Consider the following 57,671-nt stretch of genomic DNA (forward strand, 5'->3'; position numbering starts at 1 on the left):
GCGAGGTAGAACAGTTGGCGAAGATAGGTAAAGTCGGCATGGTAGGTGACGGGATCAACGATGCCCCCGCGCTGGCACGCGCTGACATCGGATTTGCCATGGGTGCCGCAGGGACCGATACAGCTATTGAGACGGCCGACGTGGCTCTCATGGATGACGACCTGCGCAAGATTCCGACATTCGTGCGGCTGTCACGTGCGACGGCTCGGGTTCTGATGCAAAACATCGTACTGGCCCTTGGCATTAAAGCGGTGTTTCTGGTGCTTACCTTCACTGGCAACGCGACCATGTGGATGGCGGTGTTTGCCGATATGGGCGCTAGTTTGCTTGTCGTGGGCAACGGTTTGAGATTGTTACGTAAATGAATTGGAAATTCGTTCTTTATGAATGGTATGGTTTTAACGTTACGTTGTTCCAAGCGGTTAACACTGGAACACCTGCCTCACTTGCGCCGTTGGTGTCGTTCTTTAGCTTCTTCGGAAGTTATTGGACAGCTCCTTTGCTACTGGCAGGGCTGTGGTGGTGGTCGAAAGAAGTAACCGATCCAGGTCGCGCGGACGCAGTTTGGCAGCGGCTCATTGGTTTTATTATTGCCTTCCTGTTGGGCTTGCTGGCCGCCACTGTATTAAAACTGGTATTTGACTTCCCGCGTCCGCCCGTCGTTCTTGGCGAATTGGTACGTGTTATCGGTGAGCGGGAACAAAACTATAGTCTGCCAAGCGGACATGCCACTTATTCGGCATTAGTTCTCGGCGTGCTTTGGCCTTTGGTGGGCCGCCGCGGCCACATCGGCTTGGTGCTCTATGCTGTTTTGGTTGGCTGGTCGCGCATCGCTGCAGGAATGCATTTTCCGGCTGATGTGGTGACGGGCTGGTGCCTAGGGTTGGGTAGTGTCGTTCTAGCCGGACAACTAATATCGCTTACCACTCCCGCGTGGCAGGTGATTCGCCACAAGTTGTTTTTAGTCTGGTATGCGGTGGCGGTTTGTGCCTTCATAGCTGACCAGCTCACAAAGCTCATCATCGTCCGCACGTATGCATATGGCGAACAGGTTGAAGTAACGCCATTTTTTAATTTTGTTCATGTGCTGAATCCGGGGGCTGCGTTTAGCTTTCTGGCAAACGCAGACGGTTGGCAACGCTACTTCTTCATCCTCCTTGGCTTGGCAGTTTCGGCTTGGCTGATGCGCATGCTGAAACAGGGGTTACCACGCCTCGAAGCTCTGGGATACAGCTTAATTCTAGGTGGGGCGCTTGGAAATGTCGCTGATCGTCTGTTACGGGGGCAGGTCGTAGACTTCCTAGATTTCCACTGGCAGAACACGCACTGGCCTGCCTTCAACTTTGCCGATGTCGCCATTATGTCAGGAGCGGCCTTACTTATCATAAGCACTCTAATCCAAGGCAAAGCAACTAACGTAAGCGCAACTGAGCGTCACACGCATTTGAAACCGTAGGTCAGTTTTGATGTTAATCAATACAGTCATGCGACAAATTTACGTCTGTTCTTTTCATACAAATGATTCAATCTTAGAATGTGAATAATTCTTATTTTTATATTCATCATGCATATCCGTTCAAAGTTTAGCCTTTTCATTACTGCCGTTTTCTTGGCTCTTTCAACCAGCGTTATTTCTGCTAATGCCCAAGATACGGTGACTCAAGAAAAGGTAAAGCAAATATGGCAAGTGCTGGATTACTTGGCAGTTGATTACGGCGCAGCGGTACAGAATGGCGTAGTGGTTAGCAAAGACGAATATGGCGAGATGCAGGAATTCTCTGCGAACGCAGAAAAGCAATTGTCCGAGCTACCAAAAACAGACGCTAGCGCGAAATTGGTGGCACAAGCAGGCAAGCTTCAAAGCATGATTGCTGCCAAAGCGCCTCCTGAAGAGGTGGGTAACTACTCGAGAGCTTTGGCAGCAGAAGTGCTCAAAGTCTATCCAGTGCCACTTTCACCAACACAGGTACCCGATCTCAAAAAAGGCGGAGCACTGTATCAAGCAAATTGCGCTTCGTGCCATGGTGCTTCAGGAAACGGTGACGGTCCGCTTGCTAAAAGTTTGAATCCTCCTCCGATCGCTTTGTCGGACAAAGAACGTGCTAAAGAGCGAAGTGTCTTTTCGCTGCAGCAGATTATTTCCCACGGTGTTGCTGGCACCTCTATGCCAAGTTTCGCTCAACTGTCTGAAGATGATCGTTGGGCTATCGCCTTTTTTGCATCCACCATGTCTTATACCGATGCTGATCGTGCGGCTGGTAAGAAAGCATGGACGGAAAACAAATCGCTCCACAATGCGGTACCAAATATCAACGCCCTAACGCAAGCCACTGAAACAGGTTTGGAAAAGCAGATAGCATCAAACGCACGTCCAATCTTGGCGCATCTCCGCAGCGAGCCAGACCAATTGATGGCCTCTAACGAGGACAGTCTTGCATTGGCGAAGAAGCGCTTGTCAGAGAGCGTTCAAGCATTGCAAGCGGGCGACAAAGCAAACGCATCTCGACTGGCTCTTTCTGCCTATCTGGATGGCTTTGAAATTGCTGAGCCGGCGCTCGCTGCTAAAAATAAAGAGCTGTTCAATGATTTGGAAAAGGGCATGGGTGCGTTCCGCGCAATTGTGAATCGTGGTCAACTTGACGAAGCAAAAAACGCGGAACAGCAACTGCAAGTAAAGCTGACCCAAGCGCAAGACGCATTAGCCACCGCTACAGATGATCCGCTTGCAACATTCCTTGGCGCCTTCACCATTCTTTTACGCGAAGGTTTGGAAGCACTGCTGGTTGTCGTCGCGATGGTCGCATTTTTGAAAAAGGCAGATCGACGTGATGTGCTGGTATACGTCCATGCTGGTTGGATTGTGGCATTAGCCGGTGGCGCCGTCACTTGGGCTGTGGCGACTTACCTGGTTGATTTAAGCGGCGCAAGTCGCGAGATGACGGAAGGGTTCTCGGCAATATTCGCCGCGGTTGTTCTTCTTGGAGTCGGGATTTGGATGCATCAGAAAAGCATGGCGGGACGTTGGCAAGCATACGTGAAAGAAAAACTATCCTCGGCACTCAATCGTCGCTCAGCGATGATGCTTTTCCTCTTATCCTTTGTAACAGTTTATCGCGAAGTTTTTGAAACAGTCCTTTTCTATGCGGCACTTTGGACCGGTGGAAATGGTATTTATATGTTGCTCGGTATGGGCGCAGCAATTCTGATATTGACTGTGGTTGCATTTGTTTTGCTTCGCACTTCAGCTCGTCTTCCTATCGGGAAATTCTTTGCTGCCAGCTCAGCACTAGTGGCAATACTGGCCTTCGTTATGGTTGGCAAAGGAGTGGCAGCATTGCAGAAGGTTGGTGTTTTCGAGATTTCCCCACTCCCGTTTCCACAAATAGAACTGCTCGGAATTTTTCCAACTATGCAAACGGTCGTTGCGCAAACATTGATAGTGGCAATTATTATCGCGAGCGTTGTTTACAACATTCGGTCAGCTAAAACGTAGAAGACTAAGACCGCCGTGATTAATACCTTTTATAAGATAGGGTCACGTCAGATTTCTGTTCTTATCTCCAGATTATTTGACCGATTCTATCGGGCTAATACAGCGCCTCCAAATTCTGCATCCTGTACTGGATTGGGCTTAGCCATTGCTTAATCCAGTATGCTTTTACATGGAAAGAAAGGAAAAGCAACAAGTGTAAAAATGGATTTACCACTTTCGCCTTATCATCATCCAAGTATTGATCCTGAAAAGGCGTACATAAGAGCTGGACTTATTTTTCAACTGTGGATTGCTGCGTCCAGTGCTTTCTGATCTGTTCATGGACTTTTTCCTGAGCTGCGAGCGCCGCGTTGGATGCGGCCAGGGCCAACTCTAAGCGATGTGCCTCTTTGCCCATTTCATTTGTCTGCAGTAATGTGTCGAATACTTGCTTTACAAGCTCTTCTATACGCACGTCTTTTTCGCCAATCTGAAGTTCAAGCAGCGCGTTTCGTTGTAGAGCTTCGTGCCATTTTTCTAATTTTTGCCCGGCCTCTCTTTCTTGATTTTTGAGCTCGTAAATAGATTTCTGCGCGTGCGACAAGTCGGTTACTAGTCTCGCGCCTTCTTGATTAAGCCGAGTGACCTCATCCTGTTTGACGATCATACTTTGCTGCAACTGGCGCATTTCAGCCTGCAATTGTTGAACTTGGTGTTCATGACGGCGTTGATCCTGATCTCGCTGCTCCTTCATCGATTGGCGATAATGCTCCAACGCCTCGCGCGAGTGACGATGCTTTTCTTCTAATGAAGCGCGATATGACTCGTTTTCTAGTAAGCGTTCCTTAAGATTTATAACCTGTTGATCCGCTGCGCGTCGAACAAGCTTCTCTTCTTGGAGGAGCTCTAGCATCTCAGATTTTGATGTTTGCTCCTGGAACAGATCAGCCTCAAGTTGGCCAATTTGGTTACGCAGGGCAGCAACCGTGTTTTGAAGCTCAGAAATTGCGGTGATGTGCTCGCGATTTTTCTCGTCACTCTGCGTAAGAATCTCTTCAATTTTGGAGTCGGCTTCGGTCTGCAATTGAGCCGCCAAACGATTCACGATATCCAATAGAGATTCACTTATCGACGGAGCAGGGCGGTCAGCTGCATCATCTAACTCTTTGAGATATTTATGGATGGTTGTCTTAGATCCAGTATTGCCAAGAGCGACTCTTACCGCATCGACAGAGGGATTGATTTGCTGAGCCAATAATGAATCTCGGGCTTTTTTTACATCCGATTTTAACAATCCTGAGCGCGCCATAATTTTCCCATTTACAAATAAGATAATGTATTACGTAATACGTAATTACATACTAATTTAACCCTTATATTTCACTCATTCAAGATTAAATTAAGATTGGGTAATATTAAGTTATCCGATGTGATATTGATTTTAGTTGTCGTGCGGCAATAATTGAAGTGTAATGGACCGGTTACTTCCTGATTAACTAGTACCGGGATCTCATGTGAATTGGCGACCACCCGGCTTTCTTTAAGGCTGACAATGCAAGCTCCAAACACATTTACTTTGCCTCAAGACCTGCTTCCGGAATTTGGCACCTTCGCGGATGAGCTCATTCAACTAACCCCTTCCGAAACTGTGCTAGGGCAGGGTGTAAGGCAACTTGTTAAAACGAAATCCCTACTAGATCTCCTCACCAAAGAAAGAGGAGGCTCCGCTGTAGTTGGCCAAGTGATGGGATCCCATTATTCTTATGGAACGATAGACGCATACAGTTATGTGCATGCCTTGTTGCCATTCTTTCGCTCACCACGGGAGCGCAGCAAAGAATCTGCGGATTACAAGGCGCTGGTTTCTCCGGAAATAACAATTGGGGAAAGCTGGAAATGGACACCAGAGAGCGAAACAAAAGAACACAACGATGCGGTGGTAAGGGCATCATTCAATGCACTCGTGGAAGAGAAAAGTTCACACGCCGCCAGTTATACCCTTATCCCGAAGTTGGGTCTGGTCTTGGCTGCAGAGGGCAAAAATCGGGTCGCATTATTTCGGAAACTCGATTTACCAATCCCTGCATTGGTAAGCGATCAAGACTACCCGGACGCAAAACGAATTCGTCTTATTTATCTTGACAGAGCAACGTTTGCCATTCTCGATGATCGTTACGTGCAACGCCTGGCTAGTCCTGAGTTAACTCGAATAATTCTGGAGCCATATGGCGTCAAGGTAGAAAAAGTTTGGCCAGAATCTTATCCATCTTTGGAGCGGATATTTGAAGCATTCGACCGTAAAGCATACTCGGCCGACAGCAGATTTAACGACATTGATATGCAACCAGTTCAGTATCGGCAGTTGGCCGACGAGACGATCATTCCAGCGTCGTTAATGGATTTTGAAAAAGGCCTAAGACCGTCGTTGCTCACGATTTTCTATGGATTTGCTATCGCTCTAATGTTGTCGGTGATTACAGGCATGTTTTGGGAAGTACGATTGCTATCGACGATAACTCTTTCATTGGCCGTGACTTGTTATGCCGCGTTAATGCTTGCATTCGCGCCACTATTTCGCTGCCAAGTCCAACAACTCGGAGAAGATGCGGCCCAGAGGCATCGGCTGGATTTAATTGAGAAATATAGTCGAAACAATCCATATTAAGAATGGCCCACTGACGACCGCGCGATAGCCAATTCCGGGAAGTATTAGCTGAGTTTTTCGGCTAAGCTATCGTGATGAACAACGTTGATCACTATCTCTATGCTGCCACGCGCGAGAACACGCGTAAAAGTTATCAGGCAGCCGTTCGACACTTCGAGGTAGAGTGGGGCGGTTTTTTACCTGCAACTGCGAACAGTGTGGCGCGTTATCTTGCGGACCATGCCGAATTACTATCGGCAAATACGTTGCGCCAGCGTTTGGCGGCACTAGGCCAGTGGCACATCAACCAGGGCTTTCCAGATCCAACGAAAGCGCCGATCGTGCGGAATGTGTTTCGCGGTATCCGTGCGTCGCATCCATTGCAGGAAAAACAAGCAAAGCCTCTTTTGCTAGCAGAGGTAGAGCAAGTAGCAATATCCCTGAGTACTGCCGCTGCTCAAGCTCAAGAAATGGGGGACCGGCCACTGTCTCTCCGCCTTAAACGAAATCATGCACTTTTGCTCATCGGATTTTGGCGCGGATTTCGTGCTGATGAGCTGACCAGGCTCGCGGTTGAGAGCATTAGCGTGACGCCAGGAGAAGGCATGATTTGCTATCTTCCACACACGAAAGGAGATCGGCAATATCGCGGAACGCCATTTAAGGTGCCCGCGCTGGCTAAGTTATGCCCTGTGAGTGCCTACCAAGATTGGCAAAATGCGGCCCAACTAGAAGAGGGACCTGTTTTTCGAGCCATTGATCGGTGGGGGCATGTAGGTGAGCGGGGCATGCATGTCGATAGCATAGGACCGCTTCTACGTTCAATCTTGTCTGAGAACGGCGTTGTATCAAGCGAACTCTACAGCAGTCACTCTTTGCGTAGAGGATTTGCAAATTGGGCTATTTCCAGCGGATGGGATATCAAAACATTGATGTCGTACGTTGGATGGAAAGATGTGCAGTCTGCCGCTAGGTACGTAGATGCAGCAGATCCTTTTAGAAACCATCTGCTTTCGAGCGTTTCGTAACACTGTATCAGGGCGCTATAGTAGGTAGCGACGTTCATTCCGAATGCGAAAATCGCGACTCTCAACTAGTGCAGAAATGCACGCACCCTCAAAAAATCGACTATAACCACTCAAGGGGCGCATTTGTCAAAAAATAGCCACCACCCCCTCACTCGCCCCCAAAACCGCTCAATTGTGTCTTTTATGGCGTTAGGAAGCGCATTTAATTTTTCACTGTAAAAAAAAACAGTGAAACCATTAGCAATCACATAAAGAGAGTGCTAATATTGCCGAGCTGAAAACAAAAAGTCGAAGACGCCTCTCGACGTCTCCGACTTTTGACTCAAAGCACCACGGCTCCCAAACAATGCTCCCGCGAAGAAACTTGTTTGGTAAATTTTTAGTACTTAAAGCGGTCTGCATTATATGAGCGAGAAATCTGTGACGTAAAGCTTTTAAATGTAAATGTTTTTATATTGCAACATTTACTGGTCAAGATCAACCGGCTTGTTTCTGTAGTCGCTTTGGCATAGAGAAAGGACTTATATGCCTCAGCATTTGGCCGATTGTCGCCAAGACAATCTAGCATTTCATTTGGATCACTTCCTCAGAGGTGGCAAATGAAACGCGATATTTTCCCTCCCCAAAAACACGGCTACTCTGGCCGTTCGAGCTCAGCATTTTTTAGATTGGCCGAAGTCATTGGGAAAAGCAATGAGCCGACCCAAACTCAATTCTCGATTCTTCAACGTGCTTACGAAAGCACTGCAGAGCACCTGGCAGAATCCACGTCCTTCAAAGACCAATTTGAAGAAATCCACGCGCATGGATCGCGGCAACTAGGCACCTTGGTCAGGCCGCGTGATGAAGGACGAGATGGCTTCGACGTTGATTTGATTGCCCGCCTGCCTCACTCTGCATACTATTTATATAGTGATACCGGCGGGCCGTCACGATTACTAATGAATTTGTTTCAAGCATTGCAAAGCTATGCCGACAAACATCAGTTACAGATAAGGAAATGGGAACGTTGCGTTACGCTCGAGTATGCGAGCGGTATGACCGCAGATATCGCCCCGGTTATTGACGCGCCTCAGCATGCCACCGCATACGGTGATACACACGCCTTGATTCCAGATCGGGATCAGCGTGCGTTCCACTCCACAAATCCTCGAGGTTACGCAAAATGGTTTGATCAGGTGGCGGCTATTTCGCCAATATTTACGCTAGTGGAGCGATCTATCAGTGCTATGGATTCTGTATATAGCTCGACCGAAATCGCGCCATTGCCTGATGCACAGGAAGTTTTCCAGCGCATGCTATGCCGGCTGGTTCAGATGGTGAAGTTACATCGGAACGAGTTTTTCTTCGGAAAGAAAGATGCCCCCAGCTCGACCTTTATCACTACATTGGCGGCTCTGGCCTATGAAGACCAGGCGCGAATTCCTCACGAAACTCCGTTGGACTTATTGCTTGATATCGTGCACTCGCTGCCACTATATTTTTCTAGGGAACCGGTAGGGCATCGTCTCGAAGAATGGCGCTTAGACAATCCATCTACCAGCCGTGACAACCTGGCCAGCGGGATGAATACACCTGCGCACCAAGCTGCATTTTGGGTCTGGCATGCGCAGTTGGTTGGTGACATCAAAGACCTGGTGATATCTATCGAGGATAGGGCTGGATTCGATATTCTTCATAAAAAAATCCAACGTGTGTTCGGCGATCGCGCGGCCCGTGCGATACAACAAAATCAATTGGAACATCGAAATACTGAACGCAAAGCTGGGACGGTCACTTTGCTCACTGCTTCAGCAGTTCCGATGACTATTGGATCAAAGAGTCATAACTTTTTCGGGAAGCCGTAATGGCTTTTCACCGAAAGAAAATGCCCACTCTGGCTGAGAGGGCATGGGAACTTCGCCAATTGCACTTGCCAGACTCTCGCGTTGAGCTACGTGGCGGCCGTGAATTAATTTTCTATTTTGCGGTATCTCCGAGTGATTACTCGCGGCTTTATCAATGTACGCTTCATATCAAAATGGGAGATCCATTTCCGTGGGTGGTTGTCCGCTCACCGGATCTTCACGCACTGACAATTGACAAAATAATTCCGCATATATACCCATATGAAGGGAAGGGAACCAAGCTCTGTTTGTGGTGGCCATCCGGACATGAGTGGAATCAACAAATGAAGCTGCGTGAGACTTACATTGCATGGACAGTTGAGTGGCTGAGCTATTTTGAAGATTGGTTAGCCACAGGAATATGGGAAGGGGGTGGGAAGCACCCTGACGATAAATGTATCGCCAGGCACGTAATAGAAGGTTCACGCTGCGCAGGAGATACTTAAATGGCGACAACAACGATTGCCGCGTTCGATGATTTTCTACGAGATCAAGTCAATCTGGATTCAGCCATTACTGACACAGCCCGACGAAGCAGGGATTGGTTGATGGATCGTATTCATGGGTTTCCTGTCGTTGATCAGTTCTTCCCTAAGTTGTATAACGAAAGAGATATATTTTTTGGTTCGTTCGAACGAAGAACAAAAAAAAGACCGCTGGACGACATCGACATCATGATTGGCCTACACGCGGATGGAGCAACTTATGAAGAGTATGGCGGCAAAATATTTATATCAACTACGAATGAGACTTCTGCACTCTTCAAACTTCGATTTGAAAATAGTAACTACATAAATTCAAAACGTGTAATCAATAAGTTCGTGAATGCGTTATCAAACATACCGCAATATGGCAATGCGGAGATTGGTCGAAAAGGAGAAGCTGCAGTATTGAGCTTGAATTCGTATCCATGGGTGTATGACTTGGTTCCCTGTTTTTATACTAGTCCGGATGTGAATGGAATTGAGTTTTATCTGATACCGGATGGAGACGGGAATTGGCAAAAAACAGATCCCCGAATTGATCGGGCGAGAGTTACTCGACTGGAAAGAAGTCGCGGTAAAAATCTGCTTGATGTAATCCGCCTCGTAAAATTTTGGAATCGCCGCCCAACGATGCCGTCACTTCCGTCATATCTGCTTGAAAATATGGTGCTGGATTATTATGAGCAATCGATTTGCAATATCTATCCTGATTTAGAGTTTAGAGACGTCATAAATTACATTCGAAGCGCTGTCTATCATTCGGTATTTGATCCGAAAGGTATTCAAGGTGATTTGAATAATGTTGCCTGGACAGAACGAGTTGAAATAGCCACTAGATGCGCTTTGGATTATGCAAAAGCCCTCGAAGCTAGGGAATTCGAATCTAAAGAAGACTATCGGGGTTCCATCAATAAATGGAGAGAAATTTTTGGCCCCACATTTCCTACGTTTGGTTAAGTGACAGCGATGAATAACATAGTAAAAAAACAGAACAGTGAAACTTCTATTAAGCGTCTTGCTGCTCAAAGTGCATTGTACTCAAGTGCAAAAAACTTTCTCGCGGCGCAGTTCGTTTTTAGCGTACCCGTTGCTGTCTTAATTGCGTTTGTCGCCTTAACGTTAGACAAAGAGTTGTTTGGTCTCCCCAAGACAGACATAGCCTGGTTTGTAGGACTCTCTTCTGGAATGTCTTTTCTGTTGATAGAGCTTTATCTCAATCCTGTAATGAATTATAAAAAGGAAACTGCGGCAAAGATTCAACAATATTTTGACTCAGATGTACTTGGCATTCCAATGTGCAATATCACTTATGGAAAACCGCTGGATCAAGAGATTGTTGAGGTATGGGCAGAAGAATCTTTTACCAGCGGCACACCAAAAGAAGAGTTTACCAATTGGTATCGAGTTGAGGTCGATGCCTTGCCGATGGAAGTGGCTCGCATTATCTGTCAACGAGCCAACTGTTGGTGGGATGAGGATCTTCGGCGTCGCTATAATAAAATGATTCGCGTTGTTGGCATTGCTCTCTTTGTCGTGATTCTTATTATTGTTCTCGCATTGGATTGTACGATTACTATAATTCTCGGACTGATTGTTCCATTGATTCTGCCATTCGTCTCGGTTGCATCTAAAGTAATACAAGAGAATCTAGAGGCCATAACAAGACTTGCTTCAATGCGTGAGGCCATTAACGATGTTTGGCAAAGAATCTTGACTAATGTTGCCACTAACGAAGAATTGATAGGATTCGCAAATACGATACAAGCGGGCATCTATAACAACCGCAGAAATAATCCACTAGTTTTCGATTGGATACACCGACGCTCAAAACGAAAACATGAAGACACCACAAGTGCAACTACTGCGTCTTATGTGGCTGAGTATCGGCGGTCACGAGCATCTTGACGGAGGTCTGGATTGTTTATGCATGCAATTGATGACTACCACCCGCTTTTGGAGATAAAAAATGTTCTCTAACTTTTTCTGCGAAATAGGTTTGTCGCACTTTTTGGCATAGAAGCATGCAGCCCTCCGCCGCCTGGTTCGATTACGAAATTGTTTTACGCGATATTTACCGCCTCATGTTAATGATTGAGTATCGCGCCAATATAAATAGCCCTACGCTTAACGACAATAAATGGCTGAATGAGCTTCACCAAAAGTACTTTAGTAATGAGGCAGCCCATCTTTTGGTATCCATTGCAAGTTCTGTTAGAAGGATACAAGACACGGAATGGCGTTCACTTTCTGCAGATGAGCGCTCAACCTTAAAGGGCAGGGTAGTAGGAGATAAAGAACGCGTTGGCTTCCATTTACTGGGGTCTGGCAATGGCGTGCTTAATTTTGGTTTGAGAGATGCATGTAATTACATCATGCACGCCCACACTATTGAATGGCATGCAGCAGGCAACGGCAGTTTATCCCAAGCATATCGTTTACCTTTTTATGATCTTGTTTTGGAATCGTTCAAACGCGCAGACACCAAGAACATTTTATTGACAGAGGAAGCTGTCTATTTAGCCGACGATACGGCAGGGAAAAGTTGGGAAGTTTTGATTGAATTAAACAAATTTCTGAAAGCAGCGGCTAACAAAATCTCCGTTGATATGACTTCAGTAAATTCTTAATTTATTTAAAACAGGCGGATCATTTCCTGAGCGTCGTAAAAAATGAATTTGGCGACATATTAAGTTCGCAGATAGGTCTTTTGCACATAGGTTCGTTCAAGGAAGTTCGTTTATTAATAAAATTGATTTTTGGTAAAAATATGAGCATCAGTCAAAAAATTCGATCATTACATTGCGGGTTTCAGCGAGGATTGGGATTCGAAGTCATTGCTGGAGAGAACTGTATTTTGATCAAGAATGTGCCATTTGAGCTAGAAGGCATCATTGCAAAATGGATCGATGAATTGCCAATAGAACTAATGAGTGGTCCTGTTGCCTTGGTAAAGCTCTACCCAACTGAAGGAATGGCACTAACTGAATCCGGGTGGAGTGCGTTTATTAGTTGGATGACCGAAACGTTAAACAGCGCGCAGCACGAACCAAATTTTCCGCTGAAAGTACGACAATCAGCTAAAAGCTCTGCTCAGTAAGTCTATAGGTGAGAATTATGGCTGCAACGTTGAAATTGTCGGATGAATTAATTGATCTTGCTACGCCATACGCTGTTGCGGCGCATAGGTCAGTTTCGCAGCAGATTGAATACTGGGCTCGCTTGGGAAAGGCCGCTGAAGACAACCCTGAGTTGCCTATTGAATTTATAAAAAACACATTACTTGCCGTTGCCGAATCGGATGCCAAACTACACACCGATTACTCAATTCGTAACTAGGGGCAATGTTCGCTCTCGAAATCTCTAGATTAAAGGCTCTGTTCGAGTGGACCCGAATCGGAAGTAAAGTTGTTAAAACTATGCGAAGGGGTAGATTTTACATCTTTAGTTCCCCCAAATTTACAACTTTAGTTCCGCAGCCTATAAATGGGGTGCTTTAGCAGTTGTTAGTTTTCGCGGGAGTTTATGCTTAATTTCGTATAATTTATATTATGTCAAATCACTCATGGAGTTAAACGAGCGCTCTATGCACTTCTGCGTTCGGCAGTTGGTAATGCCGGCAGCGCGCTTGCCCATCTCACCATAACCATCCTCAAGTGACTTTCTCAACAGTCAGGATAGTTCCTTGCCTTTAGCTCCAGCCAAGATTGGTTAGTCATCTAATCCCGGTCGGCGGCAAGCCAATGCCTCAGGCTCAGAGGCACGGCATGCACGCCAGTTGCACTCTTATTCCAGCTTGACGCCCGAGCTCTTGACAACCTGCCCCCAGCGCGCGATTTCGGACGCGATCATCGTGGTAAATTCCGCCTGTGACATGTTCGGAATATCCGAACCGGCATTTGTCCAGTTTTGATGGATTTCCGGCGATGCCAGCGCTTTCTTGACTTCATCCGTCATGCGCTCGACCACCTCAGGTGGCGTGCCCTTGATTGCCCACAGACCGTACCAGGTGGATACTTCATAGCCTGGCACACCGGCTTCCGCAGCGGTCGGTACATCGGGAAAGCCCGGTGCGCGCTTGGCCGATGCGACGGCAAGTGCCTTGATGCGGCCGCTCTTCACATGGCTGGCCGAGGAGCCGAGCCCGTCGAACATCATATCGAGCTGTCCCCCGATCAAGTCCTGTAGCGCCGGACCTGCGCCGCGGTATGGAATATGGGTAATGAAGGTCTTGGTTTGGATCTTGAACAGTTCACCCGCCAAATGATGCGAGGTACCGTTACCGGCCGAGCCGAAGTTCAGCTTGCCGGGATTCTTTCTGACGTAGTCCAGCAAACCTTTCAGATCCTGCACCGGAACACGCTGTGTGTTGACTACGATCACCTGTGGGGGCGTGGCAATAACGGTAATCGGGATGAAATCTTTTTGCAGATCGTAAGTGAGCTTTGGATACAGCGCCGGTGCAATTGCATGATGCGCTGCCCCAATGAAAAATGTATATCCATCAGGTGCTGACTTCGCTGCTACGCCCGCACCAAGGGTGCCACCTGCGCCACCGCGATTATCGATGATGACCGACTTGCCGAGCTGTTTGGTCAGTTGCGCTGCCAGCGGACGTGCAAAAGCGTCGGTTCCGCCGCCCGGCGGGAACGGCACGATCAACGTCACCGGCCTGGTGGGCCAAGTCTGCGCAAACGCACTAACGGATAGGCAAAGTCCAGCTACCACCAAAAGGGGGATTCCAAGCTTCATGATCCTGTCTCCAAAATTGTATTTTTTTATATTAGGAAATCGTCTGCATACAATAACCTCAGATCTTGTATACAATCGCCCGTATTTCGCAGGATTATATCTATGGAATCTTTTGTCAAGATAATTCTTTAGTTATTGAAATAACATTTTTTTGAACAAGGTGAAGCTCGGATTCAGAGAAAAAGTGTGTATTAACACGTCAATTACAGGCAATTTGCTGCGCAAAACCGCCCTCCTTCTGTCCACCCATTACCTTACTGCTGCTGTCGTCCGAAGTAGCGGGCGCTACGCCCGGTGCATCACTGGAAGCGCCTGACGACGTACCACCGCAACCCAGGATCATCGTCCCCGAGTTCATCAGGTTGATGGCGGTATTACGCGCTTGCGCAAGCGGTCCACTCTGCAGCAACTGTGACACCGTCTGCCCCGGCGTTGATGGGCTGTACAGCTTCGAAGTGACATTGCCGCCGGCCGGCACATATGCGCCGCTGACGCCGTAGCCGTTGATAGCGATGTTGCCGCCGGAGGTGACGTTTTGCGCGAAGTTGATCTGGTCCAGTGTATTGGCGGAACCAGCGGAACCCGCCGTCAGATTGACGTTGCCCGTTGCGGCAATATCGCCGTTGATGGTCAGGGAATGGCCGCTGGCTGTGCTCAGCGCCAACGCGCCGCCGGTGCTCACCACGTTGCCCGGTGTAGGCGTAGCTGGTCCGACGATCAGGTCCGACGAGCTCGTGACGCGAATATCACCCGCTGGTGCTGTCAGCGATGCGATGCGCGGCACCGCGGTATGCAAGCCACCGTTGCCATCGATAGCGCCAATGCCGCTGCGCGCCGAGGTGCCGTTGGCTGTAACGCTAAGTGTGCCGGCCGAGATGTCCTTGCTGCCGGTCCCGCCGTAGACCGTGCCGGACGAAGTCAGCGCGACATCACCGCTACCGGCATCGATCAACTGGGCAATGGTCAGCTCATTTGTAGAGCCGCCGGCAACTGTCAACGCAACATTGCCGCCCAAGGTACGCACGCCGCTCAAGGTGCCGCCGCCCGCCTCAATCAGTGTATTGGCCGGTAATGCGCCGACCGTGAGGCCCGCACTATTGTTGTACGAGAGCGCCGTGCCATTGGTCTCGGCCACCAGCGTTGAGACCAGGTTGCCGGCATTGTTCAGGATGACGTTGCCGCCTGCCGAAAGGGCGAGCGTATCGACCTCAATCGCACCACTCTGTGTGATGTTGCCGCCACTGCCGAGGAAGATCGTCGTCGTGGTCGGATTGATGTCGGTCGCGATTGCCGTCCCCGGGCTGGTGATGCCTGCCACGTGGATGTCACCAGGTGCTGAGGCAGCGTTGTAACGGTTGCCTATACCGATGTTCGGTGCGATCACGCGGTCGAGACGAGTGATTGCGAGACATCCACCGACGCCACCCACCTGGCAAGTGGCCGAACCTACAGTGATCGACCGCGCGGCGGTCCGGGTCTGTAGTGACACGGTGTTCCCCATGACCGTGTCATTAAGCGTCAAATTATCCGTTTTCAGTGTCACGCTGGCGGTACCGACGTTGATCGGCTTGTCGACGGTGAGCTGGTTAGAAGAGATGCCGGTCGATAACTCCAGGTTCTGGTTATTGGTCGACAGGCCGTTGATGGTGCTCACACCATCGAAGGCCGTCACGCTTGCGATGGTCAGGTCACCGGCGACCTGGATCTGTGATGCTCCCGCGACGCCGGCACCACCCTGGTTCAGTACGCCGCCGAGCGTGTTGAAGTTATTGCTGGTCAGGTTCAGTTGCGCCGAACCCGCAGCCTCCACCACCAGTGTGCCGCCGGTAGCGGTCAGCGGTGCACCGGCAGTCTGGCTGATGCCAGCACCGTCGGACTTGAGTTTGATGGTTTCACCGGCCCCGGCGGTGATGCCGCCGATACCGTCGATCGCTTCAACCGAGATCTGGTTGGCTGAGCGATAAGTAAACGAACCACTGGTATTGCCGGCGATGCTTCCAGTGCCATTGGCCTGGTCCAGCAGGACGCTGGTACCGGTGAACGCAACTTTACTGATGCCATTTATGGTGGCACCGGCATCTTGCGTAATCGCGCTGCCGGATACCAGGTTCAGGCTTGAGCCGATGTTTTGGAACGCCCCGCCGCTGCCGTTACCCAGCGCCGATTCGATCGTGAGCGCGCCGGATGTAGCGGAGCCGATGTGCAGGACAGATGCGTGCACATTATTCAGTTCGGCGCTGGTCAGGCGCAATACGCCACTGCTATCGGCGGCCAGTGCGCCGACCTTGATCAAGGTGCCCGCGGTGTGTGGTGCCAGGGTGACGCTGTTGCTGCTGTTGATGGTTCCCGCCAGGCTCATGTTATCGGAGTTGATCGTCGTCGTCCCGCTGCCGCTGGAAATCGAGGTGCCGGCCTGCGTTGAGACCAGGCCATCCGTGCTACCTGCATTGATCGTCAACGCACCGCCCGCCGTCGAGATGCTTGATGTGCCATTAAGGGTCACGCCGCTTGTACCTTGCATGTAGAGAACGCTGCCATTGGTGGCGATGCTGCCGTTGCCGTTCATGACCACTCCGCCGAGCGCATTAAGTACCGTCGTGCCATGGGTGTTTAACTGTCCGCCGTTGCCGATAGTGATGGCTTTGGATGCGTTGGCGTTGGCGATGGTTACTTGCCCCGTCGTCAGCACGTCATTGATGATGACGTTAGCGCCGCCGCCATTCAGCGAAAGCATTCCATTCAAAGCGCCGCCGTTGTATAGATCCAGTGCACCGGAGACGGTCACGTCAGCTGTTTGCGATCCATTACCGATATAAATATAGCCTGAGGTATCAATAGTGCGCAGTTCATCCTGAGTGAGGCCGAGTACACGGGTACCGGCTGCACCGCTGATATCGGTGGCGCCGACGCCCACATGGATCTGTGTATCACCATTGCCCGGACCGATAGCGACACCGCCGCTGCCCGCGTGCACGGCGCTGCCGGTGAAGGACATCGCATCCGCCTTCAGGTTGACGAGTCCGCCGCCACTGTTGACGCTGGATCCTGTCGCCATGGCGAGCTGGGCGTTGGCATCGAACGAAAACAGCTGAATGCCGCCGCCATTACTGTTAATGGTTTGCCCGGCCGCCAGCGTGGTTCCGCCTGCGCCGTAGATAGAGATGTTGCTGCCACTGCTGGTAATGTCCTTGTTGATCGTGGTCGTGTAGCCGCTGGCGTTTTCAAGGTATACGACGCCGGCAGCCTGCTGCTGGATACCGTAATTGCTGGTTCCACCCACCGACAGATTGGTGCCGCTGTTTGCCAGGCGTATCACTCCGGTCGATGTATTTTGTGCTTGCACGCTATCGCTCATGATGCCGAGCGTAAGCGAATTGGTGGAACCGTAGATACCGTTGGCGGCTTTCATGTCCAGCGCGCCGGCCTTGATGAGGTTACCGTTCAGCATCTGGATCGTGCCGGCGCTGGTGAGCGACACAGTGCCATTGCTGCCTGACGAAATGGAACGCGCGTCGAGCCCGCTGTCGGCACCCAGTATGATGTCGCCGCCATTGGCGGTCAGCGTGACGTTGCCGGCATTAAGGGCAGCTGTGCTGATGCCGCGTGCAGTCAGGGCTTGCTGGGCGGTCATGCTGATGTTGCCGGTCGACGAGTTTACGGTGCCGACGTCGATATTCTGCGTCGCAGACAGATTCACATTACCGCCGGTGATGATGGAGTTATTGTCGCTGTTCAGATTGCCGCCAGTGCTGAGCGTCAATGCACCGCTGCCTGTACTCAGGTTGCCGGCAACGTTAAGGTTGCCTGTTGAACTGATATTAACGGCGGCATTGTTGCCGTAGTTCGAGCCCGTGTTCAGCGTCATTTGGCCGCTATGGCTCAGATATAAGCCTTGCGGACCAGTGCCCGATGCACCGATATGGAAGTCAGTATTACCGCCGCTGACTGCGCTTGTCAGCAAAGCGTTGGACAAGGTGCCGATCGCGCCGCTGCTACTGTCTTGCAGTGTGAGATTGTTGGTGCTGATGATGCTGGAAGCGCCGGTACGGGTGATCGCACCAGTGCCGCCTGCATTGAGCGAGACGCTGCCGGCACCGCCGGTAGTGATCGCACCCGCGACCTCGATACCATAGGCAGAGCCTGCAGTAGTCGAGATATCAATCAAGGCGTTAACCGAGCCGGTGTTGATCGAAGCGATCGACAGGTTCTGGTCGTTTGTCACCAAAACATCGCCACTGCCAGTGACATTGGCAGTCAGCGTACCTATCTCGTTATGTGCTCCCGTCAGGTTGATGCCGGTGGCCGAATTGATGGTAACAGCGCCACCCTTGACGATGCCGTTGCCCAGCACCTGCCCGTTATCCGCGGTCAGCGTCAGTAAGGAAGGGGTTCCCATGCTACCGGCATTGACGCCATAAGTCGTGTTCGCGATCGTCAGGTCGCCTGTCCGCGCAGTCAGGCTCAAAGCTCCCGAGCCAAAACTGAGTACACCGTTCGAGCCGTAGACAGTACTAACTGCAAAGCCACTGGAGTTGACGAAACTAAAGCCCCCTGCACTAGTGCTGTAACCGGCCAGGTAGCTCAGGGTGTTGGCGTTATTGTTAAGTGTGACCGCTCCTTCGTCGGCGATGATCGATGCCGATAGTGCGTTGATCGCTGCGGTTTGGCTGATATCACCCTTGTAATCGCGCAAATAGAGGGAGCCCGACGGTGCCGAAATTTGCCCATCGATGGTCAGGCCCCCGGTGGCGGGGCCTGTGCCGGACATGATCTCTATGGAACCATTGCTGGAGGTGACGCCGACTTGCGTCGGAATCGCGCCGCCCGCCACGGTGCCTATCGTCAACCCATCGTAGTCGTGGTAAGTGAAGCCTGTGGCACCGGAACCGGCCAGGGTGCCGACGGTATTTCCGTTATGTGTAAGGGTCACACTACCGCTATCGGCGATCGCTGCCAGCGTTGGCACTGAGATCACGGAGGTTTGGGTAATATTGCCGCCCGTGGTGTACAGCGATAGCTTCCCTCCTCCAGTATTGGTGATCTGCGAATTGATCGCGATGCCGGTGGTAGCCGACAAGGTCAGTTCGCTGGAGTTAGACCAGAGGATCGGGGACAGCACCGTGATGGAGCCGGTACCGGTGTAAACATTGACGTCCGACAGGCTGAGCTGGTTGGTGAGGGTTGCTGTTGTCAGTACGGCGGGCGTATTGTTGGCTTCGTACACGAAAGGTGAGCCACCGCTTTGCGTGATATAGGTATCGCTGCCGTTGGCGATGGAAATATTGTTCGGATCCAGCAGCAAGGTGCCTTTCTTTCCGAGTGGAGCACGCAGATCGACCGTGCCACGGAAATCGAGGAATTGTTTGCCGGATGCTTCAGCCAGACCGCCGTCGCCACCAGTCGCGCCACCTCGCGCTGACAATTTACCCGCCATCGATGTCGCGCCATCGGCCCAGACTATAATCTTGCCGCCGTCACCGCGCTCAATTGCATCGGCCTTGATGCTGGCGTCGCTGCCGACTACGGTTTGCTCGGCGTTTTGCACCGCGGCGTTCTTGCCCTGGTAATCACCACCGACCAGCACGGTACCGCCACCGGTCTGGCCGCTGGCATCAATACGTGCGTCGCCGGTCAAGGCCACACGCTGTCCCAGCACCTGCACTTCGCCACCCTGCCCGACGCCGGTAGCACTGGTGACACTGCCCGCTTCGAGCAACGTGTCGCGGCTGGCCTTGAGCACGATCTTGCCATTCTCCCCAAGCACCGCGCTATTCGCATTCAACTTGCCACGCTGGTTGATCAAGGCCGCATAGATACCAATCTTGCCACCCTGTGCAATCACGTCGCCCAGGTTCAAGGCGCGGTCCGTCGGTGCAGAGACCACCACCTGCATATCCGGATTGCTCGAATCCGCCAGTTGCACACTACGTCCTGCCGCTAATACCACTTCGCCTTTCGGCGACGTGATGATGCCGCTATTCGTCACATCCGGTGCAATCAGGTAGACCTGCCCACCCGATGGTGTCGTAATCGCGCCCATATTGTTTACTGCACCGGCGACGTCACCCGCTGTAAATTTGTTTTTGCCGGCCAGGAAGTTACTGTCTGAAATCGCCAGCGTCGACGCCACCAGGCCCGCTACATTGATTTGCGCACCCGCACCAAACATGATGCCGTTCGGATTGATCAGGAAGACGCGGCCATTCGACTCCAGCGCACCCATGATCTGACTCGGATCCTGGCCGGTAATGCGGTTCAGGACACTGCTGCTACTGTTTTGCTGGATGAAACGCACCAGCTCACCCGCATTGATCGAGAAGCTGTTCCAGTTGATGATCGCGCTCGGGCTATTGGTGATCGTATAGACGTTGCCATTCTGCGAGAAGGTCACCTGTCCATTCACCACCGTCGGGTTGGATGGATTCGCTACTGCACTACCGATGCCCAGGCAGGCTGCCAGTACAGGTGGCAGGAAGGCGCAGCGGATGGCCCAGGCCAAAGGTTTTGGTGTGTTCACAGCCATATTCATAGGGTTCTTCATCGTGGCACCTTAGAAAGACAAGGCAAGACGGGCATGTACACGGTTGTCACCACTACGGGTAGTGGTCGCTTCTGCATGCAGGACATGGCCGACATCGACCTGGAAGTTCACGTCATTGCCTAACTGCAAGCGTAGACCCAAACCGACGCTATTGATAGAAATGGTGCTGAATTCACCGGGTAAAGCGTGGTTACGTGTCAGATAGGCATGATCATAGAAAGCCAGGGCCCGGCATTGCCATTTACCGCTGCCGCATAGCGGTGCGGTATAGACCTCGAAGTTACCGGTGATACCGGAGTCGTTGGCCACTTCGCGTTCCAGGAAACCGCGTACCGACGCTGCACCACCGGCACCAAACTGTTCACCCGGAATCAGTGCATCTTTGGTGTATTGGCCGTTGATGATGGCGCGCGCCAGCCATTGCTCCGGTAGCGCCTGGGTCAGGCTGCCGCCCACACGGATGGCGGTGTAATTGGCCTTTGCATCGAAGCGCACGCGGTCGAAGTCACTTTGGCTACCGTTGGAACCACCGGAAATATTGTGCAGCAAGGTCGTGGCGAAACCGATGGCACCATCACCCCAGCTCCAGTCACCCTGGTAGCCGACGCTGACCGGACGCACGGTAATGTCGGCACCCAATTCAACCCCGAGCAACTGCATGCTGTTCTTGTATTGCTTTAAATCGATGCCATACATCAGCTTGGATGCGTAATTGCCGACGGTAGCCAGATTCTGGTTGTAGCGGGCGCCGTACATGGAGCCTTTACCGCTGACGGCGATATCGAAGATACCGGCGGTCACTGTCCCGGCATCCACATCCGAATAGCTCGCATAGAAATCCATCGAGTCACCCAGTGCATACAGCGGGATGTGGTAACCGATGCCATAGACACCGACACGGCTGGGTTCTTCCAGGGTGGTGGTGTACTGCAGGCTCATGACATGATCGAGGCCAAACATATTGGCGTTTTGCAGCACGACACCGGCACGGGTACGGCCGGTGGAGGCAACGCCGGTATTGTCGAAATTGATGGTGGTACGCCAGACCGATTCATCGACCACCGCCAGTGTTGCATCAACTTCATCATCCTGCTCGGCCGACTTCATGCGCATCGTGACTTTCTTGGCCGGGTTCTCATTGGCCAGCTTCAGGCTCTTGGAGACGGCTTTGAGATCGGGCGTTTGACCTTCTTGCAGCGCGGGTAAGGAACGACGGATGTTCGCATCATCGAAATGGCTGTTACCTTCGATGACGACATTGCCGATCTTGGTTTGCACCACATTCAACACCACCGTGCCCTGGTTGAGTTCCTGTTCCGGTAAATCGATACGCACCAGTTGGTAACCGCGTGCGTGATAGGCCGCTTCCAGCGCTTCCAGTGCCTTCATCACATCAGCGAAATCACGGTCCTTGCCCAGGTAAGGTGCCACCAGGCTATCGACGGTCTGCGGCGGCAATAAGGTATTGCCGCGGACATCGAAGCGATTGATATCGAAGTGGATGGAAGGGGTAGCGGTATCGGCGAATGCCGACGCACAGCTCACAGCCAGCAGGGTGCCGGCCAGTACAGACATCAAACGGTGTTTCATCGGATCGCCCTTGGGCAGCGTAGTTGTTATGGTTTTAGGTAGTCGCCACCCGGGGTGCGTAGCCATCCTGCCGTGGCTTCCAAGTCTACAGAATTTGTATTTCCTGCAAGTAAAATTTCCACAGAAAAATTGGCATATGATGCCGGGAAGATACAGTTTTTACAGGCTTACAGGAAACGAACGTTACCAAATTCAGAGTTATTATTTCCCTGCGGAAACAATACTGTAGCTAGGCCAGGCAAGCGACACTTGAAGCAACTATCAGATCAGGCAGTAAATGTGGCAGCATTGGATTTCCCCGGATAAATATTACGATCATGTCTAACAACAAACTCCCCGTCCTTGAATACCTGCAAAAGTCACTTGCGGGCACCCTGCAGGATGGCGACACCACGCACATGCAGTACCCCACCCCGATTTCACAGACCTTGGGCATTCGCATCGTTGAAGTTGGTATGGGTACGGCGACTGTGGAGATAGATGCATCGCCGGATTTGCATGGCAATCAGCAGGCAACTATCCACGGCGGTTTGATGTGTGAACTGGCCGATGCAGCGATCGGGACTGCCCATTCAACCTTGATGGCAGAAGGCGAATCATTCGCCAGCATCGATTTGAAAATCAATTTCTTCCGGCCGGTGTGGGCCACTAAACTTCGCGCTACGGCGAAGCCGATACAGAGCGGCCGTACCATCACCCATTACACCTGCGAGATCGTGCGCGATGATGGCAAGGCAGCGGCGACGGTGATCAGTTCTGTCATGACCCTGCGCGGTGAGCGAGCACAAGGACGATAACAAGTGTCATCTGCCCCACTTTTTCGCATAGAGACTGGTTGCATGCTGATATAAGGTCCCCAAAAGCAGCAATAAGGACATGGGTAGCGCCAGCGCCATGCAAGGGATCATCAAAAACAGGAAAAACTCTATGATGGATGTGAAGTCATAACCCCAGCGCAGGCAGTCACCTATCATTTTAAAGTTGCCGCCACATTCAAAATAATTAAAAGCCCAGCCACCAAATTGCCATCCCATATATGTAATAGCCACCGGGGCGATCGCCAAGCCATAACGTGTCGGCCAGGATAAGCGCGCATGCCAGTTTAGTAATATGAATGGCGGAGCAAACAGGTAGAGCGGGAGTAAAAGCAGTTGCAAGAAGAAGAAAGTCATGAGCGCCCTGCAATGACGATGAGATGCGCCATTACAGAGCAGATAGATACATTTTGATATCCCATAGCTATGGGATTAGTTCAGTTGCATGCAACTGTCCCTACTGCACCCGCCACCATGCAGGCAACAACTCCATCACATCCGTCCGCCCAAAACGATCATCGATCAGATGAATGAAGCCCTGGTCTTCTTGCGTGCGTATCACCCTGCCCGCCGCCTGCACCACTTTTTGCAAACCTGGATAAAGGTAGGTGTAGTCATAGCCTTTGCCAAAAATCGCATCCATACGCAGACGCATTTCTTCATTGATGGGATTCATTTGCGGCAGGCCGAGCGTGGCGACGAATGCGCCTATCAAGCGTTCGCCGGGCAAGTCCACACCTTCAGCAAACGCACCACCGAGCACGGCAAACCCTATGCCTTGCCCGCCATCAGTGAAACGCGCAAGGAAGTCCTGCTTTTCACTTTCACCCATGCCGCGTGATTGCTGCCAGATGGTGATGTCCGGATATTGTCCGGCAAATAAATCGACCACCTGCTTCAGGTAATCAAAACTGCTGAAGAAAGCCAGGTAATTGCCGGGAACATTGCCGTACTGCGTAGCGATCAATTTTGCGATGGGTGCCAGCGAGTGCGACCTGTGCTGGTAGCGGGTCGAGATGGTGCGTGCTATGCGTACCGACAGCTGCTGTGCCATGAATGGCGACTCTACATCTATCCACGCCGTGTCGTCCGGCAGTCCCAGCATGTCGGAATAGAAATGATGCGGCCCCAGCGTGGCGGAAAACAGTGTCGCCGAATGCGCAATGGCAAAACGTTGCTTGAGGAAAGGTGCCGGGACGATATTGCGTATGCATAGCGTGGCCTGTACGCGGTTGCCGGCTTGCGTGTCACGCGTGATATCAAACATCGAATGCTCGCCGAATACTTCGGCCAGTTTGGAGAATTGCATCGCATCGAAGTAAAAGCGCTGCAGCTCGGGACTGATGCTTTCCGGTTCTTCCGTCATCAAATCGGTGATATCGGTACCGGCCTGTTGCAAGGCAAACAGGAACTTCTCCGCAATCGAATGATAGACCTGGTAGGCGGCCTCCTGGTTTCGATACAGCTCATTCCATTGCCGATTCACCCGATCCAATACGGTTTTCAGCGCTTTCGGAGCTGACTTGCGTGCGTAGCGGAAGCTGCCTTGGTCCAGTTCGGCCGAATACATCTTGCGCGCACGTTCGACCATATTGTGTGCCTCATCCACCAGCACTGCGGCCCGCCATTCGTTTTCAGCTGTCAAACCATAGAGCATGGCGCTGATGTCGAAGTAGTAGTTGTAGTCGCCGACCACCACATCGCTCCAGCGCACCAATTCCTGGCTCAGGTAATAAGGACAAACCTGGTGTGCGAGTGCAATCGCGCGCAAGGATTGTTGGTCCAGCACGACTGCCTGTACTGCCGCCTGGCGCGCCGCCGCGACGCGATCATAAAAGCCTTTTGCCAATGGACAGGATTCGCCATGGCAGGCCTTGTCCGGATGCTCACACGCTTTATCACGTGCTACCAGTTCCAGTACACGTATTGGCAGCAGCGGGGCACCCTCTTCCCTGCCCGCCCGGATCAAATCTATCGAATCGAGCGCCAGGCTGCGACCCGGGGTCTTGGCGGCGAGGAAGAATATCTTGTCTATCTTTTGTCCGGGGCTGGCTTTCAACAAGGGGAAGATGGTCGCAACCGTTTTGCCGATGCCGGTCGGTGCCTGCGCCATCAAATGACGGCCGGACAAGACTGCCTTATAAACGGATTCAGCCAGATGACGCTGGCCGGGGCGGAACTCGGCGTGCGGAAACCTTAGTTCGGTCAACGCCTTGTCACGCGTCAATCGGTGCGCCGCTTCTTGCTCGGCCCAGACGATGAAACGTTCGCACAATTGGTCAAAGTGCAGCTCCAATGTTTGCGCCGAGTACTTCTCGGACAGCATTGTTTCCTTTTGCGTGCCGATATCGAAGTAGACCAAAGCAACGTTCATCTCCTTCAAGCCGCGTGACTGGCACAACAGCCATGCGTAGACCTTTACCTGCGACCAATGCAGGTGGCGATGGTTGTCCGGCATCGCATGCAAGTCACCGCGGTAAGTCTTGATTTCTTCGACGCGATTGTAGCCGGGGTCATAACCATCGGCGCGACCGCGTACACGCAATTGTTTATAGAGGCCGCTCAATGCGACTTCGGCTTCGTAATATTTGCCCCTCCGGGATACCACGGTGCCGTGGCCAGCGATACCTTGTTGTGCAGTCGGGGCCGGCGTAAAGCGCAAGTCCAGGTCACCTATCTTGGCGGTGAATTCGCACAAAGTGCGGACCGCAACGACATAGCTCACGCCGCCTGCTCCAACCACTGGACATAGGTCACCGCGACCGGCATTTGGTGTTCGATGCAGTAATTGAGCCAGCGGACCTGATTATCCTGCAAACGGTCACCCGGCCCTTTCACCTCCAGCATCCGGTATCGTTGTTCCTGCGGCCAGAATTGGATGAGGTCAGGCAAGCCGGAGCGATTCGCAGGAATATCGCGCAAGATGCGGGCAAAGTATTTCTTTAAATGTGCGGCAGGGATGCAATGCAAAGCCAGCTTCAGCAAGTCTTCATTGATCGTGCCCCAGAAAACGAAAGGTGACTGGATGCCCTCTTTCGCCGCAAAGGTGTCGGCTATGGTTTGCCGATAGCTGCCATCATCCAGTCGGGCCAGGCATTGATCGAAAATTTCCTGTCTCTTGTGCACAAAGTCAGCACTATGTAAATCCACCGGCCCTTGATGGAAAGGATGGAAAAATGCACCCGGCAAAGCAGCAAAAACCGCCGGCCAGCACAGCAAGCCAAACAATGAATTGATCAGCGTATTTTCGACGTAAAACACTGGCGCATCCGTGCTGGAAAGATGTTCCTGTACTGCTTGCTCAACCGAGATTGCCACTGCCGGGTATGGCAGGGTCAAGTCTTCAGCTTCGATCACGGGAGCTTTACCAGGCGCGAGTTTGGCGTGTCCGAGCTTGCGGCGCAAACGCGGCAACATGCGCAGCACGGCCTGATGTTCGGCCTCGCTTTCCGGTTGGCTCAGCGCAGCTTCCGCCAATTCCAGTGCTTCCCCTACCGCATCATTCTTTTCCAGTACGCGTATCGTCCTTGAACGCGCACCGGCATAGCTGCACTGACGATAGAGTTCCAGTGCAGAGTCCAGCTCCTGGCAGCGTTCATATTCCTGCGCGAAGCGGAACAGCAATTTATTGCGACGTCCTTCCAGCCAAAGGTTGGCATAAGGCGTCCTCGGGATATCCGGCACGATCTCATCCAGATAGTTGCCTTCATCAAAGCGTACCCGGCAGCGCTGCAGGTGCAGGTAGTCGTCTATATCCTGACGGCTACGAAAGCCGCGCGATGATTCCGAAAACTCGACCTGTTCATAGCGGTAGATGCCGAGATCCGACAACACGAACTCAGACCAGTCCTGGTACAGGTTACCGAAGAACATCAGGCGCAAACGTTCGCACAGCGCTGCAACCCGCACTTCATAAATGGATTCTGTAATATCCGGCGCCCACTGATTCAGTGGCCGGACTTCGGGAAAGGTGTGCTCCAGCTCTGCCTGCAAATCACTCTTGCGATTCAAGCTGCCGGCGCCGGTAATGCGGAATGCTCGTAGCAGTTCGGCTTTACGCAATAAGGCAAATAACTGCGCGATACTCAAGGGCGGGTTATGCCAGAGCCAATCCAGTTCGAGTAAAGGCCGGGCTGCGGCATCCGGACAAGCGATCTCGGCGTAGACCAGTTTGCCGGAGCGGAATACCTCCCCTTTGCGCATCACCATGCGTACCAGCAAGGCACGCGAGGCTTGCGGCAGGCGGGGAAACTGTTCGATGAAGCCGCGTTCTTCATCCGATAGCAAATCGCTGTAGCGCTGCCCTATCCAGTCAAGGACACGCTGGAAATTTTCCAAGTAATAGTAAGGATCAGGAAGCGTTGGAAGCATGGACAAAGCGGGACAACTTTTCGATAGGCTGTGGCTGGCAGCGGCAAAGCGCCTCATGCCTTGCACTGGATATAAACACAGTATATTGAAGCGTGTGGAAAATCACAATGCCCGGCTGCCAACTCCTGTTAACGCCTGCTGCCGTACGGAAACAGCTCCCTTAGTCCTACGCCCGTTGAAGCCGCTGTCTGATAGTCCCCACCAGCGTTGGGGTCTATATTCAGTTATCGATCTGACTATATGGATCGGATGACTATTCACCGTATCATTTTCCGAGGAGTTCCTATGCAAACGGTATCCAAACAAGCAAGCCCATCCGCACGTCCTGCCGTCAAAGGTGTGAGCAAGGCCCTGCCGGATGCAGTCGACCTCTTGGTCGACGATCACCAGCAAGTCAAAAAGCTGTTCAAGGAATATGAAAAACTGAGCAAAAAGAACGATACAAAAGGCAAAGTCGCCGTCGCCCAGAAAATCTGCGATGAATTGACCGTCCACACGCACATCGAAGAAGAAATCTTTTACCCGGCGCTACTGGAAGCGATGGGCGAAAAGGATATGAAGGACATGCTGGATGAAGCCGTGGTCGAGCACGCGACCTGTAAAGACTTGATCGCACAAATCCGCGACAGTGCCGGAACCCACCCGCTGTATGACGCCAAGGTGAAAGTCTTGAATGAATACATCGAGCATCACGTGAAGGAAGAAGAAACGGAAATGTTCCCCAAAGCGCGTAAATCGAAACTGGACCTGGACTTCTTCGGCATGATCATGAAAGACCGCAAGCAGGAATTAAAAAACAGCCTGAACTGAAGCTGAAACGGATACACCCGGGCGATAGCGAAGATCCATTGCTGCCTGCGTACTGCTTACGCTGGCCGCAGCCGGATCTCGCTATCGCTTTTTCATGTTCGATTTGCCGGCAGGGTCAGTCCCTCCCTTGTATAAACAGCAGGCAGGCTTTATTATCCAAGTAATTTCTTTGATATTTATCGCCATACTTGGGAGATGTTCATGCCTGTCACCAACACCGCCATTCCGGGCGCATCGCGATGAGCGCGGCCGATTCCATCTGGCTGTTCCAGGCGGTGCATGCTGCCGGCCTCAGTATCTGGCTATCAATCGCGGTCATCAATAACCTGCAAGCATTTCATGCTTCGGTCGCTGCCGTCGGCGGCACGATGGCCATGGCCCCGTTCCGCCAAGAACCGCGCATCGATATCCCGCTGCTAACGCGTGCAATCGATTCAGTTACCCTGCACCGCCTGGCCATGCTGCTGGTACTGGCCCTCCAAATCCTCGCGAGTGTGTCTGGCTGGATCGGCAGCTATGAATTGCTTGCCGCTGACGGCCTGCCTGGCGCACGTCCGTGGCTTAACTTGGCCTTATGCAGTTTTGCCGCCTTCATCTTTGCGATGCACCTGGGCGGTTTGTGGTTCGCCTATTGGATACGCCAGGGGGAACTGCAACTGACGCACATCAGTTTGCTACTCTGGGTGTTGGCAGCCTTCTTCCTGTTCAACTTCCCGTGGGCATAAGGAAAGTACAAAGCGATGCGTGAACGACTGGAAAAACTATTGGCCGAAGGCCGCGACAACGCCCTGCTCCGTTTCGGTCTCGGCAATGCCTGCCTGCAGGAAGATGATGCGGAAAGCGCAGTCATCCACCTGCAACAGGCAACGCAGCAAAACCCGGGCTACTCAGCAGCATGGAAGTTGTTGGGCGTCGCGCTACGCAAGCTGGAACGCCTCGACGAAGCGGAGCTGGCCTGGAATAGCGGCTTGAAAGTCGCGCAAGAGCAAGGTGACCTGCAGGCGGTGAAAGAAATGACTGTCTTCGTTAAACGCCTGCATAAGTTGAAGTGAAACCGGATTCAAAATTATGCAAGACACCCTGTCAATCAGTCCGGATTCTGGTATCACATTGCGTCCCTTGCAGTGGCCGCAAGATGGTGCGCGCCTGAAGGACTTTGATGCGTCGTATAGCAGCCCGGTTATCTATGAAGTGGCGCAAGATGGCATGGCATTTTCCTTGCAGCAGATTGTGCTGCCAGAGCCTTTTCTTAAATGCTATCCGATGGATGATATCGCTGAAGACGTGGCCGATGCTGATGCTTCCTGGGTGGCGGAAGATAGCGATGGCAAGTTGGCAGGCCTGGCGACGGTTGAATACCAAGAGTGGAATCACAGCCTGCTGATTAGCGGTATCTTTGTCACGCCGGCATATAAGCAAAAAGGCATAGGTCGGGCACTGCTTGGATTGATCGATGCTTTTGCCCGCAAAACCCCTGCTCGTTGCCTGCAACTGGAAACACAAAACACCAATGTGCCGGCGATTCATTTCTATCTGAAACAAGGCTTCCGCCTGTGCGGCATCAATACCGGTTTATACGATCCGGCGCAGGTGCATCCGCATGAAGCAGCCTTGTATTTCACGCGCGACCTGCAACGCGATTAAAATCCGTTTTAGTTCTATGCCAGGGACAATAGCGCCAAAGCGATGATGCCCGGAAGCGCCTGCACAAACAGTATCTTCCTGTTTGCAGTAATGGCACCAAAGATACCGGCCGCCACGACACAGCAGAGGAAGAATATCTTGATCGGGTCACCTGCCGCGCCGAGCCAGATACCCCAGATCAAACCGGCTGCGAGAAAGCCGTTGTACAGCCCCTGGTTCGCTGCCAGTACTTTGGAGTCTGCTGAAAATTCGGGCGTCAGGCCAAATGCCTTCCTGCCCTTGGGCGTGTCCCACAAAAACATTTCCAGGTACAAGATGTAGAGATGCAGGACAGCTACGAGTCCTGTTGCGATGACCGCTATCGTGTACATATTCTTGTCTCCTATGACAGTGTCAGCTAATGGGCAGGACCAAGGTCTAGCGCGTTGCAACGATGAACAAACGCGGAAACGGCAATAGCACCGTGCCGTCCTTCAAGGCCGGATAAGCATCGCGCAAGGCTTCCTCATAACGCTTAAGGTAGTCTTTTTGCTCTGCTTCATCCAAAGGTGCGAGATAAGGCCGCAGCCCGCTGCCTTTGAACCATTCGACGACATCCGCCGCCCCGCCCGGCAAGGCGTGGTAGTAGGTGGTGCGCCAGATATCGACACTCTTGCACAGCGGTCGTAATAATTCCTGATACCAGTTTGCATTATTGCGCGGTGAGCGGGATATGCCGGCCAGCTTGGCTGCCCATGCTCCCTCTGCTGCAATCTTGCGCATCAGTTGATGCGCCGGTTCGTCCAGGTTGTCCGGCGTCTGTACTGCAAGTACGCCACCTGGCAACAAATTATCGACCAGGCGCGGATACAGCGTCGCATGGTCGGGCACCCATTGCAAGGAAGCATTGGCAAAGATCAAATCAAATTTTTCCTCCGGCTGCCAATCCTGTGCGCCTATCGTTGTGAATGCTATACCGGGTAAACGCTTGCGTGCCGCATTGATCATATCGGCGGAACTATCGAGGGCGGAAACACGCGCGTCGGGAAAGCGTGCAATCAGTGCTTCAGTCGAGTTACCCGGGCCGCAACCGATATCGATCGCTGTGCCAACGCTGGCACGCGGGATTGCGTTGAGCAAATCCCTTACCGGCCTGGTCCGTTCATCTTCAAACGTGGCGTACTGCTTTGCATATTGCTGGGCCCAATTCATATAGCGCCTACCTTTCGTACAAATAAATCGGGCGAAATATGCATACACACATTTCGCCCGGGAGACTGCTTACCTGTTTATCTTTGCATCACAACGCCAAATCAGCCGCTTCACGTTTTGGTTGTGGCGCAGGAGCCGCTTGTGGCACCACCGTGCGATCAATCGCTGGCGGCGGTGTCAGTTGCAGGATCTGGCCGGTGCTCAGCCATTCCTGATAAACCTTGTCCGGCGAATCATTCAGCTTGGTACCGTAACTGGGAACGATTTGGCGGATTTTGCTTTGCCATGCCGGCGAAGCGACTTTATCCTTGAACACTTTTTTCAGTACGTCCAGCATGATAGGTGCGGCGGTCGATGCACCTGGCGAAGCACCCAGCAAGCCGGCTATGCTGCCGTCTTTTGATGCGACGACTTCGGTACCGAGTTTCAGTACACCGCCCTTGTCAGCGTCACGCTTGATGATTTGCACGCGTTGACCGGCTTGCCACAAACGCCAGTCTTCTTTCTTCGCATTCGGGAAATATTCCTGCAATGCTTTCAGGCGATCATCATCCGACAACATTAACTGACCGGCCAGGTATTCAACCAACGGGTACTCAGCCACACCGACTTTGACCATAGGCCAGACATTGTGCGTCGTCGTGCTGGTGATCAGGTCAAAGTAGGAACCTTCCTTCAGGAACTTGGTGGAGAACGTCGCGAATGGTCCAAACAGGATCACGCGCTTGCCATCCAGCACACGGGTATCCAGATGTGGCACCGACATCGGTGGCGCACCGACCGAGGCTTTACCATAGGCTTTGGCCAGGTGGCGTTCTGCAATCGCCGGGTTCTCTGTTACGAGGAAAGAGCCGCCGACCGGGAAGCCTGCATACTCATTGGCTTCCGGGATGCCGGATTTTTGCAGCAGGTGCAAGGCGCCACCACCGGCACCGATGAAGACGAACTTGGCATCGGTTTCGGTTTTAGTGCCATCCTTCAGGTTCTTGTACCCTATGCGCCATGTGCCATCCGCATTGCGTTTGATGTCTTGCACTTCGCTGGAAAGCTTGAGCGAGAAATTCGGCTTGGTTTGCAGGTTGGCGACGAATTGACGGGTGATTTCGCCAAAGTTGACGTCGGTACCGATAGGTGTCCAGGTTGCTGCGATTTTTTGGTTGGCCGGACGGCCTTCCATCATCAGCGGCACCCATTTCTTGATCTGTTCAGGATCTTCCGAATACTGCATGCCGCGGAACAAAGGGCTGGCTTGCAATGCATCGTAGCGTTTCTTCAGGTATTTGATATTTTCATCACCCCAGACAAAACTCATATGCGGCGTCGAGTTGATGAATGAGCGTGGATTTTTCAGGATGCCGTTCTTGACTTGCCAGGCCCAGAATTGGCGAGAGATCTGGAAGGCTTCATTGATTTCAATCGCTTTCACGATTTCGATCTTGCCATCCTTGGTTTCCGGTGTGTAGTTCAGTTCGGCCAGTGCCGAGTGTCCGGTACCGGCATTGTTCCAGCCATTCGAACTTTCCTTGGCGACGCCATCAAGGCGTTCAACCATTTCCATGCTCCAGCCCGGTTCAAGTTCATTGAGCCAGATGCCCAGCGTTGCACTCATGATGCCGCCGCCGATAAGCATGACATCAACTTTTTTAACCTCTGCTGCATGCAGCGGTGTGACAACGAGGGTGAAGATAAAGCCAAATATGGCGAGGTAATTTTTTTTAAACATTATCGAATCCCTTATTCTTTGCTTTTCATGTGTATGCAACGGTATTTGCTTACATGGATGGTCCACAGGACATGGTGTGAGCTGTGGAGTGCCGACTTGGTGAAGATTCAATACGGTGAAACGCGACCGCCAGTGATTGATACTGTGATCGTTTTGCCGCGGAGAAACTCATCGTGATAACGACCGCATGAATTTTACTCCTCCTTCCGTTTCCAGGCTGGATAGCTGATTTTCTTGCTTGTTTTCAGGCCTTACATTGCATTTTGACTGCTATAGTCCAGCCTGCCAGCGCCTGCCTTTCATGCAATTGCAATGTGCAGATCCCTGGTGCAAGGTAAAAGTTCAACTGAGAGCAATAAATGAAATTGAAGTTTCTGTTCCACCCCTTATTGGCCATGTCATGCCTGCTGCTGGCTACCGGTGCAGCGTCCGCCGCTCCCAGGGCCAAGCCCTTGCATCTGTATACCTTTGAAGATTGCCTGGTGGTCGGCATTAGCGATGGCGATACGCTCAAGGCACGCTGCGGCAAAACCGGTGCGTATGAAAAAATTACAGTCAGGCTGAGCGGCATCGACACACCGGAACGCAAACAGGCTTACGGCAATCGTGCGCGCAAGGCATTGAGCGACATGGCATTCCGCCGGCAAGCCGACCTGATCTGCAATGCACATGATCAATACGGGCGCCATGTCTGCAAAGTGATGGTCGCGCCTCTTTCCGCAACCGATGGACCAAAGACACTGGATACGGGACTGGCACTGCTCACAGTCGGCATGGCCTGGTGGTACAAGGCATATGCACACGAACAAAGTCCGCAAGAGCGTGGACAATATGAGTTTGCAGAATTCGAAGCGAAGTCCAAACGTGCCGGCTTGTGGGCCGATGCCAATCCGGTGCCGCCATGGGAATGGCGCCGGACTGAAAAAGCCCGCCAGCATGGTGGCTAGAAATACGTTTTAATCAAACGCGCTCAAATAAAAAGGGAATCCTGCACATACACAGGATTCCCTTTTTAGCTTGAACAACAAGCTGATTACTTATCGGTATCCGCTTCCAGCGCCGCACCGATCGCATAGAAATGTCCGCCGGCGATATAGTGCAAGCTACCCAGCTCCGGGCTGGCATCTTCAAAATGCCAGTGCCCATCCTTGAACACACGTGTATCGGACCACGCGCCCGTCACTTCGCCTATGAACAAGTCATAAGTAGTTTGATTATGTGGTTCGGGAATCAGGCGACAGGCGAGCCAGGCCGAACAGCCGGCGACGAAAGGTGCATCGTAGCCATCGATATGGAATAGTTCGACCCCGGCACGCTCCAGTTTGTCCGCTTCCTGCAGCAAGCTGCTGGTACCGACATCGTGCGTCAATTGCAACTGCGCCACGGTCGGCACCTGGATCACGAAACTAGCACTCTTCTCGACCAGCTCGCGCGTCCTGGTCGCCTTGTCGATGACGACTGTCAGCTTGGGTGGCGCGAAATCCAATGCGCAACACCATGCCGCCGCCATGACATTGTCCACACCCTGATGGGTGGCGGAGACCAGCACCGTAGGGCCGTGGTTTATCAATCTGTATGCTTTTTCCAGCGTAACCGGCGCGATATGCGTATCCATGTACTTATCCATGCTGAAACTGATGAGCACAAATGATAGCCGGGATTCGCGCCCTGCATCAGCGCTGCAGCAATACCTGCTGCGTGCGTACTGGAAATTTATTGATAGCTGGCGATACTCAATGTGTAGTCTGACTTGGCACCACGACGCGCCACCGCGCGGTTCAGATAAACGCGCACCGTGTAATTGCCGGTAAGCTTCACCTGCTGCTTCCATTGCGCCTTGTCTTCCATTTCACCGACGAACAGTGCTTCGCTGCTGTTTGGCGGCAGGATATTGAAATGGGTGGAGCTGGCCTTGGTCGCTTTCAGCGCAACCGACAGCGTCGCGCCTTCTTTGACATGCACGACATAATCTTTGGTCGACTTGTCCGGTCCTTTCAGCCGTCCGCGTATGGTAACCGGCGTTTCCCCGCGCAACTCCACGGTATGGCTGGGAATACTGGTTTGTGCCAGCACATCGAACGATGCCAACAGCGATGCGGCAAATAAGCTGCCAGCCAACAGGCCGCCGCGTAGTGATTTGTTCAAGTCGATCAACATGGGAGTTCCATCATTGCATGCTCAGGATCGAGGCATCACAGGTATGCCTCGATCCCGTTCAGAGTATGTTTATTTGAGACGGATTACACCGCAAGACAGGCGTTTGCCCGAATTGCCGGTTGGTTGCGTCGTGAAATCATCCGGATCGGCGTGCACGATCAAGCCTTTGCCGATGATGCTATTGCTGGCATTCGGATCAAGGCTGATCTGGCTGGTAGTGAGGGTCAGCACCGCAGTACCGTTGGAGTCGGGCGACAGGTTGCCGAAGTCACCGGCATGATGTTCATTGTGGCCGGGTGCGCCATGTTTTTTTCCATCCGGATTGAAGTGACCACCGGTACTCATGCCATCCGGTGCGCTGCAATCGCCTTTTTCATGGATGTGGAAACCATGCAAGCCCGGCGACAAACCGGTAATACGTGCCGCGACTTTTACCTTGTCGCCACTTTGCGAAAAGATGACGGTGCCATTGGTTGTATTGCCTTGCGTCGGCTGCATGACGGCTTCGGCGCTAGGACGGGAACCATAACCGGCACAGCCGGCGGCGATGATTGCTGCACTCAACAGGGTAAGGACTGGAAGGGTTTTCATGCGTAAGCTCCTCTTTTTAATGTGGATGATACGGACGACAAAATTACCTGCGATACACATTCCTGCTACCGGATCAGTGCTGGCGCCACCTGCGCATGGACGACAAAGCGCAAGCGGCGATCCTTCTTTGTACACGCCTAACTGCGAAATGCCAATTTTTCATGGCATTTTTTCTACACTTTCATAATGACGCCGCAGGCGGCGACAAGTTCCGCCGCCAGCGTTTTAGTATGGGTGGATGCTTCGGTTTGCGCATGCAAAGTCAACTCCAGATCCGGCACCTCGCCAAAACCGTCTGCCACGCCCAGCACATTGTGCCGCCCTGCTTCCGCCAAACGCCGTGGCAATAAGCTGATGCCCAAACCATCCTGTACCGCGGCGCTGACACTGGCCAGGCTGGTACTGACGAAACCAATGCGCCAGCGGCGTCCGATCGCATCCAGCGCATGTGTCATTTCATTGCGATACAAACCGCCAATAGGAAAAGCCACCAGCGGTACCGGATCGCGTACTGCAGCAGGACGATCAGGGCTATCGACCCAGCATAAGGGCTCCGGCCAGCTGGCGATGCCGGGTGCACTATCCTTGCGTTGCTTGACCAGCGCCAGGTCCAGCTTGCCCTGTTGAAACATCCGGTATAAATCATTACTCAGGCCACTGGTAATTTGCAGGCGTATGCCGGGATAGTTTTCTGCGAAAGCGGCAAGTACCGGCGTCAAGGCATGCGCGGCAAAATCTTCCGGCACACCGAGCTGGATCTCGCCCTGCTCTACACTCTGCGTCACTTGTGCCACCGCCTCATCCATCAATTGCAGGATGCGCCGCGCATAAGCCAGCAGGCTTTCGCCCTCCGGCGTGGTCGCCACATAACGTCCGCTGCGGTTCAGCAAATCGCAAGCGAATTGTTCTTCCAGCCGGCGGATTTGCTGGCTCACCGTGGATTGCGTCAGGTGTACGCTATCGGCGGCGCGGGTAAAACTGCCGGTGTCAGCAACGGCGACAAAGCTGCGCAAGAGGATGGGATCCAGCATCTGGTATTACTTTCGCTATGTTTGATATCGTATGGGATCGAGGAGTTTTTAATGATTTTTGCAGTGCTTAATCCACTGCATCTCATTCAAACATTTAATTTTCAAATTCACAAGAGCCTGCCTAAAATGAGCTTAATTCACCTGCCGGTCTTGTCATGTTGAAACGTTTCCTGTCACTGATTCTTCTCGCCTGCACCATGCTTGTCTTACCTGTCCACGCGACGCCCTTGCTGCAAGCCGTCGCCACCAATGATCTAGACGCCGTACAAAACATCCTCAAAGATCCGGCCAAACGCGCCTTGCTGGAAAGCCGCGACGAACTGGGTCGCACTCCCTTGCTGCTGGCGACCGACCATAACCGGATCGCGATTGCACGCGCACTGATTGCGGCCGGCGCGAATGTGAATGCCAAAGACAGTCGGCAAGACAGTCCTTACCTGCTGGCCGGTGCACAAGGCCGGCTGGAAATACTGAAAATGACGCTGGCGCATGGTGCCGACCTCGGCAGTACCAATCGTTATGGCGGTACTGCATTGATCCCGGCCGCCGAGCGCGGTTATGTTGCCGTGGTGCGCACCCTGATAGATGCCGGTGTAAAAGTCGATCACGTCAATCGCCTCGGCTGGACCGCTTTGCTGGAAGCGATCATCCTGTCGGACGGTGGTACCCGCCATCAGGAAATCGTACGCATGCTGATCGCGGCAGGTGCTGATGTAAACCTGGCGGACAAGGATGGCGTGACGCCGCTGCAGCACGCACTGCGCCGCAATTACACGGCGATGACGACAATGTTGCGCAGCGCCGGCGCACACTGAACACCCCCCGGAATTTGCCAAACAATAATCACAAAAGGAGTTAACACATGTCATCAAATCACGAAAAATTCCTGCGCGAAGCAGTCCGCCTGGCGAAAGACAACAAGGCACGCGGCGGTCGTCCTTTCGGTGCGGTACTGGCGGTCGGCGGTGAGTCCATTGCGATCGGCGTCAACAATATTGTGCATAGCAATGATCCGACCACGCATGCGGAGATGGAAGCAATACGTGTCGCCAGCCAGAAACTGGGACGCCCGAACCTGAAAGGCAGCGTGATTTATGCGAGCGGACATCCGTGCCCGATGTGCCTGGCGGCGATTCTCTTGACGGGTGTGGATGAGGTTTACTACGCATTCGATAACAATGATGCGGCACCTTACGGCTTGTCGAGCGAAGCGGTCTATCAAAAACTCGGCGTGACTTTACAGCCGCAACCCTTGCCGCTGACACGGCTAGATGTAGGTGTAACGGCAGCGCAGTTGTATGGCGGCGAAGCGTAAAAACCATCAGATCGAAGATAAAAATGCCTGAACTTGTTCAGGCATTTTTTATGTGCGTTCCCTTATAGCGATATTTTCCCGGCTGAATGTATTCCTGTTCAATTCTGTACAACAGGATTTGCATTTTTCAGCTAAGATAACACTCATATGTCAGTGTTTCTGGCAAATATAAGAGGAGAATCGCATGGGCATCTTGTCTACCCTAAAGGCATCACAATGATAGCCATCATCTTTGAAGTCATTCCACACCCGGAACTCAAGCAAAACTACCTGGATACCGCCGCCGCACTGCGCCCGCATCTGGAAAAAATGGATGGTTTCATTTCGGTCGAACGTTTCCAGAGCCTGACGAATCCGGGCAAGATCCTGTCACTATCCTACTGGCGCGATGAAGAATCGGTGCAAAACTGGCGCAACCTGGAAGTGCACAGGAAGGCACAAGCCGCCGGTCGCAATCACATATTCGAGGATTACCGTTTGCGGGTGGCGCATGTATTGCGCGATTACGGCATGAATGAGAGGGACGAAGCGCCGACTGATTCACGGCAGATACACCAGGCCTGAATTCAGGATCGTCGCGGAAGTACATCGAGCTGCAGCACAAACGCCGGACAGTGTCAGCACTACCGGCGTTCTTTATGTTCCCTGTCGAACTTCTTCTCGGCGTCGGCCAGATGGCTAATCAATATATGTGAAATGATATTCACGCCTATGCCGGCAAAGATGGCCGGCACCAGGTACAAGGCCACCGACATCTCCGACGCAAAAACACTGTCGTCCAGCAAGGATGGCGTATCCTTCGCCATGATGCGCAACAAATGCAGGAGGAAGATATTGCCGCCTGATACCGCGATCAGGAGCACTCCAAACAGCAGCACCATCTTGCGTGAAATCGAACGCTTCCACATCATGTAACTGTAAATGCCGATCGGAATCACAAAAGTGCAGACGATCAGCATGAAAAACTGAATCTCTACAAATACGGAATTATTCATTTCCAGCCCTCATTTGTACCGTTCTCCGATCAGGCGGGGCGCCGGCATCGGCATCCTTGAAGCTTCAGGCTATTTTAAGCATGCGAATGTAAAGTTATTCCTTAGCTTTTACGCGCTTTTGTAAAGTAATGAAACGCTCAGGTTTTTTATGCAAATGCGCCATATAATCAATTTCCCAAATCGCGCAGATATCACTCGCCGCAAATGACAGCAAATTCCGAAGCCAGCAATCCACCACCAGTTCGCCCTAACCGTACCCGTGCGGGCAAGACACGTCGCACCCTTATCTGGACCCTCGTCATATTAATAGTCGCCGGCCTCGGCTTTTGGTGGTGGAAAAGTCCATCTTCCGCGGACAAAGCGGCGCAAGCCGGTGGCGGCGGCCGTTTCGGCGGGATGAATATGGTGCAGCCGGTCTCGGTGCAGGAAGTGCGGCGCCAGGATATACGCGTTACCGTCAATGCCATCGGCAGCATTAACGCGGCCAATACCGCCATCGTGCATGTGCAAGTCAGCGGCGTGCTGCAACAAATCAATTTCAAGGAAGGCCAACAGGTCCAGGCCGGCCAGTTGCTCGCGCAAATCGATCCGCGCGCCTTCCAGGCAACCCTGGGCCAGGCCGAGGGTGTGCTGGCACGCGATAAGGCACAACTCGACAATGCCCGCATCGACCTCGCCCGCTACAAGGACCTGCTGTCCAAAGACGCCATCCCGAAACAGCAACTTGATACGCAGGAAGCACTGGTACGCCAGCTCGAAGGTACGGTCAAATCCGACCAGGGCACGGTAGATAGCGCAAAACTGCAATTGTCGTACACACGTGTCACCGCACCGATCGCCGGCCGCGTCGGCCTGAAACAGTCCGATCTCGGCAATGTGGTGCAGCCTTCAGACACCAACGGCATCGTCATCATCACGCAAACGCGCCCTATCGCCCTGGTATTTTCCGTGCCATCGGCCAATGTGCCGCTCATCACCAATCGCTTGCGCACGAATGAAACGGTCGCGGTTGAAGCCTGGGATCGCACCGGCAAAACCAAACTGGCGACCGGCCAGGTGGCAACTGTCGACAATGCGATTGATGTCACGACCGATACCATCAGGGTCAAGGCGCTGTTCCCGAACCTGGACGACGCACTGTTCCCGAACCAGGCCGTCAGCGTCGTGATGCAACTCAATACCCTCAAGGATGTGCTGGCAGTGCCACAAGCGGCGGTATTGCGCGGCTCGCAAGGGTTTTACGTATATGTAGTGAATGCCGACAGTACGGTGAGTACGCGTGTCGTCAAACCAGGCGCCATCGATAGTGGCTGGATGGCGGTCGACGCCAAACTGGAACCGGGTGAGAAAGTCGTGATCGATGGTACCGACCGCTTGCGCGAAGGCGGCAAGGTCGAAGTCATTGCGGCCGATCCGAAGCAGCGTGCAGGTGCCAGCGCGCCGCCGCCAGACAGCAAGCGTCGCAACATCCCGCCCGAAATGGCCGAGAAACTGAAGAATATGAGCCCGGAAGAACGCCGTGCCTGGTTCCAGCAAAACGGTGGTAGCAAGAAGCAAGACCAGGGCAAGCAGGACAAGCCAGCCGCTCCGTCTAACTGAAGTAGTTCCAAGAAACCTGCACCATGAATCCATCACGCATCTTTATCGAGCGTCCGGTTGCCACTTCGCTCTTGATGCTCGCGATCCTGCTGGCAGGCCTGCTGGCGTATCGACTGCTGCCGCTATCCGCCTTGCCGGAAGTTGATTACCCGACCATCCAGGTCACCACCCTGTATCCGGGTGCCAGCCCGGACGTCATTTCGACCACGGTCACCGCACCATTGGAACGCCAGTTCGGCCAGATGCCGGGTCTGAACCAAATGACCTCGACCAGCTCCGGCGGTGCTTCGGTAATTACACTGCGCTTCTCGCTGGGCTTGTCGCTGGACGTGGCCGAGCAGGAAGTACAGGCTGCAATCAATGCCGGCAGCAATTTGCTACCCAGCGATTTGCCGATGCCGCCGATTTACAGCAAGGTCAATCCGGCTGATGCGCCGGTGCTGACGATAGCAATCACCTCGCCTACGCTACCCATTATTAAAGTGCATGACCTGGTGGAAAACCGCCTTGCGCCCAAGCTGTCGCAAGTCGACGGCGTCGGCCTCGTCAGCATCGCCGGTGGCCAGCGCCCTGCGGTGCGCATACAGGGCAATCCGCAAGCCCTGGCTTCGCTCGGTTTGTCGCTGGACGATATCCGTACCGCCATCGTGGCGGCCAACGTCAACCAGGCCAAGGGTAGCTTCGACGGTGCGCAACGCGCGTCAACCATTGATGCAAATGACCAGCTGAAGTCGGCTGCCGAGTATCAAAACCTGATCATCGCGTGGAAAAACGGCAATCCCCTGCGCCTGAGTGATGTCGCGCAAATCGTCGACGACGCGGAAAACCTGCGCCTTGCCGCATGGGTGGATCGCACGCCCGGCGTGATTTTGAATGTACAGCGCCAGCCGGGCGCGAACGTGATCCAGACCGTGGATCGTGTCAAAGCCTTGCTACCCAAGCTGCAGGCATCGTTGCCGGGCTCGGTGGACGTGCAAGTGATCGCGGACCGTACGACCACCATCCGGGCCTCAGTCAACGATACGCAATTTGAATTGCTGCTGGCGATTGCGCTGGTGGTGATGGTGATCTTCCTGTTCCTGCGCAGCGCTTCCGCCACCATCATCCCGAGCGTGGCCGTACCTTTATCGCTGGTCGGCACCTTCGGCGTGATTTACCTGGCCGGTTTTTCCATCAATAACCTGACGCTGATGGCGCTAACTATCTCGACCGGTTTCGTGGTCGATGATGCGATTGTCATGATTGAAAATATTGCGCGTTTCGTCGAAGAAGGCGACTCACCGATGGAAGCGGCGCTCAAGGGTTCCAAGCAAATCGGTTTCACCATCATTTCGCTGACTGTATCGCTGATCGCAGTCCTGATCCCCTTGCTGTTCATGGGTGATGTGGTCGGTCGCCTGTTCCATGAATTCGCTATCACGATGGCCGTCGCGATCCTGATTTCAGCATTCGTGTCACTCACGCTGACGCCTATGATGAGCGCGCGCCTGCTGCGTCCTGAACATGAAAACAAACCAACCCGCATCGGCAAATGGAGTGAAGAACAATTCAATCGCATGGTTGCCGCTTACGGTCGTGCACTGGTGTGGGTGCTGGACAGGCCGCGTGCGACTTTGGGCGTATTCGGCCTGACACTGGCGCTGACCGCATTCCTGTACGTGTTGATTCCGAAAGGCTTTTTCCCGGTGCAGGATACCGGCCTGATCCAGGTCATTACCGAAGCCACGCAAACCAGTTCCTTTGAAGCGATGTCGCGTCGCCAGCAGGCACTGGCCGATATCATCCTGCAGGATAAGGATGTCGACCATCTCGCCTCTTTCATCGGTGTCGATGGTGCGAACCCGACCCTGAGTACCGGGCGCATGCAGATTACACTCAAGCCGTTTTCCGAGCGCGATGCCTCCGCCAGTGACATCATCCGGCGCCTGAATGAATCGACCTCGCGCCTGCCCGGCATTACTGCCTATATGCAACCGGTACAGGATTTGACGATTGAAGACCGTGTCTCCAAGACCCAGTATCAATTCCTGCTCAGTTCGCCTGATTCCAACGACCTCGCCAAGTCCAATGAGTTATTGCTGGCACGCCTGAAGGAAATCCCCGAGTTGGTCGATGTCGCCAGCGATTTGCAAAACCAGGGCTTGCAAACTTACGTCCAGATAGATCGCGAAGCGGCCGGTCGCCTCGGCGTAACGGTCGCGGCAATCGACACCGCCTTGTATAACGCCTTCGGCCAACGTTTGATTTCGACTATCTATACACAATCGAGCCAGTATCGCGTCGTGCTGGAAGCGGAAGCCGGACGCCGCCGTGGCCCGGTGTCGCTGGAAGGTTTATATGTACCGGTGACGAACAACAACAATAACGCCTTGAATGGTGCCGGCGGCACCAGCGCCACCGTCGTCTTCAACGCGACCGGGCAAGTACCACTGCCATCGGTCGCGCAAATCATAGAGCGCCCTACTGCGTTGGCGATCAACCATGTGGCGCAATTCCCGTCCGCCACCATTTCATTCAACCTGGCACCGGGTGCTTCGCTCGGCAAGGCGGTCGATGCAATCAAGGCGGAAGAAGCCAAGCTGAACTTGCCGCCTAGCGTGGAAACCAGCTTCCAGGGTGCGGCCGAAGCCTTCCGCGCCTCGCTCAGCAGTACGCTGCTGCTGATCCTGGCGGCAGTCGTCACCATGTATATCGTGCTGGGTGTGCTGTATGAAAGCTATATCCATCCGGTCACCATCCTGTCCACCCTGCCTTCTGCCGGGCTCGGTGCCTTGCTCGCCTTGCTGCTGGCCGGGCAAGACCTCGGTATCGTCGGCATTATCGGTATCGTGCTGCTGATCGGTATCGTGAAGAAGAACGCGATCATGATGATCGACTTTGCACTGTATGCGGAGCGCGAAGAACACCTGGCGCCGCGGGAAGCAATCTATAAGGCTTGCCTGCTGCGTTTCCGCCCTATCCTGATGACCACCATGGCGGCCTTGCTCGGTGCCTTGCCTCTGATGCTGGGTACCGGTGCCGGCCATGAATTGCGTCATCCGCTCGGCGTCACCATGGTGGGCGGCCTGATCGTCAGCCAATTGCTGACACTGTTCACGACCCCGGTGATTTACCTCGGCTTTGCCAAACAGGCACAGCGCCTGAAAGACTGGCAGGACAGGCGTGCTGCGGAACGGGCTGCCAACGGTAGCGCAACGTGAACATCTCGGCACCATTTATAGCCCGACCGGTCGCGACCACGCTGATCACGATCGGTATCGCACTGGCCGGCGTGCTGGGCTTCAACCTGTTGCCGATAGCACCGTTGCCGCAGGTCGACTTCCCGACCATTTCAGTCAGCGCTTCCCTGCCCGGCGCCAGCCCGGATACGATGGCGGCCACCGTCGCCACGCCACTGGAACGTGCGCTCGGTGCCATTGCAGGTGTCAATGAAATCACTTCGCGCTCGTCACTGGGTTCGACCAATGTCGTATTGCAATTCGACCTGAGCCGCGACATCGATGGCGCAGCGCGTGATGTGCAAGCCGCCATCAATGCGGCGCGCACGCTGCTACCGACCGGTATGCCGAGCAATCCGACTTACCGCAAGGTCAATCCGGCCGCCGCGCCTATCATGATCATTTCGCTGACCTCGGATACGCTGACCCGTGGCCAGATGTATGACGCCGCTTCCACCATATTGGCGCAGCGTTTGTCGCAGGTAGAAGGTGTCGGCCAGGTGAATGTCGGTGGCGGTGCGCTGCCTGCGGTGCGCGTCGCGCTGAATCCCGACAAGCTGGCCGCGCTCGGTATCTCGCTCGACAATGTGCGCACCGCCATCACGAATACCAATGCGAACCGCCCCAAAGGCTCGGTTGAACTGGACGACCAATACTGGCAAATAGGTGCGAATGACCAGGCGCGTACCGCAGCGGAGTATGCGCCCGTTGTGCTGAGCTATCGCGATGGGGCATCGGTGCGCCTGCGCGATGTCGCCGACGTAGTCGACTCGGTACAGGATGTGCGCAATTACGGCCTCGCCAATGGCAAGCCGGCCATCGTCATGTTCCTGCTGAAGGAACCGGGCGCCAACATCATCGAAACCGTGCAAAACGTACGTGACATCCTGCCGCGACTGCAGGCGTCTATCCCGCAAGCGATCCAGATGAATGTCATTACCGACCGCACGCCGACCATCAAGGCATCACTGCGCGAAGTCGAACGTTCAATGGGCATCGCGGTCGGCCTGGTGATCCTGGTGGTGCTGCTATTCCTGCGCAACTGGCGCGCCACATTGATCCCGGCGGTTGCGGTACCGGTTTCGCTGGCCGGTACCTTCGGCGTCATGTATCTATGTGGTTATAGTCTGGATAACCTATCCGCTATGGCACTGACGGTGGCAACCGGCTTTGTGGTCGATGATGCGATCGTGGTGCTGGAAAACATCACGCGATATATAGAACAAGGTTTGACGCCACGCGAAGCGGCGCTCAAGGGTGCGCGTGAAATCGGCTTCACCGTGGTCTCGATCAGCCTGTCCCTGATTGCCGTTTTCATTCCCTTGCTGATGATGGGTGGCGTAGTCGGACGCCTGTTCCGTGAGTTTGCGGTGGTATTGACGGCAGCGATCCTGGTCTCCATGGTGGTATCCCTCACCACCACACCGATGATGGCCGCCACCCTGCTCAAGCAAAATACCGAAAAGCGCAAGCCGGGCCGCATCACGCAATGGTTCAATCGTTTTAATCGCGCCGTCCTGCGCGGCTATCGCCAGTCACTGATCTGGACCCTGCGTCACCAGCCGCTGGCCATCATCGCCTTGCTGGCGGTCGTGGCGCTGAATGTCCACCTGTATATCGCGATTCCGAAGACCTTCTTCCCGCAACAGGATACCGGCGTGCTGATAGGCGGCGTGCAAGCGGACCAGGGTAGCTCTTTCCAGATGATGCAAAAACGGCTGGATACATTTTCCGACATCATCCGTGCCGATCCGGCAGTCGCCAATGTCAGCGGTAATACCGGCGGCGGCCAGAGCAACTCTGCGATGTTTTACATCACGCTCAAACCGCTGGCCGAGCGCAAAGTATCAGCCGATGTCGTCATTGCCCGCCTGCGTAAACAACTGTCGCATGAGCCGGGTGCCAACCTTTTCATGGTGCCGGTACAGGACATCCGCATCGGCGGCCGCCAGTCGAATGCGCAATATCAGTACACGCTACAGGCCGATACCATTGAGGATTTGCGTACCTGGGATCCACTGATACGTAATGCGCTGGCGCAAATCCCCGAGCTGACGGACGTTAACTCCGACCAGCAGGACAAGGGCATGCAAACTTCGCTGATCATTGATCGCGATGCCGCCGCCCGCCTCGGCATCAGTGTCAGTACCATAGACAACACGCTCAATAATGCCTTCGGCCAGCGCCAGGTCGGCGTCATCTATAACCCGCTCAATCAATACCGGGTGGTGATGGAACTGGCATCCGAATTTCTGCAAGGACCGGAAACCCTGAAGCGCCTGTATGTGACCAGCAATAGCGGCGCGCAAGTCCCCCTGTCTGCCTTCACGCGGATAGAAACCACGAATACGCCATTGGCGGTGAGTCACCAGAGCGGCACTCCGGCTTCGACTATCAGCTTCAATTTGCCTTTGGGGGTATCGCTGTCCGATGCTACGGTCGCCATCAATAATGCGATCGGCAAGCTCGGTGTTCCGGTTTCGGTACGCGGTGGCTTCCAGGGTACGGCGAATGCCTTCCAGGAATCGCTGTCTTCGCAACCGCTATTGATAGGCGCGGCCATTATCGTAATTTACCTGGTGCTGGGCATCTTGTATGAAAGCCTGATCCATCCGATCACCATCCTCTCGACCCTGCCTTCGGCCGGCGTCGGCGCGCTGCTGGCATTGAAAATGTTCAATACCGAGTTTTCCATCATTGCGCTGATCGGCGTGATCCTGCTGATCGGTATCGTCAAAAAGAACGCGATCATGATGATCGACTTTGCGATTACGCGGCAGCGCCATGGCGTGGTGCGTGCAGGTCCGGCCATCTATCGCGCCGCACTGCTGCGGGTACGGCCTATCCTGATGACGACCTTTGCCGCAATCTTCGGTGCCTTGCCGCTGGCACTGGGCAGCGGCGATGGCGCGGAATTACGCCAGCCACTGGGGATCGCCATCGTTGGCGGCCTGATCCTGAGCCAATTGCTGACGCTTTACACGACACCTGTCGTCTTTGTATTGATGGACAAGTTGCGCCGCGATAAGCATAAGCACAGCCCGGCTCCACAACTGGCTACAGCCTGAGTTTTAAAGGATTTTTTATGCGTTCCTACCTTTTATTAATCGCGCCCACCCTGCTGCTGGCAGCCTGCACCACGGCACCTACGCCGCCACCTGCGGCCGCCGCACCGGCACAGTACAAGGAAGCCGGACTGTGGCAGGAAGGCACTGCAAACAGCACGGCGAATGTGCCTGACGACTGGTGGACCCTGTTCCAGGATCCGGTGCTGAATGACCTGGAAGGCCGCCTGGTGGTCGGCAATGAAAACCTGAAATCGCTGGTGGCACAAGTTGCCGCCGCACGTGCCGCAGTCGCCGCCAGCTATAGCGCACGCCTGCCGACCCTGTCGGTCGGCCTGGATGGTACGCGTAGCAGCAATGCGAGCAGCGCCACACGCTCGACTGCGATACAAAACCCGAGCAACAACGTTTCACTGTCCGGCAATGCAAGCTGGGAAGTTGATTTGTGGGGCCGCCTGGCACAGGCCACAACCGGTGCGCAAGCGAGCTTGCAAGCCAGCGTTGACGATCTCGCTGCGGCCCGTTTATCGGCCCAGGCCACGCTGGCCCAAACCTATTTCTCGCTGCGCACCACGGATGCCCAATTATCGGTATTGGAACGCAGCGTCGCCGCTTACCAGCGCTCGCTCGACCTGACCCAGTTCCGCTATGGCGGCGGTGTGGTGGCACGTGTCGATGTGTTGCAGGCGCAAACCCAGCTTAAGGCTGCGCAAGCACAACTGGCCGAGGCGATAGCGCAGCGTGCGATCCTCGAACACGCGATTGCCGTCCTGCTGGGCGTACCGCCATCGGCGCTGGCGCTGGAGCGCAATGCATCCTTGCCGCAAGCACCATTGGTGCCGCAAATGCTGCCGACCACCCTGCTCGAACGTCGTCCTGATATTGCCGCTGCGCAAAGACGTGTGGCCGCAGCCTACGCACAAATCGGCGTCGCCCATGCAGCCTACTTCCCGTCACTGGTCTTGTCGGCAGGTGGTGGCTATCAAAACAGTTCGTTGTCCAACCTGATCAGCGCGCCTAACCTGTTCTGGTCGCTGGGTGCATCAGTGGCGCAAGCAATTTTCGATGGCGGCCAAAGGCAGCTGGCCAGTGCGCAGGCGCAAAGCGCGGCCGACCAGGCAACTTCTGCGTATCGGCAAACGGTGCTGACTGCATTGCAGGAAGTGGAAGACAATTTGATCCTCGCCGCGCAACTGCAACAAGAAGCGCAGTTGCAACAGGAAAGCCTGGAAGCCGCACAACGCACGCTCGAAATTACGCTGGATCAATATCGTGCGGGTACCGTCAGCTACCTGAATGTGGCGATTGCACAAACCACTGCATTGGTCAGTGAAAACAATTTGCTGAGTACACAAAACCGTCGTCTTGCCGCCACCAACATCTTGCTTAAAAACATCGCCGGTCGCTGGGAGCCTGACAATCCGGATGCAGCCAAAGCGACGAAAGAAACAAAAGTCGAATAAATTCAACTGCTTGCAACAGCATATGAATCTCGATTAGCTAAAGTAAATTATGACCAGATTAGCCGTACTGCAATACCCTGATCCGCGCCTGCACACGGTGGCCGAACCTGTGCAGCAGATCACCGAAGATATCCGTCGCCTGGTCGCCGACATGACGCAAACCATGTATGCGCTCGATGGCATAGGCCTGGCCGCCACGCAGGTCGATGTGCACCTGCAAATCATCGTGCTCGATGTATCTGAAAAGGGTAACCGGCTGCAAGTCTTGATTAATCCGACCATCGTCAAGATGGGTGGCAAGGCCGAGTACGAGGAAGGCTGCCTGTCGGTGCCCGATGTATTTGAAAGCGTGCGCCGTGCGGCCTGGGTCCATGCGCGTGCGCTGGACTTGAATGGCAAGACTATCGATGTGCAGGCGGAAGGCTTAAAAGCGATGTGCATCCAACATGAAATGGATCATTTGCAAGGCATGGTATTTGTTGAACACTTGTCGCCGACCAACCAGCGCCGCATCCTCAATTCGCTAAGCAAACAAAGTCGACGTGCTGGCAGTCGTGCATTTGTCAGGTAAAACTATTTCATTTAAATCAAACGCTTGAAACAACATCTGAATGTGATCTGATTAAATCAAAATGCATTCGGATTTGCCTGATTGCCCAAAGTTGCGTGAGCAATCAGGCCTCCATATTGGTGGAAACACAGCCGGCATTAACTGCCCGGATTAAAGTTCTTCCCCAGCGATGCCGGCATATTGAGTTTGATCCAGTTCGCGTTACGCGAAATCAAGACCAACACAACGATGGTTGCAATGTATGGCAGCATCGACAATAGCTGTGAAGCAACCGGCACGCCTTTGCTCTGCATATAGAAAGTCAGGATGGTCACGCTGCTGAACAAATAGGCACCGGCCAATATGCGCGCCGGTCGCCAACTGGCGAAAGTCACCAGCGCCAATGCAATCCAGCCCCGCCCTGCCACCATTCCCTCCAGCCATTGCGAGGTATACACCAGCGACAGAAAGGCACCGGCCAGGCCGCAGCATGCACCACCAAACAAAACTGCGGCCGAGCGTATCAGGCGCACGTTATAGCCCAGAGAATGTGCCGACGATGGCGATTCACCCACTGCGCGCAGTATCAGACCGGCGCGACTGCGATACAGGAACCATACTATCGCCGCACACAAGAGCATCGAGAAATACACCATAGGATGTTGCCTGAACAAGGCGGTGCCGAAGAATGGAGTGTCCTGCAGCAAGGGGATGCTGAACTTGCTGTTTTGCAGGGTCTTGCTGACGTAATTGATGCCGATATAGGCCGACACCCCGGTACCAAACAAGGACAGCGCCAAACCGGTCGCCACCTGGTTCGCACCCAGCCATACCGTCAACCAGGCAAACAAGCCCGCCAGCAGTACTCCCGAACCGGCACCCGCAATCAGGCCCACCGTCACGCTACCGGTATGCACAGTGGTAGCGAAACCGACAATCGCGGCGACCAGCATCATGCCCTCGGTGCCGAGGTTCACTACACCCGATTTCTCGTTAATCAGCAAACCCAGCGCCGCCAGCAACAAAGGCGTGCCGGCATTAATCGATGCCGCTATCAGTAATGCCAAGGTTTCCATTATTTGCTCCCCGCGAGTCGCGCATGCAGGCTGGAGCTATCCCAGCGCAATTTGTAATTGATCAGGACATCGCAAGCCAGCAAGGAAAACAGCAGGATGCCCTGGAACACACCGGTGATGGCATTCGGGATGCCGAGACGGGATTGCGACAGCTCGCCGCCGATATAAAACAGCGCCATGATGAAGCTGGAAAAGATGACGCCGATCGGATTCAGGCGGCCGACGTAAGCCACGATAATCGCGGCGAAGCCATAGCCGGGCGAAACCGAAGGCGTCAATTGGCCGATAGGCCCCAACACTTCACACACACCGGCCAGCCCGGACAAGGCACCGCATATCATCAATGAAGTCCAGAGTGCCTTGCGTGACGAAAAACCGGCGTACAGCGCGGCCCGCGGCGCCATGCCGCCCGTTTGCAGGCGAAAACCGGCATAGCTTTTCGACAGGAATAGCCAGGCTGCAAGCGCAGCGATCAAGGCCAGCACAATGCCGAGATGCAGGCGCGTTCCCTCCATGACGATAGGCAGCAAAAATCCTTCGGAAAACATCCGCGATTGCGGGAAGTTGAAACCATCCGGATCCTTGAAAACGCCTTGCACCAGGTAGCTCAACAATAGTTGCGCGACATACACCAGCATCAGTGATACCAGTATCTCACTAGCGTTGAAACGGTCACGCAGGAAAGCAGTAATCGCAGCCCAGGCCATGCCACCCAGCATACCTGCCATCAGCACGACCGTAATCATGAGTGGGCCACCGCCGCTGCCGTTATCGAAGTACAGGCCAACCGCACCACCGGCAATCGCACCGCATACCAATTGTCCTTCCGCACCAATATTGAAGACATTGGCGCGAAAGCAAATCGCCAGTCCTGCCGAAATCATCAATAGTGGCGCAACCTTCACGCCGACTTCGGACCAGCCATGCAAATCCTTGAGCGGTTCCAGGAAAAACACTGCCAGCCCCGCCAGCGGATCCTTACCCAATAGCGCAAACAGGATTGCACCGCACAGCGCAGTCAGCAGTACAGCAAATACCGGCGACATCCACGATATGAGCCTGGACGGCCGGGCACGTGCCTCTAGCTTAAGCATAGACCACCTCCTTGAGTGGCGTGACCACGGTATCGTTCCACATACCGCTCATCCATTGCCCGATCAAGTCTATGGTCGCAGCCGAGCTGGCGATGGACGGTGAAAGCCGTCCTTTGGCGATGACCATTAAACGATCTGAAATTTGGAACAACTCGTCCAGTTCTTCGGAGATGACCAGCAAGGCGCAACCGGCATCGCGCAGTGCAACCAGCTCAGCACGGATCTGTGCGGCAGCACCGACATCGACACCCCAGGTAGGTTGCGCAACGATCAATACCTTGGGATTACGCATGACTTCACGCCCGACTATGTACTTTTGCAAATTGCCGCCGGACAGACTACGTGCGGCCGCATGCGGTCCACCCGCTTTCACGACGAAGCGCTCGATGACATCGGTCGCCATTTTGACTATCGCATGCTTGCGGATGAAGCCACCACTGATGGTTGCGCCGGTCTGGTGTGACAGCAGGATATTGTCGGCCAGCGACATATCCGGTACCGCGCCGCGCCCCAGGCGCTCTTCCGGCACAAAGCCGAGACCACGTTCACGCCGCTGTGCCGGATTGAAATGCCCGACCCGCTCGCCCTGCAGCAAGATCATCTGTGCTTCGGCACGTGGATCTTCGCCGGACAAGGCGGCCAGCAATTCCTGCTGTCCGTTGCCGGAGACGCCGGCAATACCTACTATCTCCCCTGCCCGCAATTCAAAATTGATATCCGACAGCTCAGTCGCAAACGGATGGCTCTTCTTCAAAGACAGGTTTTTTACCGCCAGCAAGGTCTGGCCCGGTGAGCGCAGCACATGCTTGATCGGCGGCGGCTCGCAACCTATCATCATGCGCGACAGGCTGGCCGCGCTCTCTTCGCGTGGATCGCAGATGCCGGTATTTTTGCCGGCGCGCACTACCGTACAGGTGTCACACAAGGCACGGATTTCATCGAGCTTGTGGCTGATGTAGAGGATGCTGCAGCCTTCCGCCGCCAGCTTGCGCAAGGTTGCAAACAACTTTTCAACCGCTTGCGGCGTCAATACCGACGTTGGCTCATCGAGGATCAGCAATTGTGGTTTCGCCAATAAGGCCCGTACGATTTCCACCCGCTGGCATTCGCCCACTGATAGCGTATGGACATGGCGCTGTGGTTCCAGCTCCAGTCCATACTGTTCGGCGGTATCTGAAATACGCCGGGCCAGCTCATCCAGTTTTGTATCGCCCGGCAAACCAAGCGCGATGTTTTCCACCACGGTCAGCGTATCGAATAGTGAAAAATGCTGGAACACCATCGCAATACCCAGCTCGCGCGCCATCGCCGGATTCGCGATATGCACTTCCTTGCCATTCCACAGCACCTTGCCGGCATCGGGTTTGACCGAACCGTAGATGATTTTCATCAAGGTTGATTTACCTGCGCCGTTTTCTCCCAGCACGGCGTGGATCTCACCGGGTTTGACGCTTAAGTTGATGCCATCATTCGCGACCACCGAAGGATAGCGCTTGCTAATACTATGAAGTTCCAGGCGATTTATCATTTGTCTCGTTTTATATTAAAAATATCTTTTCTTCTTATATAAAAACAACTCATCCTTCAGATGCTTTGCAACGATGTAAACCTGTTCCCACCTTTCATATCAATGACACATACTCGCGCCGCCAGCCTGTCAGGGTATCTGTCTGCACGTATAGGTTTTATGGCTTTTCCCTTATAGCGTCCAGCCTCAGATGGTCGGTGCAAAGATGCCCGACATGCCGACAAAGCCCGGCAAGCGCCTGACCCGTTCTATCCAGCGGCGGATCGCCGGATAATCGTCGCGCATGATGTCACCCTCGTGCGACATCGCGATGTAGGGAAAACAGGCAATGTCGGCAATGGTCGGCCGGTCCAGCGCCAGCCACTGTTGCCCTATCACTTCCATATCGGCCAGATGTTCATCAATGATCCTGAATAGCGCATGTGCATCGGCACGTGTCTTGTCGATATCCATCACATAGCCCAGCGCATCGTGCAAACGCGCAGCGGAAGCGGTACGCGTAATGTCATCGGCGACTGACAGCCACATCGCGATCTTGCCCATCGCGGCCGGATCGTTTGGATACCATGTACGTTCCGTGTCGTATTTCGCAGCGAGGTAGACCAGGATGGCCTGTGCATCGCGCAGCCTCAGTTCACCATCTTCCAGTACCGGCAGTTGACCGAATGGATTGATTTCCAGAAAGCGTTTGGATTTGTGTTCCCGGCCCGGGTAAAAGTCGATCGCGACTGTTTCGTACTGCACATTGAGTATATTCATCAACAGTCGCAGCTTGTAACAGTTACCGGACAGTTCATAGTTGTAGAGCTTGATCATGCAAATTCCTTCTATCAGTTCAGGTGAATGCTTGAATACCAAAGGCAACAGGTTTTATGCGGCCTTCAGCACGCCATATTGCAAGCCGATCTGGCGCAACCAGCGGCGATAGGCGATGGATGAGGCATCCGCGCGGGTCGGTATCTCGGTCTTTGGATCAAGCGGGATCAGCTTGGGTACCTGGTTTTCCAGGATCGGCCTGTCCTGCCCGAATATCGTTTGCTGGAAGCCGATCACCTCGCCATCGGTATGGATGTCATCAAATATCAGCAACCACAGCGTGGCCCGGCATTCATCTTCATTCACCGGTTGCACATAGACGCCGATGACATCCATCTCACCATTGCGTGTCGGGCAAGTCTTATACAAGGCCGCCGTGAACGGTTGCATCACGCGATAGGTGTAATCGACATCCAGGCCGTCAGTCGCCGAGGCCGCCGCCTTCGGTTGCCAGAAATGGCAATCGGTCGCCCACAGTTCTTCGGTTTCCGGATGCATCTCCACCTTGTATTCCTTGACCTCGGTATGCGGCTCCTTGCCCAGGATATCGGTATGCACAAAAGGGAAATGCCCCATATCGAGGAAGTTTTCAATGATCCTCAAGCCGGAAGTCTTGACACCAAAGGTGCCGCAGTCGATAAAGCGCCGGCCGGGCTGGGTAAATTCCGGAAGTGCATAGACTTCCTTCGTCGGATTGCCGAGCGAGACCCAGACAAAGCCATAGCGTTCACAGACTTTGTACTCGTCGCTCACTTGTTCATCATCGCTATGTTTGGCGGCATGCCAGTTGCCATCGGCCGCGCGCCAGACGGCGATAGGTACACTCAGCAACTGGGTCAGGAAACGTTCACCGGGCAATATCTTGCTCACGGCCGATACGACAAACCAGTCATTCAATACGACAGGATCCAATTGGACAGACATTTGCTTCTCCAGGATGATTGATGGGTGGTGTGATGGCCGGAAGTCAGGCACCGGCTTCCAGTTGCTGCCGCTGCTGCTTGAACCAGGCGTTATGCCGCTGGCGTATGCCGTTCGCATCGCCTGCCGCATGTTTGCCGCTGGCCCACAAGTAGACCGTGGATTTGTCCTCTGCCATAGGCTGGACCAGCAGGGTCAATCCGGCACCGGCCTCATCCCTGCCGGTCAGTACATACGCCTGCGGTGATTCATAGTGATGTGCGGACGCTTGCTGCAACACTTGCACCACCTTGCCGGCCGACTGGTACACGACGAAGCTGCGGCAAAACAAGGCTTGCTGTTCAGGATCGGCCAGCGCTTGCAGTTGCGGCACTTCCGCTTCCGGTGCGCCCAGGCTGGTCCAGATCATCCCGTAGCGTTCCACCGCCTGGAAAGTTTTCGCACATACGGTTTTCGGTGGCGGCAATTTGGGATGCGCCGGGATATAGGTACACTGACCGCCGCTGCCAAAGCGCCAGCCATGATAGCCACAGGACAATTGGTCATCGACGATGCGTCCCATCGTAAAGCGGGTACCGCGATGCGGGCAGCGATTGGCCCATACCTGTATCTCCCCGGCCGCATTGCGCCAGAGCGCCAATTCCTGGCCGTGCAAAAATGCCTGCACGATTTCTCCGGCCGGCACTTCGACCGAAGCTGCGACCACCGACCAGTTATTCGCCGTGTTTGTATCGAGCGTCATATTCAGTTCCCCTATTGTTTTATGTGTTGGATGCAAATTGCTTTGTAGTGCTTTCTTTACAAATCGAGTACCAGCAAGGGACTCTTGGCCCTTGATACGCAGGGCATGATCTTGTCGCAGGATTTTTTCTCGGCATCGGACAGATAGACATCGCGATGATCCGGCGTTCCCTCTAGCACGCCGGTCAGGCAGGTGCCGCAGACTCCTTGTTCGCACGAGGTCTCGATGTGGATGCCATGTGCCGCCAATGCTTCGGTGATCGGCATGCCCGCGGGAACCGCATAGGTGCCGCCTGTGCGTGCCAGCCTGACTTCGAATGACTCTTGCTCACCGGCCAGCGACAAGGGATCGGCGCTAAAGTATTCGAGATGCACCGCTTGCGGTGGCCAGGTCGCGGCGGCCGTGGTTTCCACCATGTCCATGAATACGCGGGGGCCGCACAGATAGAGCGAACCGTTTTCCGGGTATTGCCACAACAATTTGCGCAGGTAGGCACGCAGCCCTTCCGGTTCCAGCGCGTAATGGAATTTCACCCTCCCCTGGAATTCCGGGCCGGACAGGAATGCATGGAAAGCCGTGTGTGCAATCGAACGCGTAAAGTACTGCAGCTCGAACTGAATGCCCTGCGCCAGCAGATGGCGTGCCATTGACAGGACCGGCGTCACACCTATCCCACCCGCCAGCAACAGATAAGGCCCTTGCGATGGCTCCAGCGGGAAGTTATTGCGGGGTGCGCTGATCTTGATCAGGTCGCCTTCGCTGATGACCTCATGCATGGTTTGCGAACCACCACGGGAAGTCACTTCCTTCTTCACGGCAATCAGGTAGCGGTCGCGGTCGTCCGGCCCGTTGCACAGGGAGTACTGGCGAATCAGTCCCTCCCCCATATGCACATCAATGTGGGAACCCGGCGTAAAGGCAGGCAAAGCTTCACCGGATACACTGCGTAATTCGAACGACTTGATATCGCAAGCCTCTTGCGTAATTTTGTTAACGCGGACAGTAAGAGTAGTCATATGCTGCTTTCTGCGCTTTCAGCGAGACCCGCCACCCGGCCTCGCGGCGGCGGTCTGTTGCAACTGGTTAAATAAAAGAGGATGGGAAAGGCGGCTAGCTTCTCGGCAAATTGCCCTGCATGCCTTCGACAAACCAATTGATGCCCTTGAGCTGGTCGTCAGGCAAGGTGGATCCGGCGGCCACCCGCTCCTTGCCGCTTTGATCGCGGATCGGTCCGGCGAAGGGATGCAGCTTGCCGGCAATAATGGCTTGCTCCTGCTGTGCCACATGGGCCAGCACATCCTTCGGAATCGCCGGGTTGTAAGGACTCATTTTCACCACGCCGGTTTTCAATCCGTCCCAGCGATGGCTGGATTTCCAGGTGCCGTCCATGACGGTGCGCGCGGCGTTGATGTACTCACTACTCCAGTCGACGACAAAGGAAGTCAGGTGTTTTTTCGGACCGTATTTGGACATATCGCTGGCATAACCCACTGTCCATACGCCTTTTTCTTCACCGACCTGTACCGTGGTCGGCGTATCCGTCATCGACATCACGACGTCGGCACCTTCGGAAATCAGCGCATTCGCAGCATCCCGTTCCTTCGCCGGGTCATACCAGGAAGACAGCCAGATCACCTTGCAGCTCGCTTTCGGATTGACGCTGCGCGCACCGAGCAGGAAGGCATTCGCCGGTCCCAATATATCCGGCACCGGGAAACCGCCGATGAAGCCCAGCACATTGCTTTTGCTCATTTTGCCGGCCACGATGCCAGCCAGGTAGGTGCCTTCGTAATAGCGTGCTTCGAAGGCCCCCATGTTTTTCAGCGTCTTGATGCCGGAACATAATTCGAATGTGGTCTTCGGCATCGACTGCGCGACTTTCATCATCGGCGTCATATGCGAGAAACTGGTGCCGATGACCAATTTGTTGCCCTGATTAGCCAGGTCACGAAATACCCGTTCCGCATCCTGTGCCTGCGACACGCCTTCCACCTTGACCACCTTGATCTTGCCCGGGAAGGCCGCCTCCATCGCCTGCCGCGCCAGGTCATGCTGTTTGGTCCAGCCTACATCCCCTATCGGTGACACATAGGCAACGGCAACCTTCAAGACTTCATCCGCAAAAGCATCCATGGCGCGCCCACCTAATGCGGTGGTCAAACCGAGGGCCGAAAGCTGTTTCAGGAAATCACGACGGGTATCTCTCAACATGATATGTCTCCAATTTTGTAAGTTTTATACTTGCCCAGGCCCGTTTCTTCTGCGGAACGATGCCTGTACGATGGTTCTGTTGCTATGTATCGTGCGGCGTCTTCAGGCCGCCTTTTGCACGCCGTACTGCACTCCTTTCTCGCGCAACCAGCGTCTGTAGGCAATCGACATTGCATCGGCCCGGGTCGGGATTTCCGAGCGCGGATCGAGCGGGATCAGCTTGGGTAGTTGGTTTTCCAGGATGGGCTTGTCCTGCCCGAAGATGAGATGCATGAAGGAGATCAGTTCGGCGTCATCGCTCTCGGTATCGAAATAGGCAAAGATGGCATGCGCCAGGCAGCGGTCTTCGT

General features: G+C 53.8%; 50 protein-coding genes (2 of these 50 running past the window's edge). 26 read left to right on the forward strand and 24 right to left on the reverse strand.

What is annotated here, in order from left to right; genetic code table 11:
* From ACFQPC_RS05185 to ACFQPC_RS05195, 3 genes are all read left to right on the forward strand, one after another.
* Window positions 1-365, forward strand: partial view of a heavy metal translocating P-type ATPase gene (locus ACFQPC_RS05185; RefSeq protein ID WP_124574096.1) — the 3' portion only. It extends 2,041 nt beyond the left edge of the window; 365 of the gene's 2,406 nt are visible here — the last part of the coding sequence; its start codon lies off the left edge, out of view; its stop codon occupies window positions 363-365.
* Complete coding sequence (lspA, locus tag ACFQPC_RS05190) at window positions 362-1,456, forward strand: signal peptidase II (protein WP_382270551.1); 1,095 nt, start codon at window positions 362-364, stop codon at window positions 1,454-1,456. The genes ACFQPC_RS05185 and lspA overlap by 4 nt, the downstream gene beginning before the upstream one ends.
* Before the next feature lie 108 nt (window positions 1,457-1,564).
* Window positions 1,565-3,493, forward strand: coding sequence for a cytochrome c/FTR1 family iron permease (locus ACFQPC_RS05195; RefSeq protein ID WP_124574094.1), 1,929 nt, complete (start codon window positions 1,565-1,567; stop codon window positions 3,491-3,493).
* 271 nt (window positions 3,494-3,764) lie between these two features.
* Here ACFQPC_RS05195 and ACFQPC_RS05200 read toward each other — a convergent pair whose 3' ends face one another.
* Window positions 3,765-4,781: a DNA-binding protein gene (locus ACFQPC_RS05200; protein ID WP_124574093.1), complete on the reverse strand. Its 1,017-nt coding sequence runs from the start codon at window positions 4,779-4,781 to the stop codon at window positions 3,765-3,767.
* Between the two features lie 243 nt (window positions 4,782-5,024).
* On the opposite strand from ACFQPC_RS05200, the gene ACFQPC_RS05205 reads away from it, so the two are divergent.
* The 9 genes from ACFQPC_RS05205 (at window position 5,025) to ACFQPC_RS05240 (ending at window position 12,851) form a co-directional block, all read left to right on the forward strand.
* Entirely contained in the window at window positions 5,025-6,137 is a 1,113-nt protein-coding gene (locus ACFQPC_RS05205) for a hypothetical protein (RefSeq protein WP_124574092.1), read from the forward strand.
* Window positions 6,138-6,211: 74 nt separating this feature from the next.
* Window positions 6,212-7,144, forward strand: a complete 933-nt coding sequence (locus ACFQPC_RS05210; protein WP_124574091.1) for a site-specific integrase — start codon at window positions 6,212-6,214, stop codon at window positions 7,142-7,144.
* Window positions 7,145-7,743: 599 nt separating this feature from the next.
* Window positions 7,744-8,991, forward strand: a complete 1,248-nt coding sequence (locus ACFQPC_RS05215; protein WP_233588319.1) for a nucleotidyltransferase domain-containing protein — start codon at window positions 7,744-7,746, stop codon at window positions 8,989-8,991.
* 20 nt (window positions 8,992-9,011) lie between these two features.
* Window positions 9,012-9,476, forward strand: a complete 465-nt coding sequence (locus ACFQPC_RS18265) for a type II CBASS E2 protein (RefSeq protein ID WP_465261802.1) — start codon at window positions 9,012-9,014, stop codon at window positions 9,474-9,476.
* On the forward strand, window positions 9,477-10,472 hold the full coding sequence (locus tag ACFQPC_RS05220; protein ID WP_124574089.1) for a nucleotidyltransferase: 996 nt from the start codon (window positions 9,477-9,479) through the stop codon (window positions 10,470-10,472). It begins immediately after the preceding gene.
* A gap of 9 nt (window positions 10,473-10,481) precedes the next feature.
* A complete protein-coding gene (locus tag ACFQPC_RS05225; RefSeq protein WP_124574088.1) occupies window positions 10,482-11,420 on the forward strand; it encodes an S-4TM family putative pore-forming effector in 939 nt (312 codons plus the stop codon).
* Window positions 11,421-11,536: 116 nt separating this feature from the next.
* On the forward strand, window positions 11,537-12,142 hold the full coding sequence (locus ACFQPC_RS05230; protein ID WP_124574087.1) for a hypothetical protein: 606 nt from the start codon (window positions 11,537-11,539) through the stop codon (window positions 12,140-12,142).
* 140 nt (window positions 12,143-12,282) lie between these two features.
* The gene (locus ACFQPC_RS05235; RefSeq protein WP_124574086.1) at window positions 12,283-12,612 is read left to right on the forward strand and encodes a hypothetical protein; all 330 of its coding nucleotides are present in this window, start codon (window positions 12,283-12,285) and stop codon (window positions 12,610-12,612) included.
* Between the two features lie 17 nt (window positions 12,613-12,629).
* Window positions 12,630-12,851, forward strand: coding sequence for a TA system antitoxin ParD family protein (locus tag ACFQPC_RS05240; protein WP_124574085.1), 222 nt, complete (start codon window positions 12,630-12,632; stop codon window positions 12,849-12,851).
* A gap of 447 nt (window positions 12,852-13,298) precedes the next feature.
* Here ACFQPC_RS05240 and ACFQPC_RS05245 read toward each other — a convergent pair whose 3' ends face one another.
* The 3 genes from ACFQPC_RS05245 to ACFQPC_RS05255 form a co-directional block, all read right to left on the reverse strand.
* Window positions 13,299-14,264: a Bug family tripartite tricarboxylate transporter substrate binding protein gene (locus tag ACFQPC_RS05245; protein WP_382270555.1), complete on the reverse strand. Its 966-nt coding sequence runs from the start codon at window positions 14,262-14,264 to the stop codon at window positions 13,299-13,301.
* 199 nt (window positions 14,265-14,463) lie between these two features.
* Entirely contained in the window at window positions 14,464-20,805 is a 6,342-nt protein-coding gene (locus ACFQPC_RS05250) for a two-partner secretion domain-containing protein (protein WP_382270556.1), read from the reverse strand.
* A 9-nt stretch (window positions 20,806-20,814) separates the two neighbouring features.
* Entirely contained in the window at window positions 20,815-22,395 is a 1,581-nt protein-coding gene (locus tag ACFQPC_RS05255; protein WP_382270558.1) for a ShlB/FhaC/HecB family hemolysin secretion/activation protein, read from the reverse strand.
* A gap of 317 nt (window positions 22,396-22,712) precedes the next feature.
* Between ACFQPC_RS05255 and ACFQPC_RS05260 the strand changes: the two genes are divergently transcribed.
* Entirely contained in the window at window positions 22,713-23,192 is a 480-nt protein-coding gene (locus ACFQPC_RS05260) for a PaaI family thioesterase (RefSeq protein WP_382270559.1), read from the forward strand.
* Between the two features lie 6 nt (window positions 23,193-23,198).
* Here ACFQPC_RS05260 and ACFQPC_RS05265 read toward each other — a convergent pair whose 3' ends face one another.
* The 3 genes from ACFQPC_RS05265 to ACFQPC_RS05275 all read right to left on the reverse strand — a co-directional run bounded on the left by ACFQPC_RS05265 (window position 23,199) and on the right by ACFQPC_RS05275 (window position 27,581).
* The gene (locus ACFQPC_RS05265) at window positions 23,199-23,567 is read right to left on the reverse strand and encodes a hypothetical protein (protein WP_382270561.1); all 369 of its coding nucleotides are present in this window, start codon (window positions 23,565-23,567) and stop codon (window positions 23,199-23,201) included.
* A 100-nt stretch (window positions 23,568-23,667) separates the two neighbouring features.
* Entirely contained in the window at window positions 23,668-25,935 is a 2,268-nt protein-coding gene (locus ACFQPC_RS05270) for an ATP-dependent DNA helicase (protein WP_382270563.1), read from the reverse strand.
* On the reverse strand, window positions 25,932-27,581 hold the full coding sequence (locus ACFQPC_RS05275; protein WP_382270565.1) for a VRR-NUC domain-containing protein: 1,650 nt from the start codon (window positions 27,579-27,581) through the stop codon (window positions 25,932-25,934). Before ACFQPC_RS05275 ends, ACFQPC_RS05270 begins: the two co-directional genes overlap by 4 nt.
* A 285-nt stretch (window positions 27,582-27,866) precedes the next feature.
* Between ACFQPC_RS05275 and ACFQPC_RS05280 the strand changes: the two genes are divergently transcribed.
* The 4 genes from ACFQPC_RS05280 (at window position 27,867) to ACFQPC_RS05295 (ending at window position 30,035) form a co-directional block, all read left to right on the forward strand.
* Window positions 27,867-28,391 (forward strand): hemerythrin domain-containing protein, encoded by a 525-nt coding sequence (locus tag ACFQPC_RS05280; RefSeq protein WP_382270567.1) that lies wholly within the window; start codon window positions 27,867-27,869, stop codon window positions 28,389-28,391.
* Between the two features lie 239 nt (window positions 28,392-28,630).
* The gene (locus ACFQPC_RS05285) at window positions 28,631-29,116 is read left to right on the forward strand and encodes a DUF2165 family protein (RefSeq protein WP_382270569.1); all 486 of its coding nucleotides are present in this window, start codon (window positions 28,631-28,633) and stop codon (window positions 29,114-29,116) included.
* A 15-nt stretch (window positions 29,117-29,131) separates the two neighbouring features.
* Window positions 29,132-29,443 (forward strand): tetratricopeptide repeat protein, encoded by a 312-nt coding sequence (locus ACFQPC_RS05290; protein WP_382270571.1) that lies wholly within the window; start codon window positions 29,132-29,134, stop codon window positions 29,441-29,443.
* A 16-nt stretch (window positions 29,444-29,459) separates the two neighbouring features.
* Window positions 29,460-30,035, forward strand: coding sequence for a GNAT family N-acetyltransferase (locus ACFQPC_RS05295; RefSeq protein WP_382270573.1), 576 nt, complete (start codon window positions 29,460-29,462; stop codon window positions 30,033-30,035).
* 14 nt (window positions 30,036-30,049) lie between these two features.
* Here the strand turns inward: ACFQPC_RS05295 and ACFQPC_RS05300 are convergent, their stop codons facing one another.
* The 3 genes from ACFQPC_RS05300 to mqo form a co-directional block, all read right to left on the reverse strand.
* Window positions 30,050-30,406, reverse strand: a complete 357-nt coding sequence (locus tag ACFQPC_RS05300; RefSeq protein WP_382270575.1) for a DUF1304 domain-containing protein — start codon at window positions 30,404-30,406, stop codon at window positions 30,050-30,052.
* A 46-nt stretch (window positions 30,407-30,452) separates the two neighbouring features.
* A complete protein-coding gene (tam, locus tag ACFQPC_RS05305; protein WP_382270576.1) occupies window positions 30,453-31,226 on the reverse strand; it encodes a trans-aconitate 2-methyltransferase in 774 nt (257 codons plus the stop codon).
* 88 nt (window positions 31,227-31,314) lie between these two features.
* Window positions 31,315-32,949, reverse strand: a complete 1,635-nt coding sequence (gene mqo, locus ACFQPC_RS05310; RefSeq protein WP_382270577.1) for a malate dehydrogenase (quinone) — start codon at window positions 32,947-32,949, stop codon at window positions 31,315-31,317.
* A 359-nt stretch (window positions 32,950-33,308) separates the two neighbouring features.
* On the opposite strand from mqo, the gene ACFQPC_RS05315 reads away from it, so the two are divergent.
* Window positions 33,309-33,896, forward strand: coding sequence for a thermonuclease family protein (locus tag ACFQPC_RS05315; protein WP_382270579.1), 588 nt, complete (start codon window positions 33,309-33,311; stop codon window positions 33,894-33,896).
* Between the two features lie 86 nt (window positions 33,897-33,982).
* Here the strand turns inward: ACFQPC_RS05315 and ACFQPC_RS05320 are convergent, their stop codons facing one another.
* The 4 genes from ACFQPC_RS05320 to ACFQPC_RS05335 form a co-directional block, all read right to left on the reverse strand.
* Window positions 33,983-34,564: a flavin reductase family protein gene (locus ACFQPC_RS05320; protein WP_382270581.1), complete on the reverse strand. Its 582-nt coding sequence runs from the start codon at window positions 34,562-34,564 to the stop codon at window positions 33,983-33,985.
* Window positions 34,565-34,662: 98 nt separating this feature from the next.
* The gene (locus ACFQPC_RS05325; protein ID WP_382270582.1) at window positions 34,663-35,106 is read right to left on the reverse strand and encodes a hypothetical protein; all 444 of its coding nucleotides are present in this window, start codon (window positions 35,104-35,106) and stop codon (window positions 34,663-34,665) included.
* Between the two features lie 69 nt (window positions 35,107-35,175).
* On the reverse strand, window positions 35,176-35,697 hold the full coding sequence (locus tag ACFQPC_RS05330) for a superoxide dismutase family protein (protein WP_382270584.1): 522 nt from the start codon (window positions 35,695-35,697) through the stop codon (window positions 35,176-35,178).
* Window positions 35,698-35,870: 173 nt separating this feature from the next.
* Window positions 35,871-36,728, reverse strand: coding sequence for a LysR family transcriptional regulator (locus tag ACFQPC_RS05335; protein WP_382270585.1), 858 nt, complete (start codon window positions 36,726-36,728; stop codon window positions 35,871-35,873).
* Between the two features lie 155 nt (window positions 36,729-36,883).
* Here ACFQPC_RS05335 and ACFQPC_RS05340 point away from each other — a divergent pair, with 155 nt between their 5' ends.
* The 3 genes from ACFQPC_RS05340 (at window position 36,884) to ACFQPC_RS05350 (ending at window position 38,607) form a co-directional block, all read left to right on the forward strand.
* Window positions 36,884-37,543, forward strand: a complete 660-nt coding sequence (locus ACFQPC_RS05340) for an ankyrin repeat domain-containing protein (protein ID WP_382270587.1) — start codon at window positions 36,884-36,886, stop codon at window positions 37,541-37,543.
* A gap of 47 nt (window positions 37,544-37,590) precedes the next feature.
* Entirely contained in the window at window positions 37,591-38,043 is a 453-nt protein-coding gene (locus tag ACFQPC_RS05345; protein WP_382270588.1) for a nucleoside deaminase, read from the forward strand.
* Between the two features lie 216 nt (window positions 38,044-38,259).
* Window positions 38,260-38,607 carry an antibiotic biosynthesis monooxygenase family protein gene (locus ACFQPC_RS05350; RefSeq protein WP_382270590.1) on the forward strand — a complete coding sequence of 116 codons (348 nt, stop codon included), beginning with the start codon at window positions 38,260-38,262 and terminating at the stop codon, window positions 38,605-38,607.
* Between the two features lie 59 nt (window positions 38,608-38,666).
* Here ACFQPC_RS05350 and ACFQPC_RS05355 read toward each other — a convergent pair whose 3' ends face one another.
* On the reverse strand, window positions 38,667-39,038 hold the full coding sequence (locus ACFQPC_RS05355) for a hypothetical protein (RefSeq protein ID WP_382270592.1): 372 nt from the start codon (window positions 39,036-39,038) through the stop codon (window positions 38,667-38,669).
* A 204-nt stretch (window positions 39,039-39,242) separates the two neighbouring features.
* Between ACFQPC_RS05355 and ACFQPC_RS05360 the strand changes: the two genes are divergently transcribed.
* Genes ACFQPC_RS05360 through def form a run of 5 tightly spaced genes read left to right on the forward strand, consistent with a single transcriptional unit; the run spans window position 39,243 to window position 48,954 of the window.
* Window positions 39,243-40,637, forward strand: coding sequence for an MdtA/MuxA family multidrug efflux RND transporter periplasmic adaptor subunit (locus ACFQPC_RS05360; protein ID WP_382270593.1), 1,395 nt, complete (start codon window positions 39,243-39,245; stop codon window positions 40,635-40,637).
* A 23-nt stretch (window positions 40,638-40,660) separates the two neighbouring features.
* Window positions 40,661-43,837, forward strand: a complete 3,177-nt coding sequence (locus tag ACFQPC_RS05365; protein WP_382270595.1) for an MdtB/MuxB family multidrug efflux RND transporter permease subunit — start codon at window positions 40,661-40,663, stop codon at window positions 43,835-43,837.
* Complete coding sequence (locus tag ACFQPC_RS05370; RefSeq protein WP_382270596.1) at window positions 43,834-46,923, forward strand: multidrug efflux RND transporter permease subunit; 3,090 nt, start codon at window positions 43,834-43,836, stop codon at window positions 46,921-46,923. The genes ACFQPC_RS05365 and ACFQPC_RS05370 overlap by 4 nt, the downstream gene beginning before the upstream one ends.
* A gap of 17 nt (window positions 46,924-46,940) precedes the next feature.
* Window positions 46,941-48,383, forward strand: coding sequence for an efflux transporter outer membrane subunit (locus tag ACFQPC_RS05375; RefSeq protein ID WP_382270598.1), 1,443 nt, complete (start codon window positions 46,941-46,943; stop codon window positions 48,381-48,383).
* Window positions 48,384-48,432: 49 nt separating this feature from the next.
* Entirely contained in the window at window positions 48,433-48,954 is a 522-nt protein-coding gene (def, locus tag ACFQPC_RS05380) for a peptide deformylase (protein ID WP_382270600.1), read from the forward strand.
* A gap of 137 nt (window positions 48,955-49,091) precedes the next feature.
* Here the strand turns inward: def and ACFQPC_RS05385 are convergent, their stop codons facing one another.
* The 9 genes from ACFQPC_RS05385 to ACFQPC_RS05425 form a co-directional block, all read right to left on the reverse strand.
* The gene (locus ACFQPC_RS05385) at window positions 49,092-50,009 is read right to left on the reverse strand and encodes an ABC transporter permease (protein ID WP_382270602.1); all 918 of its coding nucleotides are present in this window, start codon (window positions 50,007-50,009) and stop codon (window positions 49,092-49,094) included.
* Window positions 50,009-51,103, reverse strand: coding sequence for an ABC transporter permease (locus ACFQPC_RS05390; RefSeq protein WP_382270603.1), 1,095 nt, complete (start codon window positions 51,101-51,103; stop codon window positions 50,009-50,011). The genes ACFQPC_RS05385 and ACFQPC_RS05390 overlap by 1 nt, the downstream gene beginning before the upstream one ends.
* Window positions 51,096-52,631, reverse strand: a complete 1,536-nt coding sequence (locus ACFQPC_RS05395) for an ABC transporter ATP-binding protein (protein ID WP_382270604.1) — start codon at window positions 52,629-52,631, stop codon at window positions 51,096-51,098. The genes ACFQPC_RS05390 and ACFQPC_RS05395 overlap by 8 nt, the downstream gene beginning before the upstream one ends.
* A 186-nt stretch (window positions 52,632-52,817) precedes the next feature.
* Window positions 52,818-53,447 carry a glutathione S-transferase family protein gene (locus ACFQPC_RS05400; protein ID WP_382270606.1) on the reverse strand — a complete coding sequence of 210 codons (630 nt, stop codon included), beginning with the start codon at window positions 53,445-53,447 and terminating at the stop codon, window positions 52,818-52,820.
* Between the two features lie 54 nt (window positions 53,448-53,501).
* The gene (locus ACFQPC_RS05405; RefSeq protein WP_382270607.1) at window positions 53,502-54,371 is read right to left on the reverse strand and encodes an aromatic ring-hydroxylating dioxygenase subunit alpha; all 870 of its coding nucleotides are present in this window, start codon (window positions 54,369-54,371) and stop codon (window positions 53,502-53,504) included.
* A 43-nt stretch (window positions 54,372-54,414) separates the two neighbouring features.
* On the reverse strand, window positions 54,415-55,110 hold the full coding sequence (locus ACFQPC_RS05410) for a Rieske 2Fe-2S domain-containing protein (RefSeq protein WP_382270608.1): 696 nt from the start codon (window positions 55,108-55,110) through the stop codon (window positions 54,415-54,417).
* A 56-nt stretch (window positions 55,111-55,166) separates the two neighbouring features.
* Window positions 55,167-56,126 carry a PDR/VanB family oxidoreductase gene (locus ACFQPC_RS05415; protein WP_382270610.1) on the reverse strand — a complete coding sequence of 320 codons (960 nt, stop codon included), beginning with the start codon at window positions 56,124-56,126 and terminating at the stop codon, window positions 55,167-55,169.
* A gap of 94 nt (window positions 56,127-56,220) precedes the next feature.
* Entirely contained in the window at window positions 56,221-57,321 is a 1,101-nt protein-coding gene (locus ACFQPC_RS05420; protein WP_382270611.1) for a BMP family ABC transporter substrate-binding protein, read from the reverse strand.
* 102 nt (window positions 57,322-57,423) lie between these two features.
* Window positions 57,424-57,671, reverse strand: partial view of an aromatic ring-hydroxylating dioxygenase subunit alpha gene (locus ACFQPC_RS05425; protein WP_382270612.1) — the 3' end only. Its footprint extends 625 nt past the window's final position; only the last 248 of its 873 coding nucleotides appear in the window; its start codon lies beyond the right edge, outside the window; its stop codon occupies window positions 57,424-57,426.

Source organism: Herminiimonas glaciei (genome assembly GCF_042664955.1).
GTDB lineage: Bacteria > Pseudomonadota > Gammaproteobacteria > Burkholderiales > Burkholderiaceae_D > Oxalicibacterium > Oxalicibacterium glaciei.

What these genes read in the sequence shown, in the direction of transcription:
- lspA (WP_382270551.1), top strand. Translation starts at nt 362, where the DNA reads ATGAATTGGAAATTCGTTCTTTATGAATGGTATGGTTTTAACGTTACG.
- ACFQPC_RS05195 (WP_124574094.1), top strand. Translation starts at nt 1,565, where the DNA reads ATGCATATCCGTTCAAAGTTTAGCCTTTTCATTACTGCCGTTTTCTTG.
- ACFQPC_RS05200 (WP_124574093.1), bottom strand. Translation starts at nt 4,781, where the DNA reads ATGGCGCGCTCAGGATTGTTAAAATCGGATGTAAAAAAAGCCCGAGAT.
- ACFQPC_RS05205 (WP_124574092.1), top strand. Translation starts at nt 5,025, where the DNA reads ATGCAAGCTCCAAACACATTTACTTTGCCTCAAGACCTGCTTCCGGAA.
- ACFQPC_RS05210 (WP_124574091.1), top strand. Translation starts at nt 6,212, where the DNA reads ATGAACAACGTTGATCACTATCTCTATGCTGCCACGCGCGAGAACACG.
- ACFQPC_RS05215 (WP_233588319.1), top strand. Translation starts at nt 7,744, where the DNA reads ATGAAACGCGATATTTTCCCTCCCCAAAAACACGGCTACTCTGGCCGT.
- ACFQPC_RS18265 (WP_465261802.1), top strand. Translation starts at nt 9,012, where the DNA reads ATGCCCACTCTGGCTGAGAGGGCATGGGAACTTCGCCAATTGCACTTG.
- ACFQPC_RS05220 (WP_124574089.1), top strand. Translation starts at nt 9,477, where the DNA reads ATGGCGACAACAACGATTGCCGCGTTCGATGATTTTCTACGAGATCAA.
- ACFQPC_RS05225 (WP_124574088.1), top strand. Translation starts at nt 10,482, where the DNA reads ATGAATAACATAGTAAAAAAACAGAACAGTGAAACTTCTATTAAGCGT.
- ACFQPC_RS05230 (WP_124574087.1), top strand. Translation starts at nt 11,537, where the DNA reads ATGCAGCCCTCCGCCGCCTGGTTCGATTACGAAATTGTTTTACGCGAT.
- ACFQPC_RS05235 (WP_124574086.1), top strand. Translation starts at nt 12,283, where the DNA reads ATGAGCATCAGTCAAAAAATTCGATCATTACATTGCGGGTTTCAGCGA.
- ACFQPC_RS05240 (WP_124574085.1), top strand. Translation starts at nt 12,630, where the DNA reads ATGGCTGCAACGTTGAAATTGTCGGATGAATTAATTGATCTTGCTACG.
- ACFQPC_RS05245 (WP_382270555.1), bottom strand. Translation starts at nt 14,264, where the DNA reads ATGAAGCTTGGAATCCCCCTTTTGGTGGTAGCTGGACTTTGCCTATCC.
- ACFQPC_RS05250 (WP_382270556.1), bottom strand. Translation starts at nt 20,805, where the DNA reads ATGAAGAACCCTATGAATATGGCTGTGAACACACCAAAACCTTTGGCC.
- ACFQPC_RS05255 (WP_382270558.1), bottom strand. Translation starts at nt 22,395, where the DNA reads ATGAAACACCGTTTGATGTCTGTACTGGCCGGCACCCTGCTGGCTGTG.
- ACFQPC_RS05260 (WP_382270559.1), top strand. Translation starts at nt 22,713, where the DNA reads ATGTCTAACAACAAACTCCCCGTCCTTGAATACCTGCAAAAGTCACTT.
- ACFQPC_RS05265 (WP_382270561.1), bottom strand. Translation starts at nt 23,567, where the DNA reads ATGACTTTCTTCTTCTTGCAACTGCTTTTACTCCCGCTCTACCTGTTT.
- ACFQPC_RS05275 (WP_382270565.1), bottom strand. Translation starts at nt 27,581, where the DNA reads ATGCTTCCAACGCTTCCTGATCCTTACTATTACTTGGAAAATTTCCAG.
- ACFQPC_RS05280 (WP_382270567.1), top strand. Translation starts at nt 27,867, where the DNA reads ATGCAAACGGTATCCAAACAAGCAAGCCCATCCGCACGTCCTGCCGTC.
- ACFQPC_RS05285 (WP_382270569.1), top strand. Translation starts at nt 28,631, where the DNA reads ATGAGCGCGGCCGATTCCATCTGGCTGTTCCAGGCGGTGCATGCTGCC.
- ACFQPC_RS05290 (WP_382270571.1), top strand. Translation starts at nt 29,132, where the DNA reads ATGCGTGAACGACTGGAAAAACTATTGGCCGAAGGCCGCGACAACGCC.
- ACFQPC_RS05295 (WP_382270573.1), top strand. Translation starts at nt 29,460, where the DNA reads ATGCAAGACACCCTGTCAATCAGTCCGGATTCTGGTATCACATTGCGT.
- ACFQPC_RS05300 (WP_382270575.1), bottom strand. Translation starts at nt 30,406, where the DNA reads ATGTACACGATAGCGGTCATCGCAACAGGACTCGTAGCTGTCCTGCAT.
- tam (WP_382270576.1), bottom strand. Translation starts at nt 31,226, where the DNA reads ATGAATTGGGCCCAGCAATATGCAAAGCAGTACGCCACGTTTGAAGAT.
- mqo (WP_382270577.1), bottom strand. Translation starts at nt 32,949, where the DNA reads ATGTTTAAAAAAAATTACCTCGCCATATTTGGCTTTATCTTCACCCTC.
- ACFQPC_RS05315 (WP_382270579.1), top strand. Translation starts at nt 33,309, where the DNA reads ATGAAATTGAAGTTTCTGTTCCACCCCTTATTGGCCATGTCATGCCTG.
- ACFQPC_RS05320 (WP_382270581.1), bottom strand. Translation starts at nt 34,564, where the DNA reads ATGGATACGCATATCGCGCCGGTTACGCTGGAAAAAGCATACAGATTG.
- ACFQPC_RS05325 (WP_382270582.1), bottom strand. Translation starts at nt 35,106, where the DNA reads ATGTTGATCGACTTGAACAAATCACTACGCGGCGGCCTGTTGGCTGGC.
- ACFQPC_RS05330 (WP_382270584.1), bottom strand. Translation starts at nt 35,697, where the DNA reads ATGAAAACCCTTCCAGTCCTTACCCTGTTGAGTGCAGCAATCATCGCC.
- ACFQPC_RS05335 (WP_382270585.1), bottom strand. Translation starts at nt 36,728, where the DNA reads ATGCTGGATCCCATCCTCTTGCGCAGCTTTGTCGCCGTTGCTGACACC.
- ACFQPC_RS05340 (WP_382270587.1), top strand. Translation starts at nt 36,884, where the DNA reads ATGTTGAAACGTTTCCTGTCACTGATTCTTCTCGCCTGCACCATGCTT.
- ACFQPC_RS05345 (WP_382270588.1), top strand. Translation starts at nt 37,591, where the DNA reads ATGTCATCAAATCACGAAAAATTCCTGCGCGAAGCAGTCCGCCTGGCG.
- ACFQPC_RS05350 (WP_382270590.1), top strand. Translation starts at nt 38,260, where the DNA reads ATGATAGCCATCATCTTTGAAGTCATTCCACACCCGGAACTCAAGCAA.
- ACFQPC_RS05355 (WP_382270592.1), bottom strand. Translation starts at nt 39,038, where the DNA reads ATGAATAATTCCGTATTTGTAGAGATTCAGTTTTTCATGCTGATCGTC.
- ACFQPC_RS05360 (WP_382270593.1), top strand. Translation starts at nt 39,243, where the DNA reads ATGACAGCAAATTCCGAAGCCAGCAATCCACCACCAGTTCGCCCTAAC.
- ACFQPC_RS05365 (WP_382270595.1), top strand. Translation starts at nt 40,661, where the DNA reads ATGAATCCATCACGCATCTTTATCGAGCGTCCGGTTGCCACTTCGCTC.
- ACFQPC_RS05375 (WP_382270598.1), top strand. Translation starts at nt 46,941, where the DNA reads ATGCGTTCCTACCTTTTATTAATCGCGCCCACCCTGCTGCTGGCAGCC.
- def (WP_382270600.1), top strand. Translation starts at nt 48,433, where the DNA reads ATGACCAGATTAGCCGTACTGCAATACCCTGATCCGCGCCTGCACACG.
- ACFQPC_RS05385 (WP_382270602.1), bottom strand. Translation starts at nt 50,009, where the DNA reads ATGGAAACCTTGGCATTACTGATAGCGGCATCGATTAATGCCGGCACG.
- ACFQPC_RS05390 (WP_382270603.1), bottom strand. Translation starts at nt 51,103, where the DNA reads ATGCTTAAGCTAGAGGCACGTGCCCGGCCGTCCAGGCTCATATCGTGG.
- ACFQPC_RS05395 (WP_382270604.1), bottom strand. Translation starts at nt 52,631, where the DNA reads ATGATAAATCGCCTGGAACTTCATAGTATTAGCAAGCGCTATCCTTCG.
- ACFQPC_RS05400 (WP_382270606.1), bottom strand. Translation starts at nt 53,447, where the DNA reads ATGATCAAGCTCTACAACTATGAACTGTCCGGTAACTGTTACAAGCTG.
- ACFQPC_RS05405 (WP_382270607.1), bottom strand. Translation starts at nt 54,371, where the DNA reads ATGTCTGTCCAATTGGATCCTGTCGTATTGAATGACTGGTTTGTCGTA.
- ACFQPC_RS05410 (WP_382270608.1), bottom strand. Translation starts at nt 55,110, where the DNA reads ATGACGCTCGATACAAACACGGCGAATAACTGGTCGGTGGTCGCAGCT.
- ACFQPC_RS05415 (WP_382270610.1), bottom strand. Translation starts at nt 56,126, where the DNA reads ATGACTACTCTTACTGTCCGCGTTAACAAAATTACGCAAGAGGCTTGC.
- ACFQPC_RS05420 (WP_382270611.1), bottom strand. Translation starts at nt 57,321, where the DNA reads ATGTTGAGAGATACCCGTCGTGATTTCCTGAAACAGCTTTCGGCCCTC.